We start from the raw sequence: 57,671 nt of genomic DNA, 5'->3' as shown, positions 1-57,671 counted from the left end.
CGGTGACCTGCTCGACCAGCGCCACGATGTCGCCCATGCCGAGAATGCGCCCGGCGTGGCGCTGGGCATCGAAGACTTCGAGCCCGTCGATCTTCTCGCTGGTGCCCGAGAACTTGATCGGCGCGCCGGTGATCTGCCGCACGCTTAAAGCAGCCCCGCCGCGCGAGTCGCCGTCGGTCTTGGTCAGGATGATGCCGGTCAGCGGCAGCGCTTCCTTGAAGGCTTTGGCGGTGTTGATCGCATCCTGGCCCTGCATCGCATCGACCACAAACAACGTTTCGACCGGGTTCAGCGCGGCATGCAGGGCCTTGATTTCGGCCATCAGCGCTTCGTCGATTGCCAGCCGGCCCGCGGTATCGACCAGCAGCACGTCGAAAAAATGCTTGCGCGCGTAATCCAGCGCGGCCAGCGCGATGTCCACCGGTTTTTGCTCGGTCGTGCTCGGGAACCATTCGGCGCCGGCCTGCTTCGTGACGGTCCTGAGCTGCTCGATGGCCGCCGGGCGGTACACGTCGCCCGACACCGTCAACACTTTTTTCTTGCGCTTTTCGATCAGGTGCTTGGCCAGCTTGGCGGTGGTGGTGGTCTTGCCCGCGCCCTGCAAACCGGCCATCAGGATCACGGCCGGCGGCTGCGCCGCCAGGTTGATGTCGCTGACACCCTCGCCCATCGTGGCGGCCAGCTCGCGATTGACGATGCTGACCAGCACCTGCCCCGGCGACAGCGAACTCATGACCTCCTGCCCCAGCGCCTTGTCCTTGACCCGGGCGATAAAGTCGCGCACCACCGGCAGGGCCACGTCGGCCTCCAGCAGAGCCATGCGCACCTCGCGCAGCATGTCCTGCACATTGGACTCGGTGATGCGGGCCTGGCCTCGCATTTCCTTGACGAGGCGGGAGAGTTTTTCGGTAAGGGCAGAGGCCATGAACAGGCTCCACAACTGGAGCAAAAAGGGAGTGAAAGAAGAAACAGAAACCCATCGGGCGGGCTCCTACAGCTAAACTGTCGCCATGATTTTAACTTTGAGCGCGGGGTGGGGTCTGGCCACGGCCATCGGTGCCGCGCTGGCCTATGCCGTGCTGGCGCTGGCCACACTGCGTTTGAGTGCCGGCACGATCCGCAGCGTGCTGGCGCTGGCCTGGCTGCTGCACGCATTGACCCTGGCGAGCGGCCTGCTCGGCGAACCGCCGCGTTTTGGTTTTGCGCCGGCCCTGTCCATGACCGTCTGGCTGGTGCTGAGCGTCTACGCGGTGGAAAGCCGGCTGTTTCCGCAACTGAAAGCGCGCTGGGCGCTGGCTGGTCTGGGCAGCGCCGCCGTGCTGCTGGCGCTGGTGTTTCCCGGCACCAGCTACCACGTGATTGCCTCGCCCTGGCTGCCTTTGCATTGGGCGCTGGGCATTGCCTCTTATGGCCTGTTCGCCGCGGCCGTGGTGCATGGCTGGCTGATGAGCCGATCCGAGCGCTCCATCCGTTCAGCCACGCAGCCCGATACCGGCGTGCCGCTGTTGACGCTGGAGCGACTGACCTTTCGTTTTGTGCAGGCCGGTTTTGTGCTGCTCACCGCCACGCTGCTGGTGGGCTGGCTGTTTGCCGAAACCCTGTACGGCCCCGGGCTGGTCTGGCCATGGAACCACAAAACCGTCTTTTCCATGTTGGCCTGGGTCACCTTTGCCGGCTTGCTGGCGGGCCGGGCGCGCCTGGGCTGGCGCGGACGCCAGGCGGTGCGGGTGCTTTATCTGGGCTCCGGCCTGCTGCTGCTGGGCTACGTCGGCTCACGGTTTGTGCTTGAAGTCATTTTGAAGCGCGCATGAAATACCTGATGGTGCTTGTGATCGTACTGGTCGGCCTTTGGTTCTGGCGCAACAACCGGCGCGCCGCGCTGCGCGAGAGGCAGTCACGGCATGCAACCGCCCGCCCGGACGCCAGCCCGGCGCAAGCGGCCACCGAAATGGTGGCCTGCGCGGTCTGCTCGGTCCACCTGCCGCGCCCGGATGCCCTGCCCGGTCATCGTGGAATATATTGCAGCGACGCGCACCGCCGCCAAGCCGAAGGGTAAGGATGCTCATTCAATGAACTGGGAAACCAGCAACTCCTGGTTTGGGCCGCCAGACAAAGAATCCGGCGCCTGGACACCGGATTCCGGCAGCAAGTCCTTGAGCCGTCTGTGGCGCACCTTCATGACGGCGCGCGTGACGATTGCCGGCGTGCTGCTCACGCTGCAAGCCTCGATTTACGCCCTGGGTCAACCGGTCCGTGAAGCAATGACTTTGTTGTGCGTGGCGTATTTCGTGGCCACGCTGATGGTGCGGCTGTGGGCGCGCCCGAAGCCGCCGGGCAACACCTTCGATGCGCAGTGGCTGTCCACGGTCGGAGTCGATGTTCTGGCGTTTTCAGCAATGAATTTTTTACAGTCGGGCACCCTCAATTACACCGCGCTGTTTGCCTTGCCGGTGCTGCTGGCGTCCGTGCTGGGACCGATTTTGCTGGCGCTGGGCACGGCCGCCAGCGTGACGCTGCTGCTGCTGGCCGATGCCTGGTGGGTGTCGCTGCAATCACCGGGCGGCGCCACGGCCCATTTCCTCCAGGCGGGCCTGAGCGGTTCGGGCTTTTTTGTCGTGGCCTTGCTGGCCAACCAGTTGGCGCTGCGCCTGTCGCGGGAAGAGCGGCGAGCCCGCAGCAGCCAGTCGGCCGCGCGCATGCAAACCCAGGTCAACGAACTGGTCATCGACACGCTGGCCGATGGCGTGCTGGTGGTCGATACCCATGGCATTGTGCGTGCGATCAACCCCGCCTCCAGGCGTTTTCTGACCACCGAAGACATGGCGCACAGCGCCCCCTTCCTGCTGGCGTCCGAGGAGGCCTGGCAGCCGCTGGCCCTGCTGGTAGACCTGACATTCCAGCAGCGAACACCGCAGCAAGCCGATCTGAGCCTGACGCACAGCGCGGGCCACGCCCGGCGTCTGCAGGTCCGCACCCGGCTGGCGGCCTCGCGCGACGGCTCGCACGAGAGCATGTGCGTGATGTTCCTGGAAGACCTGCGGGAAATGGAGGCACGGGTACGCACTGAAAAAATGGCGGCCATGGGCCGCATGTCTGCGGCCGTGGCCCATGAAATCAGGAATCCGCTGACCGCCATCACTCAGGCCAATGCCTTGCTGGAAGAAGACCTGCAGGACACCGGGCACCTGCAACTGACAGCCATGGTCCGGCAAAACGCGCAGCGGCTCGGAAGAATTGTCGATGAAATCCTCAACGTAGCGCGCGTTCAGGAGCCGGCACCACAGGCGCAGACGCTGCAGCTCGACGACATGGTGCGGCGCATCTGTTCGGACTGGACGCAGCAAACCGCGTCCAGCCACCTGCTGCATCTGCACCTGGGCGCGGGCGATTGCGCCGTGCTGTTCGAAGCCGAACACCTGCGGCGGCTGATGGTCAACCTGCTGGACAACGCCTTGCGTTATGCCAGCGTTGCGGCCGGGGCGATAAAGGTGACGACCGAACGGTCGGTGCCTGGACAGGCACGGCTGTCGGTCTGGAGCGACGGGCAGCCGCTGGAAAAAACGGTTCGGTCGCATCTGTTCGAGCCTTTTTTCTCATCAGAAAGCCGCTCCAGCGGACTGGGACTGTATATCTGCCGGGAACTGTGCGAACGCCATGGCGCCCTGATAGGCTATCAGCGAACCGCGCACGGCACGGTGCAAGGCAATGAGTTCTTTGTCATCTTCAGGTCGGCCATTGCGGGTGCGGCCCCGCCGCCAGCGACTGTTGACACCCTGTCGAACTGAAACCACGAGAGCAGCCAATGTCCACCCCGAATCAGGCGCACATACTGGTGATTGACGATGAGCCGGATTTGCGCACCCTCTACGAACTCACCTTGCTGCGCGAAGGCTACCGGGTCGAGGCGTCCGCCGACCTGACCCAAGCCCGCGCCCAACTGCAGGAAAAACGCTTCGACGCCGTGATTACCGACATGCGCCTGCCCGACGGGTTGGGACTGGAGCTGCTGCGCGAAATGGTGAGCCAGCAGCGTCCCGAGCGCTGCGTGGTCATCACCGCCCACGGGTCCGCCGAAAACGCGGTGGAAGCACTCAAGGCCGGCGCCTTTGACTACCTGACCAAGCCGGTGGACCTCCAGCAATTTCGCAGCGTGGTGGCGTCGGCCATCCAGGGCCAGGCCAAGCCTGCCGCGCCCGCCGCCAGCGAACGCGGCAGGCCGGACAGCCAGACCAGCCCGGCGGCACCCAACACAACCGGTGCCGGTGCGACGTCGTTGACGCTGCAGCGCCTGGTCGGCGAGTCCGCCGTGATGCAGGCGGTCAAGTCGCGCATCGTCAAAGTCGCCGGCAGCATGGCGCCGGTGCTGATCCACGGCGAATCAGGCACCGGCAAGGAGTTGGTTGCGCGCGCCGTGCATGACTGCAGTCACCGCGCGGCGGGGCCGTTTATCGCCGTCAACTGCGGCGCCATTCCGGAGAACTTGCTGGAAGCCGAGTTTTTTGGTGCCCGCAAGGGCGCTTACACCGGCTCGGCACAGGACCGCCAGGGTTACTTTCAGGCGGCCAAAGGCGGCACCCTCTTTCTCGACGAAATTGGTGATTTGCCCGTGCCCATGCAGTCCAAGCTGCTGCGCGCGATTCAGGAGCGCGTCGTCAGGCCGCTGGGTTCGGCGCAGGAAGACACGGTCGATGTGCGCATCGTCAGCGCCACCCACAAAGACCTGAGCGCCGGGGTAGCGTCCGGCGTCTTCCGTCAGGATTTGTACTACCGGCTCAACGTCATTGAAATCAATGTCCCGCCGCTGCGCGAGCGCCGCGAAGACCTGCCCGCCCTGTGCAAGGACCTGCTGGGCCGCATTTGCCGGGAATCGGGCTTGCACATGCCCGATATTTCCGCCCATATCCTGGCAAGCCTGCACGCGCACCCCTTCAACGGCAATGTCAGGGAACTGGAAAACATGTTGCACCGTGCCGTCGCACTCGGCGAAAGTGGCGACTTGCACCTGGAGTCGCCGCCGGCCGACGATGTCCCGGTGCCGGAAAATCTGCAGGCGTTTCTGGACGGGCAAGAACGCGGCATCCTGTCCAAGGTCCTGCAGGAAACCGGCTTCAACCGCACCGCGGCCGCGGCCAAGCTGGGCATCAGCCTGCGCCAGATCCGTTACCGCATCGCGCGCCTGAACATCGTCACGCCCGGCGGCGATGACGCGACCGATGAACCCTAGCCCCGACGCGGCGCCGGCGCTGTGGCGACAAGGCTGGTACCAGTATGCAAGAGCGCTGGCCTCGCCGAATTTCGGCCCACGCCCTGTCGCTGCATCCATTGACCTGATCGTCATCCATTCGATCAGCCTGCCGCCCGGCCAATTTGGCACCGGGCAGGTGCAGCGCCTGTTCACCAACCAGTTGGACTGGGACGCCCACCCCTACTTTCAAGGCATCAGGGGATTGCAGGTCTCCGCGCATTTTTTCATCACCCGTTCCGGCCAGTTGTGGCAGTTCGTCAGTTGCGACGACCGGGCCTGGCATGCGGGCGAGTCCGGTTACCGCGGCAGGAACAACTGCAACGACGACGCCATCGGCATAGAGCTCGAAGGCGTGGAAGGCGGGCTGTTTGAAGCCGCCCAGTACGAAACCCTCGCCAGCGTCTGCGCGGCGCTGCTGCGGCAGTACCCGGTCGCGCATCTGGCCGGGCACGAGCACATCGCCAGCGGCCGCAAACAGGACCCGGGCGCCGGCTTCGACTGGCCCCGGCTGCAACGTTCCCTGGGCTTGCCGGCTAAGTGTTTTCCCGCAAGTGTCTGATGGCAACAGGCTGCGCCCGACTTGGGACAGGCCTTGAGCGGCCGCGGTAGCCTGGCAGGCTAAACGTCCTGCAAGGCGCATGAACACGTGGTCGGGCACGCAGTCGGCGGATAGCGGGCAGTCCGGCAACAGACGCACGATGACCCAAAGATGTGCATTTTTCACCTGAAAAAAAAGCCACAAAAAGTAACCCGGACGTGACGGGGCGATACAGGACCGATACACTACCTGTAGTGCTTGAAATCACTCCAGACACTAGGTATAGTGTCCAAGCCCTCTACTCAATTGAATGTGTTCGGGCCCCCGCAACCCAAGGAACAAGCACCCACGAGCCGGCAACCGTCAGTCCTCTCCAGTTGCCCTGAATCACATCGAACTCGCCCAACAACAAAGCACAACGAGGAAGTCATGCAAACAGCCCCACACGCAGCACCCGCCTCCACCGACATGCCGGTCGCACCCCAGTCCACCGGCAGCAACACCCAATCCAGCACGCTTGCCCATTACCAGATCATCCGCCGCAACGGCGCAGTCGTTCCTTTTGAGCCGAACAAGATCGCGATTGCGATGATGAAAGCCTTCCTGGCGGTGCATGGCACCCAGGGCGCGGCTTCGGCCAGCGTGCGTGAAACCGTGGACGGTCTGACCCAGGCCGTCATGCGCGCGCTGATGCGCTCACGCCCGGGCGGCGGCACCTTCCATATAGAAGACGTGCAGGACCAGGTCGAGTTGGGCCTGATGCGCGGCGGCCACCACGAGATCGCCCGCGCCTATGTGCTGTACCGCGAAAAACGCACGCAGGAGCGCGCCCGCCAGCCGCAGGTGGCAACGCAGGCACCGCCACTGCATGTGCTGGACGGTGGCAAAAGGGTCACGCTGGACATCGGCCGGCTGCAGGCGCTGATCGAAGCCTCCTGCGCCGGTCTGGGCGCCGACATCAAGCCCGACCCCATCGTTCTTGAAACCATGCGCAATCTGTACGACGGCGTGCCGATCGACGAAGTCTACAAGGCCTCCATTCTGGCGGCGCGCACCCTGATCGAAAAAGACCCGGACTACACCTACGCAACCGCCCGCCTGCTGCTGCACACGATTCGCCGGGAAGTTCTGGGCGAGGAAGTCCCCCAGGAAGACATGCGTACGCGTTACGCCGAGTACTTTCCCCAATTCATCGCCAAAGGCGTCAAGAACGAATTGCTCGATGAAAGACTCCTCCAGTTCGACCTGGCCCGCCTGGGCGCGGCACTCAAGCCCGAGCGCGACCTCAAATTTGACTACCTCGGCCTACAGACCCTGTTCGACCGCTACTTCCTGCACGTGCGCAAGCAGCGCATCGAGCTGCCGCAGGCTTTTTTCATGCGGGTGGCGATGGGCCTGTCGCTCGACGAAATCGACCGCGAGGCACGAGCCATCGAGTTCTACGAAATCATGTCCTCGTTCGACTTCATGTCGAGCACGCCGACGCTGTTCAATGCCGGCACCCTGCGTTCGCAGTTGTCGTCGTGTTACCTGACCACGGTGGCCGATGACCTGGGCGGCATTTACGACGCCATCAAGGAAAACGCACTGCTGTCCAAGTTCGCCGGCGGGCTGGGCAACGACTGGACCCCGGTACGCGCGCTCGGCGCGCACATCAAGGGCACCAACGGCGAGTCGCAAGGCGTCGTGCCTTTCCTGAAAGTGGTCAACGACACCGCCGTGGCGGTCAACCAGGGCGGCAAGCGCAAGGGCGCGGTCTGCGCCTACCTGGAAACCTGGCACCTGGACATCGAGGAATTCCTGGAGCTGCGCAAGAACACCGGCGACGACCGCCGCCGCACACACGACATGAATACCGCCAACTGGATTCCCGACCTGTTCATGCGCCGCGTGATGGAAAAAGGCAGTTGGACACTGTTTTCCCCCTCCGACACGCCGGACCTGCACGACAAGTTCGGCACCGACTTCGAGAAAGCCTACACCACCTACGAAGCCAAAGCCGAGCGCGGCGAAATCAAGCCCTCCCGCAAATTGCAGGCCATCGACATGTGGCGCAAGATGCTGTCGATGCTGTTCGAGACCGGCCATCCCTGGATCACCTTCAAGGACGCCTGCAATGTGCGCTCGCCCCAGCAGCACGCCGGCGTTGTGCATTCATCCAACCTGTGCACCGAGATCACGCTCAACACCAGCGACACCGAAACCGCGGTCTGCAACCTGGGCTCCGTGAACCTGGTCCAGCACCTCAAGCAGGCGCCCGACGGCTCGACCGGCGGTTCGGTCCTTGACCACGAGAAACTGAAAAAAACCATCACCACCGCCATGCGCATGCTGGACAACGTGATTGACATCAACTACTACGCCGTCAAAAAAGCGCGCGATTCCAACATGCGCCATCGCCCCGTCGGTCTGGGCATCATGGGATTCCAGGACTGCCTGTACGAGCTGCGTATTCCCTATGCATCGGATGCGGCGGTCGAATTCGCCGACAAGTCGATGGAAGCCGTGTGTTACCACGCCTACTGGGCATCGACCGAGCTGGCCAAGGAGCGCGGCAGGTACACCAGCTACAAGGGTTCGCTCTGGGACCAGGGCATCCTGCCGCTGGACACCCTGGACATGCTGGCCAGGGAACGCGGCGGCTATGTCGAAGTCGACCGTTCCGCGACGCTGGACTGGGATGCGCTGCGCCAGAAAATCGCGAAAGACGGCATGCGCAATTCCAACTGCGTGGCCATCGCCCCGACCGCCACCATCTCCAACATCATCGGCGTGGATGCCTGTATCGAGCCCTGCTTCGGCAACCTCTCGGTCAAGTCCAACCTGTCCGGCGAATTCACCGTCATCAACCACTACCTGGTACGCGACCTCAAACGCCTGGGCCTGTGGGACAACGTGATGGTGGTGGACCTCAAGCACTTTGACGGATCGTTGCGCCCCATCGACCGTGTGCCGCAGGACATCAAGGCGCTTTACGCCACGGCTTTCGAAGTGGACGCCACCTGGCTGGTCGAAGCGGCATCACGCCGCCAGAAATGGATTGACCAGGCGCAGTCGCTCAACATCTACATGGCGGGCGCGTCCGGCAAGAAGCTCGACGACACCTACAAGCTCGCCTGGCTGCGCGGCCTGAAGACCACCTACTACCTGCGCACCATGAGTGCCACCCATGCCGAAAAATCCACCGTGAAAGCCGGCAAGATGAATGCTGTCGCCTCCGGCAATACCGATGACACCGGCAGCATGAATGCACTCGATGCGGCCGCGGCAACAGCGCACGCGCAGCTCAATGCATCGCCCGCAACCGACATCAAGTTTTGCGCCATCGACGATCCCGGTTGCGAAGCATGCCAATAAAAAAGGATCGCACCACCGGAAAAATCCGGTGCCCGATTCGATGTAATTGAGCAACACTAATTTACAGCGATGTGAATGAACACTTTTCATTTTGTATCCCTGCTTTCATAATCCAACCTATTGGAAACATCTATGTTGACCTGGGACGAAGAAACTAAACCATCGTTGCAAAACTCTTTGAGCGGCGGCTTGCCCGAAGGCCGCTCGATGGCGCTTCCGCCTCTTTCTTTACAACAGTCCCAAGCGGCGCCACGCATGCTTGACGACAGCGCTTTGACTTCCGCCCAAACCCGTGCTGCTGCGCCGGCGGCACGGCGCGTCAAAGCCGCCGACAAGCGCATCATCAACGGCCAGACCGACGTCAACCAATTGGTCCCGTTTAAATACAAATGGGCATGGGACAAGTATTTGGCTGGTTGCGCAAATCACTGGATGCCGCAAGAAATCAACATGCAGCGCGACATCGAGCTGTGGAAAAATCCTAATGGTTTGACCGATGATGAACGCCGCTTGGTTAAGCGCAATCTCGGGTTTTTCGTTACAGCCGATTCGCTGGCCGCCAACAATATCGTGCTCGGTACTTATCGCCACATCACTGCGCCTGAATGCCGCCAGTACCTGTTGCGTCAAGCGTTTGAAGAAGCAATCCATACGCACGCGTATCAATACATCGTGGAATCGCTGGGTCTCGACGAAGGCGAAATCTTCAACGCCTACAACGAAATCGAATCGATCCGTGACAAGGATCAATTCCTGATTCCGTTTATCGATGTGCTGACAGATCCGCATTTCACGACTGGCACGACAGAAAACGATCAAACATTATTGCGTTCGCTGATCGTGTTTGCGTGTCTGATGGAAGGCTTGTTCTTCTATGTCGGCTTCGCACAAATCCTCGCGCTCGGTCGTCAAAATAAAATGATGGGCGCAGCAGAACAGTATCAATATATTTTGCGTGATGAATCGATGCACTGTAATTTCGGTATCGATTTGATCAATACGATCAAGCTCGAAAATCCGCATTTGTGGACGCCGCAATTTCGCGAAGAAATCAAAGCGTTGTTTTTACGCGCAGTAGAGTTGGAATATCGTTACGCAGAGGATACAATGCCGCGTGGAGTGCTTGGATTGAATGCTCCGATGTTCAAAGGCTATTTGAGATTCATCGCAAATCGTCGCGCACAACAAATCGGTTTGGAGCCGATGTTCGAACAAGAGGAAAACCCTTTCCCTTGGATGAGCGAAATGATCGATCTGAAAAAAGAGCGCAACTTTTTTGAGACACGTGTCATCGAATACCAGACCGGTGGCGCGCTCAACTGGGAATGAACAAGTTGAGCAGCACCTTAAAATGCAGTCGCATAAATATGAATCACAAGACTGCAAAAACAGGAAAGGCAACAACCAAATTTAATGAACAGTAGAAGACCTATAAGATCTCATCTGCTCAAGCCGCACCACCTGATTCAGTCAGGTGTGGCGGCTTTTTCTTTTAAAAAAGGTTTGTTTTTTCTGAAACAGAATTCCAATGCCGGCATGAGTGCTGGCGTTTTTTTTGGCTAATGCAGTAGCGTCGCTACGAAATACGCATAGTCATGTAAGGCTGAAGTGCTGCATAAGTGAGGGGATGCAGCAGTTCAGCTGGTGCCAAATTCATTAGCGCAAGCAAGAGTACGCTTGTGCCGATGAATAATCCGCCGATTCCATCGCGATGGAATCGGCGGGTTTCCAATAGAAGCTTGATTTTTTCCATCACGTGAAGGAGAAACAAAATGGCAACAGCAGCAAAAAAATCAGCAGCCAAGAAACCGGCCGCCAAAAAAGCAGTAGCTAAAAAACCTGTCGCTAAAAAAGCAGCAGCTAAAAAGCCAGTGGCTAAAAAGGCAGTCGCCAAGAAGCCAGTAGCGAAAAAAGCAGTTGCTAAAAAAGCGGTTAAGAAAGTCGTCGCTAAAAAAGCGGTAAAAAAAGCAGTTGCTAAAAAAGCGGTCAAGAAAGTCGTCGCTAAAAAAGTAGTCGCTAAAAAAGTAGTAAAAAAAGCGGCAAAAAAAGCAGTTGCTAAAAAAGCGGTCAAGAAAGTCGTCGCTAAAAAAGCAGCAGCTAAAAAACCGGTCGCCAAAAAAGCGGCAAAAAAAGTCGTAAAAAAAGCAGCAGCTAAAAAGCCTGCGGCTAAAAAAGCAGCAGCTAAAAAGCCTGTAGCTAAAAAAGCGGTCAAGAAAGTCGTCGCTAAAAAAGCAGCAGCTAAGAAGCCTGCAGCTAAAAAAGTTGCGGCTAAAAAGCCAGTAGCTAAAAAAGTCGTCGCTAAAAAACCTGCAGCTAAAAAAGCAGCGCCTAAAAAGCCTGCAGCTAAGCCAGCAGCAGTGGCAGCACCTGCGGTAAAAACGGTATTGAACCCGGCAGCGGCTTGGCCGTTTCCAACGGGCACTCGTCCGTAAATCCAGGTTCGCTTGGGTGCGCCTGATTAAATTCAGGCACAATCCGCTGTGTGGCTTAGGTCGCACAGCGGTTTTTTTTTGAAGGAGTCTTTGTGCTGGACAGTATATTTACGCTGATTATTGATACCGTCGCCATCGTATTGGCGGGTGCCTTGTTACTCAGATTTTGGATGCAGGCAGTGCGCGTGCGTCCACCGATGGAAATTGCGCAATTTGTTTATCAGTTGACGGATTGGCTGGTGCGGCCTTTGCGTCGCGTATTGCCGGGTACTGGTGGCTACGATTGGGCCAGCTTGATAGGTGCATTCCTGGTTGCGTTGCTCGCCACTGCGGTTGAAGTTTGGTTGCGTGGCGGCTTTGAACCACATGCGATCTTACTGCTGACAATTCTGCGTATTTGTCATTGGGCGCTGTACGGTCTGATTGGTTTGTTACTGATTGAAGTGATCTTCAGCTGGGTCAATCCACATGCACCATTGGCACCGTTTGTACGCGCGCTGAATGATCCGCTGATGCGACCTTTGCGCCGGATAGTGCCCCTGCTGGGTACTATCGATTTGTCGCCGCTGGTGGCTTTGATATTGCTGCGTATTGCGATTGAACTGGTGACGACTATCGTGGCGTCACTGCTGTAAAAGTTTTGAGATATCTGCTGACGGCTGAGCGCCTCCAGCAGAATTACATCTTATGATCGATCTAGGAAGCTATCCTGGAGTCAATCTTAGAACCTATCTGAGATTCAATATCAGAAACCATAGCCGAACGCCTGATGGAAGCGGTCTTCGATTTCTGCGCGTGACAAGACGTGGTTTTGCGGGCCTTGATGGGTGATTTTGATCGAACCCATCAGACTGGCCAAACGTCCCGTCGTTGCCCAATCCAGATTGTTGGTCAAGCCGAACAACATACCAGCACGGAAGGCATCGCCGCAACCGGTTGGGTCCACGACTTTATCCACTTTCACACAAGGGATCGCCAGATGTTCACCGCCGGTGAAAATATCTGCACCTTGTTCGCCGCGTGTCACCACCAACGCTGATACGCGTTCTGCAATTTGCGCCAGCGACAAGCCAGTGCGCTCTGTCAATAATTCTGCTTCGTAATCATTCACTGCAACATAGGTCGCCAGGTCGATGAACTGTTTCAGTTCGTCGCCGTTAAACATAGGCAAACCTTGGCCTGGATCAAAAATGAACGGTACGTTCAAGTCCGCGCATTGTTGCGCATGCTGCAGCATGCCGTCGCGGCCATCCGGTGCAATGATCGCGATCGCGATGTCGCCCGCTTCTGCCACTGTATTTTCGTGCGCGAAGGTCATCGCGCCTGGGTGAAATGCCGTGATCTGATTACTGTCGGTATCGGTCGTGATGAATGCCTGGCCGGTGTAAGACGTATCTATGGTTTTGATGCACTGCTGAGAAATCTGTAATTTCTCCAGGTGCGCGCGATAGGTCGCGCCATCTTGACCGATGGTTGCCATGATCAACGGATCGCCGCCGAGCAGCTTCAGGTTATACGCGATGTTCCCAGCACAACCGCCGAACTCGCGGCGCATTTCAGGAACAAAAAAGCACACATTGATTTTATGCAGTTGGTCCGCCAGCAGCGCTTCGGAAAAACGGCTTTGGAACAACATGATCGTATCGAAGGCGAGGGAACCGCAGATGAGTGATTTCATGGGCTTAATTTATAAAAATCAATGGGAATAGGAAATTGGTCGCCATCATACACCGTGCTTGTTTTGTGGAGTGATTGTTGGCCTGGACAAAAAAATTTAAAGACTAGCTAAAAGTGACCCTGCGTCAGCGCTCACATCGTCAAGCAGATCGCATGCTCAAGGATAAAACAAGTACACGCGATAGCCGGATGCCTTGATCTGTGCCAGTTCAAAAGACAGTTTGACGCTGTGTTCGCTACTTGCGGCAAAGCCTTTGCGTATTTCACTTTCGCTCAAATAGTCAGCGGGTTTGAAAACGCGGCGCAAGAGCGGCTTCTCATTTGCATCGTTCAAGGTCAGCTCGATGTGCGGCCATGCTTGCAGCGTGTCGCTGTAATTGCGTAGCAGCGTAGTGAGTACAAACGATTCCTTGTTTTCGGCAAGAGTTTGCAGCTCGCTGGATTCAATTGAAACCGAAGCAATTTGCGCAGGCAGGTCTATGCGGCAGGCAATCACATCACACATTTGCGTCAAAAATGGTTTGGCCTGCGGGAACATGCCGGCGATTTGATTGCGGAATACATACGTCCCTTGCACCAGCGCTGCAATCAATAAAACAAAGCAGGCGATGCCGAGCGCGATACGCACTTTTCTGCCCAAGCGCTGATTGCGGCGGCCACGTTTAACGAAGGTCGGCTCATCGTCGTCAAACGATTCGGTGTCTTCTTCCTGAATACTGCTGGCTTTTCCCTTAGCCGACTTTTTGTTGCTGCGCCAAGGTTTGCGTTGCAAGTCCTCGATCGCTTCGTCGAGATCATCCTTGCTGTTCGTATCGAAAGCCGGGCCATCTTCTGCATTGCTGAGTTCTTGCCCGGCTGTGTTTGCCTGGGCCGTACTGGAGTTTTCTTCCGGATATTCGCGCGTGAAATCGACCAGCGTCATGCGCTGCAAAGGATCTTCGCGTTTTATTACTTCGGGTTCTGTCTGTTGTTCCGGCTTGCTATCGATTTCCGGCTCGAATGGTTCGGGAATATCGAAATCGATGTGGTCGCTAGGAGTGTGATTCGCTTCTTCTCGAATCTCGTCTTCCGCGACAGTTGTCGTATCAGGCGCAGTAGTATCGACAGCATAGAAAGCTTCTGCGCCTGGCATCGACTCGTCGGTAGTTTGTGCAACGCTGAATTCCGCGGGAGCAGAGGCAATACTTGCAGCTTCGAAAGCGGCTGGTTCGGCAGCAGTCGCTGCCTGTTTTATTGGTTCTACATCTGGTGGCGGCAGTAAATGCTCGATGCCGTTGAAAATTTCTTTGCAGTGGCCGCAGCGTACCAAGCCTGCGCGCAACTTCAATTGGTCATGTACGACGCGGAACGTCGTTTGGCAGTGGGGACATTGCGTCGCGAGTGCCATGGCGTTTGCTATTAGCTGGCTGACGACTGTGTAGCAGAAGATGAGCGGCCGGCCAAAGCGACCCAGCCTTCATGCTCTTTCCACACCGTCAGTTTAAGGAAGGGCGCATAGGCTGCGGTCACTTCATCAACTTGCGTAGCGAGCACGCCTGACAATACCAATTGACCACCAGGATTGACGCGTCCGGCCAGCATAGGCGCCATCAGTTTTAATGGATTGGCGAGGATGTTGGCGACGACGACGTCAAAGGTATGCGCGTGGCCAGATTCTGCAAAATCATCCGGCAGGTAATACGCGACTTCGCAACGATTACGTTCGGTATTGAATATGGCGGATTCAATTGCTTGCGGATCAATGTCGATGCCGACGACTTTTTCTGCACCGAGTTTTTTGGCAACCATCGCCAAAATGCCTGAACCGCAGCCGTAGTCGAGCACGGTCAAATCGACTGGAGCATTCGCTTCCAGCCATTCCATACAAAGGCGAGTAGTTGGATGACTGCCTGTGCCGAAGGCCAGGCCGGGATCGAGTTCGAGCACCAGAGCATCTGGATCGGGGGCATCGTGCCAGCTAGGGACAACCCAGATATTTTTGCCTATATGAATCGGCTCAAACTGCGATTGGGTTAAACGTACCCAATCCTGATCTTCAACTTTGCGCAAGGTGAATTTCACATCGCTGGCAGCCAAGCCAACGACGCTGGCTGCAGCAACGACGATTGCAGCTTGGTCTGCGTCTGCGGATGTTAACGCGACGACACGACTGTTTTCCCACGCCGCTTCTTTCGGTTCCATGCCGGGTTCGCCAAACAGCGGTTGTTCTGCATCAGTGCCGAAATCCGCATCTTCTACCGAGACCGATAATGCACCGGCGTCCATCAATGCATCGGATAGGGATTCCGCATGCGTACGGGCGACTTCGATGACAATTTCGGTCCAGCTCATGAATACCTCAATGAATTATGGTGCAGCCTATTATATTGGCTAGATGCCTGAGTCGGCAGGATGATGGATTTTAAATGATACTGGCCGTAACAACAGCGTCGCTGTGGTTACGGCCATTCCGGCGTATTGACTGGAAATCGAGGAGCTTGCGTCCGTCGATTATCCTTTTTTCGACAAGTCCGGTTTTTCCGCCAGCTTTTGTTCCAGGTAATGGATGTTGGTGCCGCCTTCGATGAAGCGTGCATCCACCATCAACTCACGATGCAAAGGAATGTTGGTGAGGATGCCCTCGACCACCATTTCAGACAAGGCGATTTGCATGCGCTTGATTGCCTGTTCACGGGTGGCGCCATAAGAAATCACTTTGCCCACCATCGAATCGTAGTTTGGCGGAACGTAGTAACCGGCATAAGCGTGCGAGTCGACACGAATGCCTGGACCGCCAGGTGCATGCCAGGAAATGATCTTGCCTGGCGATGGTGTGAACTTGAACGGGTCTTCAGCATTGATACGGCATTCAATTGCGTGGCCGTTCAACACGATGTCGCGTTGGCGGTAACGTAATTTTTCGCCAGCAGCGATACGGATTTGTTCTTGCACGATGTCGATGCCGGTAATCATTTCTGTGACCGGATGCTCAACTTGTACGCGGGTATTCATTTCGATGAAATAGAACTCGCCGTTTTCGTACAGGAATTCAAACGTACCTGCGCCGCGATAACCCATTTTGCGGCAAGCTTCTGCGCAACGATCGCCTATGCGTTCTATGGTTTTGCGTGGAATGCCTGGTGCTGGTGCTTCTTCCAGTACTTTTTGATGACGACGTTGCATAGAGCAATCGCGTTCACCTAACCAGATTGCATTCTTGTGTTCATCGGCCAGAATCTGGATTTCCACGTGACGTGGATTTTCCAGATACTTCTCCATATAGACTTCAGGATTGCCGAATGCAGCACCGGCTTCCGCTTTTGTCATTGTCACTGCGTTCAACAATGCGGCTTCGGTATGCACCACGCGCATACCGCGTCCGCCACCGCCGCCAGCTGCCTTGATGATGACTGGATAGCCGATTTGGCGTGCAGTTTGAATGATGACCTTGGTATCGTCCGGCAATGCGCCTTCTGAACCCGGCACGCAGGGCACGCCTGCTTTGATCATGGCCTGTTTGGCCGACACTTTGTCGCCCATCATGCGAATTGATTCTGAGCGCGGACCGATAAAGACAAAGCCGGATTGCTCTACGCGTTCTGCAAAGTCGGCGTTTTCAGACAGAAAGCCGTAGCCAGGATGGATTGCTTCAGCATCGGTGACTTCTGCCGCGCTGATGATCGCTGGCATGTTCAGGTAGCTGAGTGCGGATGGTGCAGGGCCAATACAGACTGATTCGTCGGCCAGCTTGACGTACTTGGCGTCGCGGTCAGCCTCGGAATGGACGACCACGGTTTTGATGCCCATTTCTCGGCAAGCGCGCTGGATACGGAGCGCGATTTCACCGCGATTGGCAATGAGAATTTTTTCAAACATAGTGGGAACGGGACTCGTCGTTATAAGGATGGAATCAAATCAACCGGCTTGAAAGCGGGAGCGGCATGGCTGCCAGGCTCCCTGATTTCAATCTCAGCCAATGATGAATAACGGCTGACCGAACTCAACTGGCTGACCATTTTCGACCAGAATTTCCTTGATGACGCCGGACGCGTCTGCATCGATTTCATTCAACAGTTTCATTGCTTCGATAATGCACAGCGTATCGCCTTCTTTAACTACCGAGCCAACTTCGACGAACGAAGGTGAGCCTGGAGCGGAGGAACGATAAAAACTACCAACCATAGGCGATTTGACGACATGACCTGACGGTACTGCTGCAACTGGAGCAGCCGCTGCGACCGGTGCGGCAACTGGCGCTGCTGCCGGGGCGTACTGCTGGCCACCTTGCGGCTGCATCATGACAACCTGGTTTTGCGGGACTGGCGAGGACTTGACGATGCGAACTTTGCTTTCGCCTTCGGTGACTTCCAGTTCTGCGATATCTGATTCTGCGACCAAATCAATCAGGGTCTTGAGCTTGCGTAAATCCATGTGAAATTCCTTGGAGATTTAATTTTTATGATTAAAGATGCGGGCAATTATAAGGCATTTGCCAGAAAATGGAAGAAATTAGAGCTTTTTGAGTGCGAATGCGATGGCGGCTGTGTAACCGTCAACACCTAATCCGCAGATCACGCCGACAGCGATGCCGGACAGATAGGAATGGTGGCGAAAACTTTCGCGCTGATGAATATTCGATACGTGTACTTCAACAAAGGGGATCGCCACACCGGCCAATGCGTCGCGCAATGATACGCTGCTATGCGTTAATCCGCCCGGATTGATCACGATCGCGTCTATACCTTCTTTTTTTGCGGCTTGAATGCGATCTATCAAAGCACCTTCATGGTTGCTCTGGAAGGCAGTCAATTTAGCGCCACCCTTGCTGGCTTGCTCAAGCGCAGCGCGCTCGACATCTGCCAAAGTGGTCGAACCATAAATCTCAGGCTCGCGCGAACCCAATAGATTCAGGTTCGGGCCGTTCAATAAAAGAATGTTTTTTGCCATGGAGATGCAACTCCGTTTGACGACGATGGCCGCATTTTGCCGCTAAATGGTTATCCTTGGCAAGGACAAATCCTGCTCTCGGGCTAAAGAGCCTGGATATCTGCACGCAACTGATCCATCTTCAATCGCCCAAGGTAAGTCTTTTTGACGTCGCCTTTAGGCCCGATGATCACGGTAAAAGGCAGGCCGCCGGTTTGATTACCAAACTGTTTGGACAGATCGGTCCCTGTCATTCCAGCCATGTAGAGCGGATAAGTGATTTTATATTTGGCGGCAAACTCTCGGATATTACTAGGAGAGTCGATACCTACACCCAGAATCTGTATGCCTTGCGGCGCCAGCTCAGTTTGCAGTGCGGTTAATTCCGGCATTTCTTCGACGCAGGGTGCACACCATGTTGCCCAAAAATTAACGATCAGCGTTTTGCCCTGCCATTGCGAGAATTTATGCAGCTTGCCGTCGGAATCAGCCATTTCCTGCGCATAGAAGGAGGCGACAGCCGGTGATTCTGGTTCTGCCGGCAGATGATGTTGAGTGCCGAAATACACGCCGACGCCTGCAAACACCAGGGCAATGACGCCAACTAACAATCTATTTCGCTTCATTTTTGTTCGCTTTCTAATATAAGTACACGGACGAATTCAATATCTGCGCGTTCTTTTCGGCCCGATGCAGATTTTTTAATGGCTCCACGTAGGTCGTCGGTTTCATAAAGCGCGAGATGTACGCCTTCCTGCTGCCAGATAAAACTGAGCGTTTCCACCGGTTCACTACGACCTTTGAAATGGCTGGATTCGGACACTTCGAAGTCGATACGCTTATTTAGCAGATAGATTTCGACATCTTTCGGGCTTTCAGAAAATAACTGAAGATGAATATCCGAGTGCTCACCAGCCGTACCGTTCAATACCGCGCCGGTTAAATGTGGCTGAAACGGCGCCAATTCGCCCATCAGGCGCACCGCCAAATTGCGCAAATGCAGCAGACGGGCCGGTTGCGTATCGCCGAAAAACAGTTCGTTATATAGACGAACTTCTTCTTCCAGCATCGCGTTATCCGGCAAAACATCGCCACGAACTTTATTGTTACCGAGTATCTGTTTAGCGGCCTTACGTTTGGCCGTGCCATAGTCGACGCCGTCTTCCGCAATCATGCGGGCCGCAGCTATCGCGATCTCGGCGCGCAGCAATTCGGTGTTGGATAGGGGATGAGTTGACATGCGCGAATGATACTCCCGCCGACAGCAGCCCGTCGTCGGGTAAAATCTCGTTATTCCAATCCGAAATTGTACAATGCATATCCACATACTTGGCGTTTGCGGCACCTTCATGGGTGGTTTGGCAGTGCTGGCAAAAGCCGCCGGCCACACGGTTACCGGTTGTGACGCCAACGTCTATCCGCCCATGAGCACGCAGCTCGAAGCACAAGGCATCAAGCTGATTGAAGGTTTCGGCCCTGAGCAAATCAGCTTGAATCCCGACTTATACGTAATCGGCAACGTCGTCTCGCGCGGCAACCCTTTGATGGAAGAAATCCTCAATCGCGGCCTGCCGTATACATCAGGTCCGCAGTGGATAGGCGAACATATATTGCAAGGTAAGTGGGTGCTCGCAGTCGCTGGTACGCACGGCAAGACCACGACTTCGTCGATGTTGGCATGGGTGCTGGAAGATGCCGGCTACGATCCTGGTTTTCTGATTGGCGGCGTGCCTATGAACTTTGGCATCTCGGCGCGCTTGTCCGGCAGTGGCAAGGAATCATCCTTCTTCGTCATCGAAGCCGACGAATATGACACCGCGTTTTTCGACAAGCGTAGCAAATTTGTTCACTACCGCGCGAAAACCGCGATCCTGAATAATCTGGAGTTCGACCACGCAGATATCTTCCCCGATCTGGCATCTATCGAAACCCAGTTCCACCATCTGGTGCGCACCGTTCCCGGCATCGGTCGCGTCATTGCAAATGCGCGCGAAGAATCCCTGCAACGCGTCATCAAGCGCGGTTGCTGGAGCGACACTGAATGGTTTGGTAGCGAAGATCAAAACGGCTGGGCGATCACGACACATGACGACGGTAACTTTGACGTCTTCTTCAATGGTGAAAAACAAGGCACGGTGAACTGGTCTTTGACCGGTGAACATAATCGTATGAATGCACTGGCCGCAATTGCTGCTGCACGCCACGTTGGCGTGGTGCCAGCGCAGGCGATTGCGTCATTGGCGCAGTTTGAAAACGTCAAACGCCGCATGGAATTGCGCGGTGTCGTCAACGATATCGCGGTCTACGACGACTTCGCGCATCATCCAACTGCGATCGCAACGACCGTCGCTGGCTTGCGCAAAAAAGTCGGCAAGTCGCGCATCCTCGCCGTACTGGAACCGCGCTCCAACACGATGAAGCTAGGCACGATGAAAGAAGCCTTGCCCGGCAGTCTGGTCGATGCCGATCTGGTATTTGGTTACGGCGCCAGTGGCAATGGCAAAGACGCGCTGGGCTGGGATTTGGGTGAAGCATTGGCTCCGCTCGGCGACAAAGGCCGTGCCTTCAATGATTTGAATACCTTGGTCGCGAGCATCGCAAAAAGCGCCCAGCCTGGCGACCAGATTCTGGTCATGAGCAATGGCGGCTTTGGTGGTGTGCATCAAAAAATTCTGGATGCACTCGCACAATGATTTTGTATCTGCACGGTTTTCGTTCTTCTCCGCAATCGTCTAAAACCAGTTTGCTGGCTGCGCACATGCAGGCGCTGGGTCTCGGTGACGAATATCTGTGTCCACAGTTGCCGGCATCGCCACGAGAAGCGGTGGAATTGGCGCTGGAGATTGCCAGCAAAGTTAACCCGTCGGAACTGACATTGATCGGTTCATCGCTGGGCGGATATTACGCAACATGGCTCGCAGAAAAATTGGGATGCCGTGCCGTTTTACTCAATCCTGCGGTATTTGCAGCGCGTGATTTGGCGACGCAAGTTGGAGTTAAAACGCAATATCACTCGAACGAGCCATTTGAATTCAAGGCCGCGTATATTGACGAATTGACGGCACTGACGGTCGAAAAAATCACGCATCCAGAACGGTATTTTTTAATCGCCGCGACTGATGATGAATTACTAGATTGGCGAGAAATGGTGGCGCAATTCGCCAATGCCAGACAGCATATTATTGAAGGCAGCGATCACGGCATGTCTGATTTCGCGGAATACGCGGGCGAGGTGTTGGCCTTCTGCGGAGTCGATGCTGGAGCGCTTCAGTGAGTCGATTGATGCGTCGTGTGAAGAGTCGTTCCGGTTCTCGTTCTTTATCGCAGGCGCAATGGTTTTCGCATGTGAATGGCGTGCAAGCTTCGCCGCAAATGCGCGGATGGTTGACCGATTCGATGTCGCTGACTAAAAAACTGATCGCGCGTTGCGACCATTTTCGCGTACAGCGTTTGGCGCAGCAACACGCGCTGGTGCTGGCAGATGAGTTTGCAGAAGTAGCGTTGCCACGTCGCGTACAAGTTCAGGAGCGCGAAGTATTTTTGCGCTGCGATGAAAAACCGGTCGTGTATGCGCACACGATAGTGCCTTTGTCGGCGACTGCATCCGACTGGCCGTTTTTTGGCCGACTCGGTGAACGTTCGCTGGGTACGACTTTATTCGGCGATCCGCGGGTGGCGCGTGGTGAATTGCAATATGCGCGACTGCCTGCGCAGCACCCATTAGTGGTGCGAGCGAAAGTAGCGTTGGGTGTTGTCTTGCATGGCCCCTTGTATGCGCGTCGTTGTTTGTATCAACGCGGCAATGGCTTGTTGCTGGTAACCGAAGTGTTTTTGCACGAGATAAAAAATATCCGACAAAGTCCGCACGAATGATTTTGTCGAACCGTATTGATAAAGAAGTTTAAAAACCAGCTCATCAACAAATTAAGTCATCGGCTCCATAGCGAGATCGATCAGCAAGTGAACCTGTTCCAAGAACACATTAATAAGCAAAGTATTGAATGAATCTATTTTTTGATGAATCCGGTGACTTCAAGGCCGGCGTCTCTATGTCGCAGCAAGGCGAGGCATATCAGGTTGAAATGCCTTCGGGTAAGCGCACCAAAGTGCGTGCTAAAGACGTGTTGTTGCAATTTGCATCGCCGGCTCCGGCTGAATTCATGACGGATGCGCAAGCGATTGCAGCAGAAATCGATCTGGATTTTTTGTGGGAAGTTGCAGGCCAGGATGAGTTTGGCTTTGCTGAATTAGGTACCGAATACTTCGGTCATGCGCCTAAGCCGCACGAAGCTGCAGGCTTGATCTTGCGACTTCATGCTGCGCCTGTTTATTTTTATAAAAAAGGTAAAGGCCGTTACAAGGCCGCACCAGAAGCGTCTTTGAAAGCCGCGTTGGCCGGTATCGAAAAGAAGCGTTTGCAAGGTTTAGTGCAAGCGCAGTACGTGGAAGAGTTGAAGGCGCATAAATTGCCGGAAGCAATGCGTCCGCTGGTTTTGCAATTACTGTTCAAGCCGGACAAAAATTCCATCGAATACAAAGCGCTGGATACCGCATGCAGCGAACTGCAGATTGCACCGCAACGTTTAATGCTGGCAGTTGGCGGCATCAAGTCGGCCAAGGATTTGCACTTCTCAAAGTTCCTGTTTGACTCCTTCCCTAAAGGAATCGGTTTCCCGGAAATCGCAATTCCTGCAATGCCAGAATTGCCGGTCGCTGACGTACAAGCGTTTTCCATCGACGATGTCACCACCACGGAAATCGATGACGCGATGTCGGTGACGCGCCTGGAAGACGGCAAGGTCAAAATTGGGATTCATATTGCCGCACCTGGACTCGGTATCGAACGCGACGACGCAATCGATGGGATTGCGCGTCAACGTTTATCCACCGTGTATATGCCGGGCGACAAAATCACGATGTTGCCGGATGAGTTGGTCGATGCATTCACGCTGGCCGAAGGCAAGGTTTGTCCTGCGTTGTCTTTATATGTGACGTTCGACTCCAGCGACTGGTCCATCATCTCGACCGAGACCAAGGCGGAAGGTGTGCCGATTGCCGCCAACTTGCGTCACAACGATTTGGACGAATACGTTACTGAAGAAAATCTGGCGAACGATGTGGGCGACTATCCGCACAAGGAAGATCTTTCGCTGTTGTGGAAGTTGGTGCAAGTGCTTGAGCAAGGTCGCATGGCCAAGCGAGAAAGTTTTGGTTTGCGGCCTGAACAAAACAATCGTATCGATTTCAACTTCTATGTCGACGACGACATCGTATCGATCCAGCGTCGCAAGCGCGGTGCACCGCTGGACAAGATCGTCGCCGAGTTGATGATTCTTGCAAATAGCAGCTGGGGTAAATTCCTGCACGAACATGGCGTGCCTGGCATTTATCGCGCGCAAGGTGGTGGCTCTGGCAATGGTTGGGCAGCAAAGATGCAAGTGCGTATGCAAACGCATGCCGCGCCGCATCAAGGTTTGGGCGTCGATCAATATGCGTGGAGCACATCGCCTTTGCGCCGTTATACGGATCTGGTCAATCAATGGCAAATCATCGCTTGCGTCGAACACGGTGTGACCGCGCCGCTGGTTGCTCCATTCAAACAACGTGATGCGGATTTGTTCGCTATCGTGTCTGCATTCGATGCTGCATACAGCGCGTATGCAGCATTCCAATCTGATATGGAACGTTACTGGTGTCTGCGTTGGTTGAGTCAGGAAAAAGCGAAACAACAAGAGCCAGAAGACAATCTGAAAGTCGAAGCGACAGTCTTGAAAGAAGAAATTCTGCGCCTGGCCGATATTCCACTCGTCATCAAATTGCCAGGCATGCAGCAAGTTGCGCGCGGTTCACAAGTCAAACTGGATCTGTTGCGCTGGGATGAAGTTGACCTGACGATAGAAGCGCGCTTGCTCGACATTACGCAGGCCGCCGATGCGAACGCAGCAGAGCTTGATGAAGAGGACGACTTGACTGAAGATTTGCTGGAAGGCGATGCAGAGCCGGTGCCGGATGAGCAGACCGTTGCAGCGGTGACGGAAGAGCCGGCCGCGATTGATTCGACGATTGCACCGGAATAAGGGATGGAAAGTTCATCAAATTCGACTGGGGTTTGTCGTAGAATTCATTCCTTCCATTCTTATTGTCTGTCCTTGCCAGCGTGAAGTCACTTTTCCAGAATCGCATACTCGCCACCGCCGTCACGTTTTCCGTGCTGGCGCATGCGGCGTTGCTGGCCGTGCATTTCACCGCGCCAGAAGCGTTCAAGTTCAAACCTACCGATCCGGGGCTTGAAGTGATTTTGGTTAACGCCAAGCACGACAAGCAACCGTTGAAAGCGGATGCGCTAGCGCAAGCCAATCTGGATGGTGGCGGCAATGCGGATGCCGGACGTGCCAAATCGCCATTGCCAGATTTGCGCAAAAGTGAAGATGGCGAAAGCGCAAAAGCTTCACGTCGCAAGGTCGAAGAGCTGGAACGTCAGCAGCAAAAATTGCTGGCTCAACTCGAAAAGAAAACGCCTTTTCGTACACCATTGGTGACGGACGTAGAGCCGGTCAAGGATGTGCTGCCGCAACGCAACGCGATGGATATGTTGGATAGCGCGAAAGCGTTGTTGCGCAGAGAAGCAGAAATTTCGCGCAACATCGAGGACTACAACAAACGTCCAAAGAAAACCCAGGTCACGCCAAGTACGCGCGAAGTCGGTTACGCCGCTTATTACAAGGCATTTCAAGACCGCATAGAAAAGTATGGCACGCTGAACTTCCCGCAAAAAGATGGCAAGAAGTTATATGGCAATCTGGTGCTGTATATTCCGATTTTTCAAGACGGCACGATCTACATGAAGGATGGCGGACCGCGCATTGAACAATCGTCAGGCGATCCGGCATTGGATCAAGCCGCGATGAATATCGTGCGGCGCTCCGTACCATTCGGCAAATTCCCCGACAATATGCGCTCGACCGGTAAAGACGATGTGTGGGAAATCATCACACGCTTCAGCTTTACCCGCGACGATGCACTTCAAACAGAAACACGAGGCCAATAAGTGAGCGCAACTTTGAATACTGCTGCCAAAGGAAAAGTTGATCACTATGCAGTGATCGGCAATCCAATTGCGCATAGCAAATCGCCGGATATTCACGCACGCTTCGCCGCGCAAACTCAGCAAGATTTGCAATATGATCGCCTGCTGGCGCCGCTCAATGGTTTTCTGGCGACGGTACAAAATTTTGTTCTTAATGGCGGTAAAGGTTTGAATGTGACGGTTCCGTTCAAGCTGGAAGCGTACGCGCTAGCGACAAAATTGACTGAGCGTGCGCGCGCCGCCGGTGCAGTGAATACCTTGAAATTCGACGGCACTGAAATGCTGGGCGATAACACTGACGGCGTTGGTTTGGTCACTGACATTATGCGTAATGCCGGCATAGCAATTGCCAATAAATCCGTATTGTTGCTGGGTGCTGGCGGCGCTGCACGCGGCGTGATCTTGCCGCTGCTGAGCCAGCAGCCAGCGAGATTGGTGTTGGCGAATCGTACGCATGCCAAGGCGCTGGATCTGGCGCGTCGTTTCTCTGCGCAGCCGCGGCTCAAGGTCAGCGAATTTGCCGAGCTGGAAGATTCCTTCGATATCGTGATCAATGCCACGGCCGCGAGTCTTGCGTCGGAAGTGCCGCCTATTTCGCCGCGTGTAATTGGCGCGCATACTTTGGCCTACGACATGATGTACGGCAAAGAGCCGACTGCTTTCATGCGCTTTGCGACACAGCATGGTGCGATCGCGCGCGATGGTCTCGGCATGCTGGTGGAGCAGGCCGCTGAATCGTTTTATCTATGGCGCGATGTGCGACCGGAGACCGCCGCTGTATTTGTAGAATTGCGCGAGCGCCTCTAAATTTTTTGATGCAATATTTATCAACGTAACGCACTAAGCGCTGCAACTTGAACGTATAAAAATGAAAATAATGCGCAAGCTGTTGTTCTGGCTGATCCTCGTACCAGTCTTGTTGGTTCTGCTGGTGCAGTTGTATTTCTTTTTGCAAATTGGTTGGTGGGTGAATCACAATCCCGATTCGACCAGCTTCATGCGCGAGCAACTTTCGACACTGCAAGAAAAAAATCCGAAGGCACAGCTCAAACAAAAATGGGTTCCGTATAAAAAAATATCGAATAACTTGAAGCGCGCAATCATTGCGTCAGAAGATTCCAATTTTTCCGGTCATGAAGGCATAGACTGGGAAGCGCTGGAAAAAGCCTACGAGAAAAATATCAAGAAGGGCAAGGTTGTTGCAGGTGGTTCGACCATCACGCAGCAACTGGCAAAAAATCTTTTTCTATCCGGTGATCGCAGTTATATCCGCAAGGGTCAGGAATTGATCATTACCTATATGCTGGAATTCTGGATGGACAAGGAACGCATCTTTGAAATCTATCTGAATGTCGTCGAGTGGGGCGTGGGGATTTTTGGTGCCGAAGCCGCCGCGCAACATTATTACGGTATCTCTGCCGCGCAATTGAGCGCTGAACAGGCAGCACGCCTTGCTGTCATGTTGCCGAATCCGCGTTTCTACGATGCTCATCGCGGCACAGGTTATCTGGGGCGACGTACCGACTTGATTTTGCGTCGAATGAACAGCGCGGCGTTGCCTTAAGCGCTTGGATTGCACAGCTTTATTGGCTGATGCAATCCACAATTCATTAAATGATAGACAACGATATTGCCGATATGAGGTGCGTATCCGGCAGGCGATCGATTCAATGCATAATTCAATGATAAAAACCGTGTCGACTGGCTTGCTAGCCTTTCGACTTATCAGTACACTTGCGCTGTTTTCGTTTCCGGAGACCCGTCTTGGGTAGTCCTTATTTAAGTTGTTCGCCGTTTTTGACGGTCAATCTGCGAGATAGCGCTTAACGCTTACGCTCCATAGCGCCTCTCGCCGATTCGGTGGGTGGTCGCGTCCAGGCCTGTTTGTTCTCTTTAATGGCCGCGTTCCCTCAAAATTAAATCCACTGCAGAGTCTGCTCTGCAGGACGAGTTGTGTGTTTCATCAGCGATAGTTGGTGTCTCTTACGCGACTGGGAGAGCTTATGATTAACGTATTTGTATTGCAGAATGGTCGCCTGAATCAGGTCAACATCGACAGCCGCGCCGATTTGGAAAACACCACGCCGGTATGGGTCGATCTGACTGATCCGAATGACGATGAACGCGACTGGGTCAAAGGCATCTACGGCGTAACTCTGCCGGGCGAAGATGAAGTCAAGGATATTGAAGCGTCCGCCCGTTATTACGAAGCAGAAAACGGCGACTTGCATCTGCGTACCGACTTTTTGCTAGAAGAAGACGACGGTCCATCAAGTGTTGTGACGGTCGCGTTTATTTTGGCCCGAGATATATTGTTTTCTGTTCACTCTGAGGATTTGCCTATCTTCCGTTTGGTGCGCATGCGCGCGCGCTCGCGTCCCGGCTCTATCAACGATTACAAAGACGTGTTGCTGGATTTATACGCGACCGATGCCGAGTATTCTGCAGATGCGCTCGAGGGTGTTTACCAAGCCCTTGAAGCTGTCAGCAAAAGCGTATTACAAAAAGAAATTACCGATCAGGATGCGGCAACCGCACTGAACGCGATGGCGCATGAAGAAGATTTGAACGGACGCATACGCCGTAACATGATGGATACGCGCCGCGCGGTCAGTTTCTTGATGCGTGGACGCTTGTTGAATACAGAGCAGTTTGATGAAGCACGCCAGATCATGCGTGATATCGAATCACTGGATGGTCACACTGCGTTCTTGTTCGACAAGATCAACTTCTTGATGGATGCGACGGTTGGTTTCATTAACATTAACCAGAACAAGATCATCAAGATATTCTCGGTGGCGAGTGTGGCCTTGCTGCCGCCAACGTTGATCGCGAGTATTTACGGTATGAATATGAAGTACTTCCCGGAGCTGGAGTTCTTTGGTAATTACGGTTATTTGTACACTGTGATTTTGATGGCTGCGAGTGCGGTTGTGCCGATGCTGTATTTCCGCAAACGTGGCTGGTTGCGTTGATTTGAATCGCAGAAAATTTAATAATAAAAAAGCGCCGATCAGGCGCTTTTTTATTGGTTGACTCAACTAAACGTTGGCCGTCTAATTTTGCAATTTTGTGAAAGCCGCACGCGCCGCAGTGATGGTTGTGTTGATGACTTCATCGCTATGTTGTGCGGAGACGAAGCCGGCTTCAAATGCGGATGGCGCCAGATAGACATCTGCATCCAGCATCGCGTGGAAGAAGGTGTTGAACTTCGCCGTATCGCACTTCATCATTTCTGTATAAGACAGCGGTTTCTCTGCCGCGAAATACATGCCGAACATGCCGCCTACCGAGTTGGCTGCGAACGCGACATTTGTCTCACGCGCTGCTGCGGTAAGTCCGTCCACCAGTTTTGTAGTTTGCGTGCTCAGCGATTCATAAAAGTCTGGAGCTTGTATCAACTTCAATGTCGCCAAACCGGCGGCAACGGTGACTGGGTTGCCTGACAACGTTCCCGCCTGATACACGCCACCCAATGGCGCAAGATGCTGCATCAAATCAGCGCGACCACCAAATGCGGCAACCGGTAAACCACCGCCTATGACTTTACCCAAAACAGTCAGATCAGGTTTGATATCGTAAATCGATTGCGCACCACCAAGTGCAACGCGGAAGCCCGACATCACTTCATCAAAAATCAATACTGCGCCATATTGCGTGCAGACGCTGCGCATGGCGTGCAGGAATTCCGGCGTGGCTGGTAACAAGTTCATGTTGCCGGCAACTGGCTCGACGATCACGCAAGCAATCTGATCACCGATTTCCTTGAAGGTATCAATTAGCTGTTGCGGATTGTTATAGTCGAGCACCAAAGTATGTTTGGCAAAATCTTCCGGCACGCCAGCTGAAGTTGGATTGCCGAAGGTCAGCAAGCCGCTGCCAGCTTTGACCAACAGCGAATCCGCATGGCCGTGATAACAACCTTCAAACTTGATGATCTTGTCGCGACCAGTCGCACCGCGCGCCAAACGCAAGGCGCTCATTGCGGCTTCAGTACCGCTGGAAACCAGACGCAATTGTTCTATCGATGGCACCAGTTGGCAAATCAATTCCGCCATCTGGATTTCGCCTTCAGTCGGCGCGCCAAAACTCAAGCCGCGCGTTGCCGCGTTTTGTACCGCTTTGACGACATCTGGGTGCGCGTGACCAACAATCGCCGGTCCCCACGAGCCGATGTAATCAATGTAACGACGATCGTCGGCATCCCAAAAGTAGGGGCCTTCAGCGCGGGTAATAAAACGTGGCGTGCCGCCCACTGAGCGGAAGGCGCGTACCGGCGAGTTGACGCCGCCCGGTGTGCTTTTTTGTGCGCGAGCGAAAAGAGTGTCGTTATTGGATGTCATGCGATGTACTTAAATAAAAGGTAAATGGTCGAGCTGACTTATTGCGCTCGCTTACTGAAGTGGCGGCGGCGTGAGATCGATTTCTTCATCCGATTCACGCGCCCAGAAGTAGCGATCTGGAACCAGCTTGCCCATGCCTAAGCGCTGTGCATTGGCGATAGACGCAATCGTGAACTCTTGCGCTTCGAATACAGCTTCTGGGATATCAAGCCCGTTTGCCAGCAATGCGGCAATCGTCGCCGCAAGTGTGCCGCCAGCGCCATTGTATGAACCTGAAATACGTTGCCAGTTGTCGTGACGGATTACGCCGCCTTCATCGAACAAGGTATTCGCAACATCGGTCAGGTCGGATGGCGTGCCGGTGACGAAAACATATTCGCAGCCCATTTCGATCAGACGCATCGCATCGACGGCCATCAAGTCTTCTTCCGACGGTTCGCGCCAGGTTTCGGCCATGCGCACCAATTCGACAGTCGAAATAATCAATACCGTGGTTTGCGGGATCAATAGTTCGCGGGTCGCCATCAACATGTCATCCGCGTCCGGTCCTTGATCGGGCAGGGACGAGAGAAATGGATCAAAAATCAGCGGAATATCAGGATAGTCGGAAACGATTTCAGCAATCGCCGAGACGTTTTCTATGCTACCGACCGCGCCCACCTTGAAGGCGGCGACCGGCATGTCTTCCAGCACGACACGCGCTTGGTCGGAAACCCAGTCTGGGTCTATAACTTGCATATCCTCTATGCGCGCGGTGTCACCGATGAAAAGTGCAGTAACCACGGACAAGCCGTGGCAGCCCATCGCGGCAAAAGACGCAAGATCGGCTTGAATGCCGACAGCGCCTACCGGATCTGTTGGGCCAAAGGTCAATATAAGCGGGGAAGTTTGGTTTTGCACGGCGGGTATATTAAGATAGCTGACTGTGCATTTTAACTTGAAGGGCTGTCAGCCGTGAGCATTAACGAAACAACATCGAACGAACCGTTCAAAACCTGGATGTGCCTGATCTGCGGCTGGATTTACGACGAAGCTGCCGGCTTGCCGGAAGAAGGCATCGCCGCCGGTACCCGCTGGGATGACGTCCCTATGAACTGGACTTGCCCGGAATGTGGCGCGCGCAAGGAAGACTTTGAGATGGTGGCGATCTAGTCTACAGCCGCAAGCCAGTGTTATGACTTTGGCATTTTTGTTGAAAAACCACGGGCATTGATTTGCACTGTGGTGCTTGACCTAAAGAATCTTGCTTTTTGTTACTGTTGCGCCGTATATTGTGGACACAGTTTAACGAGATGACTCATGACAATATCACTGGATAATGCTGACATGAAAATCATGGTGATCGACGATAGCAGTACGATTCGTCGGTCGGCAGAGATCTTTCTTGGTCAGGCAGGTTACAAGGTCGTGCTGGCGGACGATGGCTTTGATGCGCTCGCAAAAATGAACGACCACAAGCCTGCGCTTATCTTCTGCGACATCCTGATGCCTCGTCTCGACGGTTACCAAACCTGCGCACTGATCAAGAAAAGTGCCAAATTCCATTCCACGCCGGTGATCATGTTGTCGTCCAAGGACGGCTTGTTTGATCGGGCGCGCGGCGCGATGGTCGGCTCCGATGCCTACCTCACCAAGCCATTCACAAAAGACAGTCTGCTGAAAACCGTGCGCGAGTACACGGCGGAAGCAGTCGCAAAATAAATTTTGATTTAAAGGTTTCAGATGGCCATTCAAAAAATCCTCATCGTTGATGACTCCCCGACCGAGCGTTATTTTCTGACCGATATCCTTGTAAAAAAAGGTTTTTCCGTTTCTACAGCAGAAAATGGTGAAGAAGCTTTGTTGAAGATCAAGGCTGACAAGCCGCAATTGATTTTGATGGATATCGTGATGCCTGGCCAAAATGGCTTTCAAATCACACGCGCCATTACGCGCGATCCAGAAACACAAGACGTGCCTATCATTATCTGCACCAGCAAAGGTCAGGAAACTGACCGTATCTGGGGCTTGCGCCAAGGCGCACGTGACTACATCGTCAAGCCGGTTGATCCTGCTGAACTTCTCTCCAAAATTGCTGCGCTCGGATAAGTAACCCCTGATGAGCCAGCCTACGTCGGATCTGCAAGCGGGAAAGGTATTCGCCAAAACGGATATCGCTACACGCCGTACGCGCTTGCGCGAATTTCAGGTGCAGCTAGTTGAACGTATGCAGACCGCGCGTAGCGGCGAAGATACACGTGTTAATCAATTGGGCGTGATGATAGGTGGCAACCGTTGTTTGCTGAATCTGCAGACGGCGGGCGAGATTGTTTCGGTCGGCACGATTACCGAAGTACCTTTGACGCAGCCATGGTTTCTCGGTTTGACGAATATTCGCGGCAATTTGATCAGCGTGATCGATTTCGCACAATTTCAAGGTAACGCGCCCACGCCTATTGATAAAGACACTCGCATCATTGCGTTTGCGCCAGCACTTTCATTCAATAGCAGTTTGCTGGTATCGCGTGTACTGGGTTTGCATAACGTCGCTGAAATGGAAGCGCAATCCGATGTGCAGGATGAACTCGCACCTTGGGCAAGCAAGCGTTATCTGGATCGCGAATCGCAAGTCTGGACCGAGCTCGATCTTTCTTTAGTAATACAAAATCCTCAATTTTTGCACGTCGGTCTATGAGCGATCCGGGATAGATAATCCGGGCGCCGTATAAACAGAATCAGGAGAATCAGAATGGCGTTTAAATTACCGCTTTCCAAAAATAAAAAAGAGGCGGCCGCACAGGGAGCGGATTCTCACGGTGATACACCGGACACAACCACGCCGGTTGATCCAAGTGTAGTGCGCGCAGCGCGCGCCAACGTCAATCCTAATGCAACGTACATCGGCGACGTTCTGCAAAAAAGTGGTGACATTCGTCTACCGCTGATCGGCAAGCTGCCACTGCAACAACAGGTTCGTATTCTTCTGATCGCACTGGGCGGATCGCTCGTTCTGGGTGCCGCATTCGTTTGGTTGAACGCGGATTATTCCGGCTTGACCTCAACCCAGACGCAGATCGCCGGCGATGCGCTGATGCACTCGCAGCGGGTAGGTAAAGCGACACCGAATGCGATTCAAGGTAACAAGGAAGCGTTCAAGCAGTTGGCTGATAGCCGCAAAGAATTCAATAACGATTTGAATGTGCTTTCCAAAGGTGGCGTGTACCAGGGCCGTGATATCGGTACGCCTGACGCAAAAATGGAAAGCGCTTTGCAGGAAGTTCAAAAATTATGGGCAGGCTCCGACAAGGCAGCTGCCACGATTATCAAACTGGAAGCGCCGCTGACAGGCTTCGGTACCACACTGGAAGTCTTGAACGGCATTACACCTAACTTGCTTGAATTGACAGAGCAGATTTCAACGTTGAAATCACAAAGCGGTGCGACACCACGTGAAGTTGCAGCGGCTGGTCAGCTCGTGATGTTGACGCAACGTTTGGCGCGTAGTGCGAATGAATTTTTGAGTTCAGAAGGCGTGAACCCGGAAACAGCTTTCTTGCTGGGCAAAGATACCAATACCTTCCGCGACATTACCGAAGGCTTTTTGAACGGTAGTGAAGTTCTGCGTTTGAGCAAAACCACCGAGCCGGATACACGTGAAAAATTGATCGAGTTGCAAACCGCATTTGCCGACTATCAAAAATCGATCGCACTGATTCTGGGTAATCTGCAAAACTTTATTGCAGCGAAACAGGCACAGGAACTGATCTTCAAGGAAAACGAAGCTTTGAAGCAGCGTCTGACCGACTTGCAACAAACCTATCGTACCGAGCAGGATTCGCTGACGTGGCCGTTCTGGTTGATGTTGTTGAGCGTATTGACTGCGCTGGTCGCAGCGGCGGGTATCGCGCTGGTGCTGTTGCAGGATAGTCGCAACAGAACCAACGAAGCGGATGCGCGTCGTGAAGAAGCTGATGACCAACGTCTGGAAGCGCAGAAAAAAGAAGAAGAAGCCAAGCAGGCTAACGATCAGAATCAGGCCGCTATTTTGCGCCTGATGAATGAGTTGCAGGAAGTCGCGGATGGCGATTTGACCGTGCAAGCAACGGTGACTGAAGACATCACCGGCGCGATTGCCGATTCGGTTAACTATACGGTGGAAGAGTTGCGCGGTCTGGTAGGTCGCGTAACCAATACAGCGGAACAAGTTACCTTGGCATCTAATACTGCGCAGAATATTTCGACCGAACTGCTGGAAGCATCACACAAGCAATCACGCAACATTCAAGAAACCGGTCAGGCTGTACTGGAAATGGCGGTACAGATTACCGACGTTTCCAAATCAGCCAGTGAATCGGCAGAAGTTGCGCGTCAGTCAGTGACGGCGGCAGAACAAGGTTCACGTGCGGTGGAAAATGCGATCAAGGGCATGACCGAGATTCGCGAGCAAATTCAGGAAACCTCGAAACGCATCAAGCGTCTGGGTGAATCCTCGCAAGAGATTGGTGAGATCACAGAACTGATTTCTGATATTACCGAACAGACCAACGTCCTGGCGTTGAATGCGGCGATTCAGGCAGCGTCAGCCGGCGAAGCAGGTCGCGGTTTCTCGGTGGTTGCGGAAGAGGTTCAGCGTCTGGCGGAACGTTCGGGTGAAGCGACCAAGCAGATTGGTGCGCTGGTTCGTACGATTCAAACAGATACCCACGATGCGGTTGCCGCTATGGAAAAATCGACGCAGGGTGTGGTCGAGGGTGCCAAGCTTTCAGATGCTGCTGGTGCGGCGCTGTCCGATATTCGACGCGTTTCGAATCGTCTGGCGGAACTGATTCAAGGTATTTCGTCAGCGACCGAACAGCAGGCAACATCGGCTAACGGTGTGGCGCAAAACATTCAAGGCATTCTCACCGTCACGGAACAAACGCAAGAAGGTACGCAGCAAACTGCGCATTCAATTCGCGAATTGTCGAAGCTGGCCGAAGAACTCAAAAACTCGGTATCACGGTTCCGTGTAACGGCTTGATTTGTTTATTTTGATGCGTGTCTTTAACGCGCGTCTCTGACGCGATTTGTTAAAGGTGCGCATTTGTTTTGAGGCCCAACAGCAATTGCGGTGATCAGCTCATCTCTTGCTTGATCACCCCGCACCCGCGAGGCAGTCATGAATACCCCATCCTCTTCTTTGCCGCAAGGTAAGGACAGCTTCGATACCGGTCCCTTGTCATGGGTTATCGGTGAAATCGGCGAAGCGCTGACACGTTCCAAAGTGGCTTTGTGCGAAGCGCTGATGCAAGAGCCAGAAACTCAATCGACCACTTTGCGTCATGCAAAAACCTATCTGCATCAAGCGCATGGCGCTTTGCAAATAGTCGATGTCGATGGTGTGGCCATCATTACGGAAACTGTAGAAGATCTGTTTGATCGCTTCGAGTCGGGACAACTAGTGCTGACCGACGACAGCGTGCATGCCATTGCGCACGCTTATCAAGCCTTGCTGGAATATCTAGAAGAGTTGTTGGCTGGTATGCCGCATCAACCAGTTCGCTTGTTCCCTTACTATCGCTCGTTGTTGCAAGTGCGCGGCGCTGAACGCATACATCCGGCAGATCTGTTTTTCCCTAATCTGGCAATCCGTCCGCAACTACCATCAGCGTCGATTACTTTGACTGCTGAAGATTACGTCGGCTTGCGCAAACGTTTTGAACGCGCGTTGTTGATATTTCTGAAGGAAGCCGATAGCGAGACAGGCCTGGCAAGCGCACGGACTATGCGCGACATCGTGTTGCGTGTTGAGCAGGCACAAAGCACGCAACAAGCGCGCAGCTTCTGGTGGGTCATGCACGGTTTTGCTGATGCGGTTTCTGCCGGTCAAGTGCCGAACGAACTGTATGTCAAACAACTGTTTGCGCGCATCAATTTGCAAATTCGCCGCTTGAGCGAAGGCTCTTCCAGCATTACGGAAAGACTGTTGCGCGATGCCTTATTCTTCATTGCGCGCGTAGCACATCCTTCTGCTGTCGCTCAGCAAATTCGCAGTGCATATCAACTCGATGGCGTAGTGCCGACCGATTACGAGAAAAAACGTTACGGTCAGATCGATGCGCAGGCATTGGCCTCGGCTAAAGAGCGTTTGTCGCAAGCCAAGAATTTATGGAATCGGATTGCTGGCGGTGACGCCAGCGTCGCGCCATCCTTCGAGCAAGAAATGACAGGTCTGGCCGAAGCCGGCAATCATTTGAATGCGCCAGCATTGGCAAAACTCTTGCGCGAGCTTAGCGGCATCGCACGTCACGCCGCACATTCACGTCCAGGCGACAGCCTGAGTCTGGAAATCGCGACCAGCTTGTTGTTTGTTGAAAATGCGTTGCAGCAGATTGGCCATCTGGCCGACGATTTTGCCGAACGCGCTGATGCAGTGACGACGCGCTTGCTGTCTGCAGTTTCTGGCGAGACCTTGACACATTCTGCGCAATGGCTGGATGACATGTCGCGCGAAGCGCAAGAACGTCAAACCATGACGGCGCTGGCTGGTGAAATGCAATCCAGTTTGCGTCAGGTTGAAAAAATGCTGGACGAGTATTTCCGCGATCCTGAGCAACGTGCAGGTTTGTCGGATATCGATTCCGTTCTGTATCAAATTAGCGGCGCGCTTTCAGTGCTCGGTCATGAAGACGCAGTGCGTGCCGTGTGGCATACGCAAGCTGCTGTGCGACGATTTATCGAGGCCGAGGAAACGCCGGATTTGCAAGAGTTTCAGCAAGTTGCGCAAAATGTGGGTGCGCTCAGCTTCTTTATCGAGACGCTGCAATTGCATCCAGACGGCGTCAACAAGCGTTTTGCTTTTGACGATGATGCAGGTATTTTTCGTGCGAATCTGACTGAAAAAAACGGACCGTCGAACGCCGCGTTGGATGTCGTGGTTATTCCGGTTTCGGAAGTAGAAAATACAATTTCGACACTGCCTGAAATTCATGTTCCGGATTTGCCTACAGTCGAATCGGAACTCGCGCTGCATCAAAAGCAATCGGAAGAGCTGGCGATTTCACTTGCTGCAGAACCGACCAATCCCTTTCTGCAAGAGCAACTTAAAGAATCCTTAGAGCAAGTGCGCCTGGATGCGACCTTGGTCGATAATCCAGAAGCGAATGACAGGGCACGCGCCGTCATCGATATGCTGGAGCATCCTGACTTCGTTGCGTCGCAAGATGCAATGGACGACATTGCGTTGGCGACCGCTCCAGCCAAGACATCGCATGTGGAAGAGATCGCGCCCTTGGTAGCGCCAGCAACTGACGAAGCGATCGATGCTGAGCTGCTGGAAATTTTTCTGTCCGAAGCAGTTGAGGTATTGGATAGCGTCAAGCAGACAGTTCCAGAATCTCGCAATGCACCACACAATCAAGAATTCCTGACGACGTTACGTCGCTCCTTTCACACATTGAAAGGCAGCGGCCGCATGGTCGGCCTGGTTACTTTTGGCGAAGCTGCGTGGAGCGTCGAACAAGTGCTGAACTTGCGTCTGTCGGAAACGCGCGGCGGCGATGCAGATCTGTATGCATTACTTGAGAATGCGGTGCAAGTACTGGACGCATGGGTTGGCGACTTGCAGATGCAAGGTCGTTCTGATCGTAGTGGCCGTGCGCTGATCAACGCTGCTGAACGCGTAAAAAACGGTGCCGGTTTTCACTACGATGATCTGGAAGAAACGCTGTTGCTTGCGCCCGCTAGCGAAGCCTTTGACGCGCTAACTGAATCTGAAAATAATACCGAATCAGAAAATACAGCCGAAAGCATTGCTGAAAGTACAGCTGACTTTGGTAATGAAGATGCGCTCACCGCAACCGAGCCAGAAGAGTTGGAACTGAGCGATGAAGAACTTGCGCAGTTTCAAAAATTCAATGCGACCGCAGATGAAGTTGCGGAAGTTATTGACGCTGAGCCAGCAGCACCTGAGATAGTTGTTGGTGAACTCGATCATTTGAAACTCGATATGGTGGACGAAGTCGCGCCATTGCAAGGTGCCGCGGTACTCGACTTTCCAGGCAATCTTCCTGCTGCGCGCAAGTCAGACGACAACGTCAAATACATAGGCGATCTGGAAATCAGTTTGCCGCTGCATAATATTTATCTGGCTGAAACCGATGAGCTGGTGCGCTTGTTGTCGCAAGATATCGCCGAGTGGCGTCATGAGCCGGATCGTCATGTCAACATTCCAGCGGTGCATGCAGCACATTCACTGGCGGGGAGTTCAGCCACCGTCGGCTTCAAGCCTTTGCAGCAAATTGCCTACGCGCTGGAAGCTGTTCTGCAGTATTTGGCAAGGAAGCCAGTCAAGCTGCTGATATCAGAATACGACACACTGGATCATGCGATCTCGCGTATCCGTTTCATGCTGCAGATGTTCGCCTTGGGCGAGATGCCTGATTTTGAACCGGATCAAGTGGAAATCCTTGAGCGCATGCCGGAAGATTTTGAATTCCGCATCAGCTCTAAACACGGTCAGCCTGTATTTGATGCGCCGGTTGAGGATGAAGGCGAGCCTGCGACGGCGGAAGTTGTCGATGAGGATGCAGAAGCAAAGACAGAATTATCTGCAGTTGAGTCTGAACTTGAAATTGAGTCTGAGTCTGAACTTGAGCCTGAGCCTGAGCCTTCAGCAGCGGACGAGCCAAAAAATGTGGCCGACGATGCTCCGGTTTTGGAAGTCGCTCCAGCAGTAGAAGCTACTCCAGTCATTTTGGAATTAGAACCTGCGCCATTCGAAGAACCAGTCTATCCACAAAATAGTGAAGAGCTGACTGATCCTGCCTTGATCATCAAGGATGAGATCGATGCGGATCTGCTGCCTGTTTTCATCGAAGAAGGCAGTGACATGTTGCCGCAGATGGGTCAGGCATTGCGTGCGTGGCAAAAGGAACTGGGCGATACAGCATTGCCGCAATCTATCTTGCGGATTTTGCATACCGTCAAAGGTAGCGCGCGTATGGCCGGTGCGATGTTGCTGGGTCAGCATATGCACGAGATGGAAACGCGCATCGAAAATATTACGCATGCCGGTTATCCATCTGCCGCCGCTGTGGAAGATTTGCTGGCGCGTCATGATCACGGTTTGCAGTTATTTGAACACTTGCAAAATCCGGATGCGCCTAAACCAGCACCAGTCGAGACTGCAAATCTCGCTAAAGAAAATACGGCTGATGCTGCTAAATCTTCAGCAGAAGAATTACCAGTCATTCAAAGTTTGATGCCGATCACCGATCGCCGAACAACAGCGCTGGCCCCTGGTGTTTCACCTGCGTCGCGTGCCGTCGCAGCTGCCGCTCCAGTTCCTCTGGTGCGTGTACGCGCCGACATTCTTGATCGTCTGGTCAATCAGGCGGGTGAAGTGTCGATCTCGCGCTCCAAGTTGGAAACAGAAGTCGGTACTTTGCGCACCTCCATGGGTGAGCTGTCGGAAAACGTTAGCCGTTTGCGCGAACAGTTGCGCGAAATTGAAATGCAGGCCGAATCGCAGATCACCTCGCATATGGGTGTCTCGGCCGATCGCGAATTTGATCCGCTTGAATTCGATCGCTTTACACGTCTGCAGGAATTGACGCGGATGATGGCCGAAAGCGTCAACGACGTTGGCTCGGTTCAACAAAACTTGAGTCGGACCATCGATAGCGCTACTACCGATTTGACGAATCAGGCGCGTTTGACGCGTGATTTGCAACAGGATTTGATGCGCGTGCGCATGGTGCAATTCGCCAGTATCTCAGAGCGTCTGTATCGCGTTACGCGTCAGGCCGCGAAGGAAATGGACAAGCGCGTCAATCTGGATATTCGCGGTAGTGCCGTTGAAGTTGATAGGGGCGTACTGGAAAAAATGGCCGGCCCGTTTGAGCATTTGCTGCGGAATGCGATCGTGCACGGTATCGAGTCGCGCGAAAAACGCAAGGCTGCCGGCAAGAATGAAACCGGTGAATTGCGCGTCGAGATTCGTCAGGAAGGTAATGAAGTGGTTATTCATTTCTCTGATGATGGTCAAGGCTTGAACCTGAATAACATCCGCAAGAAAGCGCTGGAAAACGGTTTGGTAAAAGACGACGACAATCTGTCTGATGCTGAAGTTACCGATCTGATTTTCCATCCTGGCTTCTCGACAGCAGAAGAAATTACGGAGCTCGCTGGACGCGGCATTGGTATGGACGTGGTGCGCTCCGAAGCAGCATCGCTGGGTGGTCGCGTTGCGATTGCATCCGAGCCAGGCAAGGGCGCGTACTTCACGATTCATTTGCCATTGACGCTGGCGGTTACGCAGGTGGTGATTCTTTCGACTGGCGGCAAGACGTATGCATTGCCATCGGTGTTGGTCGAGCAAGTTCAACAATTGAAAAACGGTCCGCTGGCGATTGCGTATAACGAAGGCGCAGTGATGTGGCAATCGCAACGCGTCCCTATGCATTACCTGTCGACTTTGCTGGGTGATACGGATGCAGCGCCGGTAACGCAACAGTATTCGCCGTTGCTGATTTTGAAGAGTGGTAACGATCGCGTCGCTTTGCACGTTGATGAAATTCTGGGTAACCGAGAGGTCGTGGTTAAGAATATCGGCCCGCAGTTGTCACGCATGATCGGTATCGCAGGTGCAACGGTATTGGGTTCGGGTGAAATCGTTTTGATTCTGAATCCGGTGCCGCTTGCGCAACGCGCAGCACACGAAAATATTCGTGCGCCACGTTTGACGCCATCAGATGCGCCTAGTGATATGGGTGCAGTCGCAGAGATGGCAACGTTCGAACCGGCGGCGCGCAATGTCGAACCGGTGCAGGGCTTGCGTACTCAACATATCGTGATGGTCGTCGATGATTCATTGACGGTGCGTCGCGTAACGCAACGCTTGTTGACACGTGAAGGCTATCAAGTCGTGCTGGCCAAGGATGGTGTCGATGCCTTGCAGCATTTGCAATCAATTACGCCAGACGTGATGCTGGTTGATATTGAAATGCCGCGTATGGATGGTTTCGATCTGACCCGCAATATTCGTGGCGATGAGCGTACCCGTGATATTCCTATCATCATGATTACATCGCGTACTGCGAGCAAACATCGCAACTACGCGATGGAGTTGGGTGTGAATGAATATCTGGGCAAACCTTTTCAAGAAGAAGCGCTGGTCAAGTTGATCGCAGACTTCATCAAGAAAGAAATTCCAGCGAGTTAAATCTTGGCACTATAAAAAATCCCGCATGTGTGCGGGATTTTTTTTTGCCTTGCGTTTAACTTTATTTAATCGAGCAAAACTGCATTAGCTTGACGCAGCTCGATTCAAACCTTGCGTTTCATTCGACAAACTCCGCGACCTTTTTCACGACCGCATAGCGCTGCAATGTAAGTGCGCGCGCTTCGTCATGTTGTATCAGCGGTTGTGGATAGTTGCTGCCGAGTTCGACGCCAGCCATCTTCAATTCCAAGGCAGGTACACGCCATGGGGCATGGATCTGTTTGCTGGAGAGTTTGGCCAGCTGCGGCAGATAGCGACGTATGAACTTGCCATCTGCATCGAATTTTTCCGATTGTGTGATCGGATTAAAGATACGGAAGTAGGGTTGCGCATCGCAGCCGGATGACGATGCCCATTGCCAGCCGCCGTTATTCGCGGAGAGATCAAAGTCATTTAATTGCTCGGCAAAGTAACGTTCGCCCCAGCGCCAGTCTATGCCCAGATCCTTGATCAGAAAGGACGCGGTAACCATGCGCAAGCGATTGTGCATGTAGCCGGTTTGATTCAATTGCAGCATGGCGGCATCGACTAATGGATAACCGGTTTTGCCATCGCACCAGGCTTGGAATAATGTCTGCGCGTGGTTGCCAGATTCCCAGACGATGGCGTCGTAATCCGACTTGAACGCGCGGCCCACGACATGCGGATGCTGGAACAGAATCATGAAATAGAAATCGCGCCATATCAGTTCCGACAACCAGACCGCAGCGCCGCTGCCGCCGGTGCCTGTGCGCATCGCATCGAGCGCACGTCGTACAAGAGAACGTATCGACACCGTGCCGAAGCGCAGATGTACCGATAAATAAGAGGGGCCTTTTACAGCAGGGAAATCGCGCGTTTGATCGTAGCGCTGCATCCTGTCTGCAAAATCATCCAGCAAATCCTGACCGCCTTGCATCCCGGTTGGAATATTCAGGTCCGATAGATTGGTTTTTTCAAAGCCGATCTCAGCCAGGGATGGCATCGGATACTTATGGTCTGGCAGTGATGCAAAACGGTCTGCGTAGGTGTCGATTTCATAAGGATGCAGAACAGCCGCATCAGATTCTGCATGCAGTTTTTTCAACCAGGCATTCTTGTATGGAGTGAAAACCGAAAATGGCTTTTCTGCCAGCGTCAGTACTTCATTCTTCTCAAAGATTACCTGATCCTTGAAAGGATGCAGACTGCGTCCGGCGGCTTTGAGTACCTTGGCGACTTGTGCATCACGTGCAATCGCCTGTGGTTCATAGTCGTGGTTGGTGAATACTGCGTCGACGCCAAGTTCGGCAGCAAGTTCCGGTATAGCGGTCTCGGTCCATGCATGTTTGACGATCAAATCGCCACCCAGCGCTCGTAAGGCGGCGGCTAGTTCGAGCAGACTGGCGTGTATGAATTCAACGCGGCGGTCGGCTTTGGGCAAATCGTCCAAAATGGCCTTATCGAAAATGAAGGCGCAATAAACTTGCTTGCTTTGGGTTAATGCATGGTGGAGTGCGGCGTGGTCAAAACTGCGTAAATCGCGGCGAAACCAGACCAGTGTCTTTTTAAATTGGGACATGAACGATGAATATTGGGCAAATGGGAATAGCCAAAGAATGCAGGAAAAATCGATTTGAAGCGAGGTTTGGCGCAGAAAATCTGGGTAAAACTGCTAAAATAACGCCCATGTCGAAGCAACGTAAGACCAGCAAATCTCCCAACGATCCCGGTTCACCCTGGGAATCCCTCGCTTTTTCCGCCACACCTGACAATCCAGCACGTGATGAATTGAATCTCGCCGATCATTTTTTGATTGCGATGCCGTCCATGCTGGACCCGATTTTCGGTGGCACGGTCGTCTATCTGTGCGAGCACAATGCGAATGGTGCATTGGGTGTGATCATTAACAAACCCACCGATATGACGGTCGATGTTTTGCTCAATCGCATCGATTTGAAGCTGGAAATCGCGCCCGATCTGAAGCCGGTTGAAAAAACGCCGGTGATGTACGGCGGTCCGGTGCAGGCAGATCGCGGTTTTGTGCTGCACGCACCGCGGGGCGATTTTTCGTCGACGATGCCGGTGACTTCCGAGATCGCGTTGACAACATCCAAAGACATACTGGAAGCCGTCGCACTCGGTAGCGGACCGCAAAAGCTGTTGGTTAGCCTCGGCTGCTCCGGTTGGGGCGCAGGCCAGTTGGAGGATGAAATCGTACGTAACGGTTGGCTGACCGTGCGCGCCGATCCAAACATCATGTTCGATTTGCCACTGGAACAGCGGTTTTTTGCTGCGATCAAATTGCTTGGTATCGATCCGATGATGTTGAGTAGTGAGGCTGGACATGCGTGAGATTAAAACAGGAATCGCGCGCTAGTGGAAACCGTACTCGGTTTCGACTTCGGCTTGAAGCGCATAGGCGTTGCAGTAGGCAATACTTTAATAAAGCAGGCGCAGCCGCTGACCATCATCAGCGCCGCTACCAATGAAGCAAAATTCGCAGCGATCGCCGAACTGGTCAGCCAGTGGCAACCAGGTTTGTGCATCGTCGGCTTGCCGCGGCATCCGGATGGCGCCGAGCATGAAATGACAGTGCGCTGCCGTCGCTTCGCGAATCAATTGCATGGACGTTTTGACGTGGCAACGGTGCTGGTGGATGAGCGTTACTCATCCGCAGTGATTTCTCATCAACGCGGCGATCTGATCGACGATCAGGCAGCTGCAATCATCTTGCAACAATACTTCGATGACCATACCGAATCCGAATCCTGAACTAGACGCTGAAGCCTTGTATCAAGTGCTGGCGAAACAAGTAAAAACCGGTCTGGCAAAAGCCGAGAACGTTGCGATAGTCGGTATTTATTCCGGTGGTGCTTGGCTGGCGGAACGACTCGCGGCTGAGCTGCAATTGACTGAACGTTTGGGTTTTATCGACGTCTCTTTTTATCGTGATGATTTCGCGGAAAAAGGTTTGCGGCCCGACGTCAAGCCAACGCAAATTCCATTCGATGTGGACGGCGCAACCATCTTGCTGGTGGATGATGTGTTGTACACCGGCCGCACCACGCGCGCAGCGATCAATGAGTTGTTCGACTACGGTCGTCCAGCACGCATCATGCTGGCAGCGCTGGCTGATCGCGGCGGGCGAGAGTTGCCGATTGAAGCCGATTTTGTCGCACAAACTATTTCCATTCCAGACCAGCAATCGCTGGTACTTCAACGGGCCGACGACGGCCGCTTTTCCCTGACGGTGGATCATGCTTAATCCGCAACTGAATAAAAACGGTGAGTTGCAACATTTGCTCACGATAGAAGGGCTGCCAAAGTCCAACATCATTCACATCCTCGATACGGCTTCGTCGTTTGTCAGTATCGGTGATAGAGAAGTGAAAAAAGTACCGCTGATGCGCGGCAAGAGCGTGTTCAATCTGTTCTTCGAAAATTCGACGCGCACGCGTACTACATTTGAAATTGCTTCCAAGCGTTTGTCTGCCGACGTCATCAACCTGAATATTTCTGCATCAAGTTCCAGCAAGGGCGAATCGCTGTTGGATACGATCGACAATCTGGCAGCGATGCATGCCGATATGTTTGTCGTGCGCCATGCCGAATCCGGCGCGCCTTATCTGATCGCTAAACATTTGAGCGACACCGGGCAATCGCATGTGCACGTTGTCAATGCCGGCGATGGTCGCCATGCACACCCGACGCAGGGCTTGCTGGATATGTACACGATCCGTCACTACAAAAAGGATTTCACCAATCTGACTGTCGCGATTGTCGGCGATATTTTGCACAGCCGCGTCGCACGTTCAGATATCCATGCGCTGACGACTTTGGGTGTGCCCGAAGTGCGCGCGATCGGTCCTCGTACCTTGCTGCCTAGCGGCCTGGAACAAATGGGGGTGCGCGTTTTCCACAACATGGAAGAAGGTTTGAAGGGTGTCGACGTCATCATCATGCTGCGCTTGCAAAATGAACGCATGAGCGGCGCACTGTTACCGTCTGCGCAGGAATTCTTCAAGAGCTACGGTTTGACGACTGAGCGTTTGGCTCTGGCTAAACCAGATGCGATCGTCATGCATCCAGGCCCGATGAATCGTGGCGTGGAAATTGAATCTGCGGTCGCAGATGGCAAGCAGGCAGTGATACTGCCGCAAGTGACATTCGGCATTGCAGTGCGGATGGCAGTGATGAGTATTTTGGCGGGAAATTAAAAGATGAAAATCCACATCAAGAATGGCCATCTGATCGATCCAGCGAATGGCATCGATGCAAAGCAAGACGTGTATATCGCAGCCGGCAAAATTGCCGGTATAGGGCAAGCGCCGGAAGGCTTTGTCGCCACCAAAGTAATCGATGCGAGTGGCTTGGTTGTCGCACCTGGCTTCGTTGATTTGAGCGCGCGCTTGCGCGAGCCGGGTTACGAATACAAGGCCACGCTGGAATCGGAAATGCAGGCCGCTATGCAGGGCGGCGTTACCAGTCTGGTTTGCCCACCTGATACCGATCCAGTACTGGATGAGCCGGGTCTGGTTGAGATGCTCAAGCATAGAGCCAAGTCTTTGAATCAAGCCAACGTCTATCCGCTAGGTGCATTGACTATGGGTTTGAAGGGCACGGCGTTGACGGAAATGGCTGAGTTGACCGACGCCGGTTGCATCGGTTTTTCACAAGCTGATTGTCCGATTCTCGACACCACCGTGATGTTGCGTGCGATGCAGTACGCGAAGACATTTGATTACACAGTCTGGTTGCGTCCGCAGGATCCGCATCTTGGTATCAAAGGCGTTGCCCATAGCGGCCCAGTTGCTTCACGCCTTGGTTTATCTGGCGTGCCGGTGATGGCTGAGACGATAGCCTTGCATACGATTCTGGAATTGGTGCGTGTCACTGGCGCACGCGTGCATCTGTGCCGCATCTCGACTGGCGCTGGTTTGGAACTGGTTCGCGCAGCGAAAAAGGAAGGTTTGCCGATTACCTGCGACGTGGGTGCACATCATATTCATCTGACTGAAAACGATATCGGCTTCTTTGATTCCAACGCACGTCTGACGCCGCCACTGCGCAGTCAACGTGATCGCGATGCCATCTGTCGCGGTTTGCTGGATGGCACCGTCGATGCGATTTGTTCGGATCACACGCCGGTGGATGACGATGAAAAATTGTTACCTTTCGGTGAAGCCTCGCCTGGTGCAACCGGTCTGGAATTGCTGTTGTCGCTGTCCTTGAAATGGGCGGAAGATTGCGTCGATCAAGACAAGCAACCCTTGGCACAGGCCATCGCAAAAATTACAGCGGATGCAGCGCGTATTGTTGGTTTGCCGTCTGGGCAATTGGCGGTCGGCAGCGTTGCCGATATTTGTCTGTTCGATCCAGCCGTGCGTTGGACGGTTGCTGCAAAAGCATTGGCCAGTCAAGGCAAGCACACGCCTTTCCTCGGCTATGAATTAAGCGGCCAAGTGAAGACCACCATTGTTGCGGGTCATATCGCATTCCAGCGTTAATCCTGCGCTTAGCTTCTTGTGTTTTTTCATGATGCAGATGTTCTTTAACCCTTGCAGGTGAGTGCATGATCGCCGTGTCGTTCGTGCGTGTGATGCTGCATTTGCTGCAGGGTTTGTTGATTGCTGCGGTGATTTTTCCATGGATTAATTCGGCAAGTCGCGATCGTCGCATCAAGCAATGGTCAGCAGCTTTGCTGTCCATTCTGCACATCAAGGTTGCGTTGCAAGTGCAAGCTGGTGCGGAGTCCGAACCTGGCGCGCTGATTGTTGCCAATCACGTTTCGTGGCTGGATATCTTCGTCATCAATTCTCAAAATCCGTGTCGCTTCGTCGCCAAGGCCGACATACGTAGTTGGCCTGCGCTGGGCTGGTTATCTGCGCAAGCCGGTACGATCTTTATCGCGCGCGGCAAGCAACGCGAAGTACGTCGTGTCTACGAAGGCTTGGTCACCAGCATAGAAGCTGGCGAGCGCATTGCCTTCTTCCCCGAGGGGACGACAGCGGCGCAAGGTGGCGTGTTGCCGTTTCATTCGAATTTGTTTGAAGCAGCGATTGAAGCGAAAGTGCCGGTGCAGCCGTATGCAATTCGTTATATCGATGAACAAGGCAAGCTGCATCGTTCGGCGGATTTTATTGGCGACATGACGTTTGTCGACAGCATGTTGTTGATCATGAAGACGCGCAGGATGACTGCGCAATTGATCATGTTGCCGACCATCGATACTGCTGGTACACATAGACGAGAGTTAGCCCAACAGACGCGTGCCGCAATTGCAGAAGCTCTCGGGTATACCGCAAATATCCAAGAAAATCCGGAGCAGACAGCTTAGCTTTTCTTGCCCGGTTTTTGATGCTGCGGACATTCGACTTGTATCGTCGATCTATCCTGCAGATTGATAGCAGTCAGTTTGCCGCCCCATACGCAGCCGGTGTCCAGTCCCAGCACATTGGGACGGATTAGCAAGCCTAGCGTAGACCAATGGCCGAATACGACAGTATTGTTTTCGGTTTGGCGATTCGGACAATCGAACCACGGCAGCAAACCTTCAGGTGCATTACCTGCGCCCTCCACCGTTTTAAAATCCATACTGCCATCCGGCTTGCAAAAACGGATGCGCGTCAAGGCATTGACGATGCAGCGCAAGCGATCTGCGCCTTGCAAATCGTCGTTCCACAAAGCTGGTTCATTGCCATACATTTTTTTCAAAAATTCTGGCCAATCATCACCTTGCAGTGCGCCTTCGACTTCACGCGACAATGCCAGCGTTTGTTGTGCGTTCCATTGCGGCGGCACGCCTGCGTGCACGAATAAATTTCCATCTTGTTCTATCGCGAGCGGTTGATGACGCAACCAGGTCAGCAATTCTTCTCTATCATCTGCTGCCAAAATATCATCCAGCGTGTCGGAACCGTGCGGCTTGCGCAGCCCGCAAGCAACTGCCAGCAAATTCAAATCATGATTGCCGAGCACAATGCGCGCACGTTTCCTTAGCGCATATATTTGTCGAAGAGTTGCCAACGATTTCGGACCGCGGTTGACGATATCACCGACGAAAATGAGTTGCGCATTCGGCGTTGTCGCGTCAATTTTTTCCAGCAGTGCGATTAGTTGCGTGTGGCAACCTTGTAGATCGCCAATGGCATAAGTAGTCATGGATGAGTAAGTGGATAAGCAGATAGTTTTAAATTTGAACGAATAGCTATGCCAAGACCTGTAATTTTTACTCGTAATTAGTGGGTTCGGCGTCTTGGATCAGCATACCGGAATTATGGATGCAGTTTCAAATTCACTGATGAGTACGATTGGTAAAAGCGTTCTTGCAGGAAATTGAAACTTGAAGGCATCTCGCTTGTCGAAACTTGCGGCAGGCCAGACTCTCTCGATTATGCGGGTTATCATATCGGCTGCTGAATACGGTCGATAACGTTCGGCCTTCTTGCCTTGCCATTTTCGTATTACCACTATATCTAAGGATAAGCCTCAACATGCTGACTCTCTCGCAAAGTATTTTCAAGGCTTATGACATTCGCGGCATTATCGATAAGACGCTGGACACCGATGTTGCGCGCAGCATTGGTCGTGCCTTCGGTAGCGCAGTGCGCGCCAAAGGTGAACAGGTCGTTGTCATCGGCCGTGACGGACGCTTGTCCGGCCCCGAGTTAGCTGCTGCGTTGGCTGAAGGCTTGCAAGCGGCAGGCGTTGATGTTGTCGATCTCGGCATAGTTGCGACGCCTATGCTTTATCTCGGCACGCATGTGCTGGACGCGCAGTCCGGCATCATGGTGACCGGCAGTCACAACCCCCCCGACTACAACGGCTTCAAAATGGTATTGGCGGGCGAGGCCATTTATGGCGATACGATCCAGGCTTTGTATCAAGCCATCGTCGACAAGAATTTCACCGAAGGCGCGGGCGGCTATCGCACTTACGATATCGCTGACGCCTATCAACAGCGCATCGCTGGCGACGTCAAACTGGCGCGACCGATGAAGATTGCAATCGATTGCGGTAACGGTGTGGCTGGTGCATTTGCCGGTGACTTGTACCGCGCGCTGGGTTGCGAAGTAATCGAATTATTTTGTGAAGTAGATGGCACTTTCCCTAACCATCATCCTGATCCGGCCCACCCGGAAAACCTGCAGGATTTGATTCGTTGTCTGCAAGAGACTGATGCGGAAATCGGTCTGGCATTTGATGGTGACGGTGACAGACTTGGCCTCGTCACAAAAGATGGTCAAATCATTTATCCGGACAGACAGCTGATGTTGTTTGCGCAGGATGTGTTGACACGCCATCCGGGCGAGCAAATTTTGTATGACGTCAAATGCACGCGCCATCTCGCGCCATGGGTGTCCGAGCGTGGCGGCAAGCCATTGATGTGGAAAACCGGTCACTCGCTTGTCAAGGCAAAGATGCGCGAAACCGGCGCGCCTTTGGGTGGCGAAATGAGCGGCCATATTTTCTTCAAAGATAGATGGTACGGTTTCGATGACGGCATGTACGCGGGTGCGCGCATGCTGGAATTATTGAGCCGTGAAAAAGATCCTTCAGCGACCTTGAATGCGTTGCCGCAATCGGTCAGTACGCCGGAGTTGCAATTGAAATTGAACGAAGGTGAAAGCTTCCCATTGATCTCCAAGTTGCAGAAGGAGGCGCAATTCCCAGGCTCCGATCAGATCATCACGATCGACGGCTTGCGCGTGGAATATCCGGATGGCTTTGGTCTGGCGCGTTCATCGAATACCACGCCGGTGATTGTGATGCGCTTCGAGGCTGAATCGGAAGAGGCCTTGCAGCATATTCAGGCAGAATTCAAACGTGTGATTACTGCCGCCAAACCGGACGCCGTCATGCCGTATTAATTATTGTCATCGCCGCAACCGGTGCAATGCCGGTTGCGGGTTTCACGAGGTTCTTTTCAGTATCTTCTTGGCGTCACAATTTCACTTCAATTAGGCAGTGGCCGGGCCGAAGCGGCATAATACGGCTCATGCAATTTCAATCCCATTTTTCAATAATAGCAACCACCGGTCCACGTACTCAGGTCGGAGCAATGCTATGCGTTTGATTTACTCTATTGCGTGGTGGTTTGCCTTACCACTAGTGCTGCTGCGCTTGTTTGTCCGTGGTCGTAAAGAGCCGGGATACCGCCAGCACATCGCTGAGCGTTTAGGTTTTTATGGTGGCGTTGCTTACGATCGTGGATCGTCTGTGCTGTGGGTGCATGCAGTGTCGGTCGGCGAAACACGCGCCGCGCAACCTCTGATCGATGCCTTGCTTGCCACGTATCCCACGCATACCTTGTTGCTGACACACATGACGCCCACCGGTCGTGCTACCGGCAAGGATTTGTTCGGTACGCAATCGCGCGTGGTGCAAAGTTATCTGCCGTATGACACCGGCTTTATGGTCGGACGTTTCTTGCGGTATTTCAAACCGAAGCTTTGCATTTTGATGGAAACCGAAGTCTGGCCAAATGTTATGGCGCAGTGCGCGCGTCATGCTGTGCCGGTCGCTTTGGTGAATGCGCGTTTATCCGACCGATCGTTGAACAAGGCCTTGCGCCTGCCAGGTTTGTTTGTCGAAGCCGCTGCTGCGATGTCTTGCGTCGCTGCGCAAACTGAAAGCGACGCGGTGCGCATACGCCAGCTAGGTGCGCCTGCTGTGCACGTCACTGGCAGCATCAAGTTCGATGTGAGGCCGCCTTCAGAAATGCTGCAGCGTGGCGCGACCTTGCGTCAGCAAATTGGCTCGCGCCCGGTTCTTGTTTGTGCCAATACTCGCGATGGTGAAGAGGCCTTGATTCTGGATGCTTTGCTGCAGCAGAATCGACCTGAAATTTTATTGCTGCTGGTACCACGTCATCCGCAACGCTTCAATGATGTCGCGCAAATGATCAGTGCACGTTCTTTGCAATTAGCACGGCGCTCAACGATTGGTAGTGCTGAAATTAGTCCCGATGTGCGCGTTTTTCTAGGCGATAGCATGGGTGAAATGTTTGCCTACTATGCTGCTTGCGACGTCGCATTTGTCGGCGGCAGCTTGCTGCCTTTAGGCGGCCACAATCTGATCGAGGCCAGTGCAATGGGCAAGCCGGTATTGATCGGGCCGCACACGTTTAACTTTGCCGATGCTGCTGAAAATGCAATCGCAGCAGGTGGCGCGCAGCGTGTGACTGATGCATCCGATATGTGGCAGCACGCGATACGCTTGCTGGATGACGTGGCAGCACGTACAACAATGGGTGAAGCTGGACAGAAGTTTGCACAACAGCATGGCGGTGCGACGGCGCGTACCATGGCATTGCTGGCGCCGTTGATAAATTGAAGGCCGTCGGGCTTAACTCTTGATAAATCGGAATAGTGATGAGTACAGAAAATATTAAGCAAGCCAGCACGCTCGCTGAGCAAAAACAAAAAATTATTCAGCCGAAGACCGAAGAACAGTCTCTGTACAAACGTGTATTGGCGAATGAAGATACTGAAGAAAATACGCAACCGGTAGATTTCCGTCGTGTCCAGCATGGCCATGGTCCTTGTTCTTGCTGCGGACCGTATAGCGAATAATTACAAAGAATTAATCGGTATCGGAAATCATGCAGAGTCGAAATACCAGCAATATTTGTTGGCGCAGTATGCGGGAAGATGATCTAACGAAGATTATCGCGATTGCCGCCGAGCTTTATCCTACCTATCCCGAAGATGATCAGATTTATGCCGAGCGCCTGGCGCTACATCCGCATGGCTGTCTTGTACTGGAAGCGAATCGCAATGTAGTTGGCTATGCGCTCAGCCATCCGTGGCTGGACAGACAAGCACCCGCCTTGAACTCGCTATTGCAAGCCTTGCCGAGCCATCCTTCCACTTACTATATTCATGACGTTGCGCTTGCCTATTGCGCGAGGTTTGGGCGCCGTAGAACTGCTGTTGGCTAATCTGATACCGATCGTACAAGGCTATGGTTTGAACACCATATCTTTAACGGCGGTCAATAACTCCCACAACTTTTGGACGCGTCATGGCTTTGTTGCCATCGACGATCCTGCATTACAAAAGAAATTGAACACCTACGATCTTGCGGCAAGATTCCTTTTAAAGAATATTGCCGCAAGCTGAACCCTGCTTAGTAGCGATGCGGGTTGTTTGGACGACGATCATAGCGATTAGGAACGCCATCCCTATCATTGTCACGGCGATAATGACGATCATGATGTCTATGATGATGGCGATCACCATAGTAAGGCTGTGGCGCGTAATAAACAGGACGCGGTTGAACGTAGACAGGTCGTGGCTGCACATACACAGGCTCTGGTGCGTAATACACCGGGCCGGGAACGCCAATATTCACACCGACGTCAACGCGTGCCATTGCAGGTGCTGCTGAAAACATCAGGACGGCTGCTGCCAGAATACCTGCTGAAACAGTCATGGTTTTGTTCATGTTCATCTCCTTGATTGATGGCTCTATTAAATACCAGCGTTAGATCAAGAACTAGAGCGGAATCGTAAGGATTGTTACTACTTGTATCTGTGCGCGATGTGCACATTTTCTCTTGTGCAAAGCTTATCTCGCGTTGGTGGCTCCGCAACTGTCAGAGACCCAACGTCCGCTGGAATTGGCACGGTCATCGACCGCCACACCTCTCACAGAACCTTTGAACTGGGTTACGCCGGTAAAGCTTTCGGGCGTATTTAATGTCGCTTCAGTTTTTCCTTGTCCATTGATTTGATCACTGGCGCAGACAAGATCGGCGCTGTAGCGATTTTCAACCCGCGTTGCGTTTCTTGCTTCGCAACCTGATTGCGGATGAGAAAGATAGGGCGGGATTTTTTGCTCGGCCATTTCCTTGGTGATGCAAGCTTTGGAGCTGGCTGCGCCATTTTTTATTGCAGGCATATCAAAACCATATTGCTTGGCCAGATTGGCAAGATTCTGCATCTGGTCTGGTGGAATTTGTTCTGCCAAACTCAGCAAGCCGGATGTAGTGGTGATTTCCCATAGTCCCGGACGCATATTATTTTCAGCCGCATGTGCGTTGAGCGCGCATGCCGACATTAAACTCAGGAACAGAATTTTCTTGTGCATGAATTGCTTTCAGTTGTGAATTGCATATTCTTCAGAGTGCCGAATAGCGTGGGAGGTTCAAATGATTCGCTGTGAAATCGGCCAAACTCCCATATAGATGGGATACGAAAAATTCCGTAAATAACGCAAAATGATGCGTGAAACGGAGTCCATATCATGTCATTTCAATTACCCCTGAATATCACCGCGCAGCGCAAACCGATCTCGGCCACTGCTTACGAATACGTGCTGCACCATAGCGAGCTGGGGCAGCTGGGACAGATCATGTTAAGTGCCTGTATTTCTGGCGCGTGCAACGTCACTTCTCTGGTGCATGGTCAGCCTGGCGATCACATCACCGAGCAGCGCCGCGCCGTGTTTGAGCCACTGGCAAAAAGTCTGGCAGAGCAAATTCAGCTGACGACGAATTTTCCTAAAACAGAAAATACGAATAATGAGTCTGTCGCTGCGTAAGATTTAAATTTAGATCCAGAAATTATTTTTGTTCCGTTAATCGGTATCGATTTCTGGCATAGAAAATAAAAAAGGGAGCCCGTATAACGGACTCCCTTTTTTCATTACTACAGTTTTTTCAGTCTTTACTTGGCTGGTGCCGGCGCTGCAGCTGGTGCCGTAGCAACGGTGGTTTCCAGCAAACCACCACCGAGTGAACGATACAGATCAATCGCATTCGTCAATCGCAGCAAACGTGCTTGCACCAAGGTCAACTGTGCCGAGAATAATTCACGCTGTGCATCTAGCATGTCGAGCGAACTCGAAATACCATTCTGGAAGCGTTGATCGGCAAACGTAAGACGCTGTTCCTGCGCCACTGTCGCCAGGCGTTGTGCTTCGATTTGTTCGTCGAGTAAATCACGTGCCACCAAGGCATCCGCCACTTCGCGGAATGCAACCTGGATAGTTTTCTCGTAATTTGCTACCGCGATGTTCTTGCGTACTTCCGTCAGATTCAGGTTGGCGATGTTGCGGCCACCCTCAAAAATAGGCAGTACCAATTGCGGTGCAAATGACCATGAGCGCGAACCGCCTTCAAACAAGCCGGACAGCTCGTTACTGGCAGTACCAACGCCAGCCGTCAGTGAAATACGCGGGAAGAATGCTGCGCGTGCTGCACCGATATTTGCATTGGCTGCCAACAAAGTTTGTTCAGCGCTGCGAATGTCCGGACGTTGTTCCAACAGTTCGGAAGGCATGCCTATGAACAAATCCGTACGAATGATTTGTCCCGACAGCGGTTGTGCTGGTGGCAAATCAGTCAAGGGTTCACCGACCAACACCGTCAATGCATTCAGCGCTTGCGCACGTTGACGACGCAAGGTCAGTTCGGAGACCTTGGCATTCTGCATAAGTGCTTCATCCTGACGCAAATCCAGGCCGGATGATGCGCCAACTTCAAAACGTTGCTTGGACAGGTCTAGGGCGGCCGCACGAGTTTCATAGGTGCGTTGCGCAAGTTCCTGCTGTTCAGCGTAAGCGCGCTCTGACAAATAGGCTTTGGCGACTTCTGAAACCAGCGTGATGTGCGCCGAACGTTGCGCCTCTTCTGTCGCCAGATAGCTTGCTAATGCTGCATCGCTCAGACTACGAACACGGCCGAAGAAATCCAGTTCAAAGGAAGCCAGGCTCAAGCCGACCTGATAGTTGCTGCCGACTACGCTGGTACCAGTCGATGACAGCGCCGCTGGTGTGCGGCCACGGTTGCCGGTCGCAACACCATTCAGGTTGGGTAGCTGATCCGCCACCTGAATGTTGTACAGCGAACGCGCTTCTTCTATGCGCAACGCAGCGACGCGCAGATCGCGATTGTTGACTAGAGAGCGACTGATCAAGGCTTGCAGACGTTGATCATTGATCAGGTCACGCCAGCCCATTTCAGAAGCACGTTGTGCATTGCTGGCGTTAGTCGTTGACGTTTCGTAGTTCGCCGCGACAGGAGCGTCGGGGCGAGTGTACTTGGGCGCCATCGAGCAAGCGCTGAGCACGCTCGCTGCCAGTATGGTCAAGGTAAGTTGTTTGATCATAATTCTTCATCCTCATTGCGTGGCTGGTTCGCCGCATATTTGCGACGTTGGCGTTCGTTACCTTTGAAGAAGGTACGTACTACCACGAAGAACACAGGTACCAGGAACACCGCGAGTACCGTTGCCGTAATCATGCCGCTCATCACGCCGGTACCAATGGCGCGCTGACTGGCAGAGCCTGCGCCGCTGGCAAGCACCAGTGGCAACACGCCAAGGATGAACGCTAGCGAGGTCATGATGATAGGGCGGAAGCGCAGGTGGACTGCTTCCAGTGTTGCTTCTATCAATCCTTTGCCTTGTGCCTGCAAGTCTTTCGCAAATTCAATAATCAGAATCGCGTTTTTCGCAGAAAGCCCCACTACCGCAATCATGCCGACTTTGAAGTACACGTCATTCGGCATGCCACGCAAGGTGACACCGAGCAGAGCACCCAGAATACCTAGCGGTACCACCAGCATCACAGCCAGTGGAATCGTTGTGCTTTCATACAAAGCTGCCAACACCAGGAATACCGCGATCAGCGACAGTGCGTACAACATAGGCGCTTGCGAACCCGAGGTTTTTTCTTCCAGCGATTGACCGGTCCATTCAAAACCGAAACCGGCTGGTAATTTTTCTACCAGAGATTGCATTTCCACCATGGCGTCACCGGTACTGTAACCAGGTGCTGCACCGCCGGAAATTTTCATTGCCGGATAGCCGTTGTAACGGATCAATTGCACTGGGCCGGTAATCCATTTAGACGAAGTGAATGACGAGAATGGAACCATCGCACCAGTCGCGCTACGTGCATACAATTTGTCCAGATCTTCCGGTTGCAAGCGACGTGGTGCATCCGCTTGCACGATCACACGTTGTTGACGTCCCTGATTCGGGAAGTCATTGACGTAAGACGAACCGAGCAAGGTCGACATGACGCTGTTGATACTGTCGAAGGTCACGCCCAAAGCATTCGCCTTGTCGCGATTGATGTCGAGTTGCAATTGCGGCGCATCTTCCAAACCTTCAGGACGGACGCCTGCCAGGATTTTGCTTTGCGCTGCCATGCCGAGCATTTGATTGCGTGCGGCGACCAATGCATCATGACCCAGACCTGCACGATCTTGCAGACGGAAGGTAAAGCCGGTGGCGTTACCCAGTTCGCGAATCGGTGGCGGATTCAACGGGAAGACAATCGCATCCTTGATGGTTGAGAATGCGCCGAAAGCACGAGCTGCAATTGCATCGGCTGTATCGTCTTTGCCGCGCTCGCTCCAATCCTTGAACGGTGTAAAGACCAGACCAGCATTTTGTCCATTACCGGAAAAACTGAAGCCAGCGATAGCGATCACGTGTTCGACCGCAGGTTGTTTCAGGTAATAGTCTTCAATTTCTTTCAGAACTTCCAGCGTGCGGCCGGTGCTGGCACCTGACGGTAACTGGACGTTGGTGATGATGTAACCCTGATCTTCACTCGGCAGGAAGGATGCCGGCAAGCGCGCATACAGCAAGGCGACGCACCCGACGATCAGCCCATACACAATCATGTAACGGGTGGTTTTCGTCAGCATCACACCGATAACGCTTTGGTAGCGTATAGATGTCTTGTTGAAATGACGGTTGAACCAGCCGAAGAAGCCGCGCTTCTCATGATGATGGCCGGCTTCAACCGGTTTCAAAATGGTCGCGCAGAGTGCCGGTGTCAGTGTGAAAGCCATCAAAGCCGAGAACACCATCGAAGCAACCATCGACAGCGAGAATTGGCGATAAATCGCGCCAACCGCACCACCGAAGAATGCCATCGGGATGAACACCGCAATCAGCACCAGTGTGATACCGATAATCGCACCGGTAATTTGTCCCATCGCTTTGCGGGTTGCATCGCGCGGTGACAAACCTTCTTCGCTCATGATGCGTTCGACGTTCTCAACGACCACAATCGCATCATCGACCAGAATACCAATCGCCAACACCATACCGAACATCGTCAGTACGTTGATCGAGAAGCCAAACAGCAGCAAGGTGGCAAACGTACCCATCAACGCAACTGGAACAACAATGGTTGGGATCAGGGTATAGCGGATGTTCTGCAAGAACAGATACATCACCAGGAACACCAGAATAATCGCTTCGATCAGGGTTTTAACCACTTCCTCGATAGAGATCTGAACGAACTTGGAAGTGTCATATGGCACGGTGTATGTCACACCAGCCGGGAAGTACTTCGACAGCTCTTCCATTTTCTTGTGTACTGCAGTTGCCGTACCCAGCGCGTTCGCGGTAGGTGACAATTGCACACCAACAAAGGAGGTTGGCTTGCCATCGAGACGCCCCGAAGTTGCATACGATTGACCACCGACTTCAATACGTGCCACATCACTCAAACGTACCGAAGAACCATCCTTGTTTGCACGCAAAATGATTTTGCCGAATTCGTCCGGGCTGTTCATTTGCCCGTTGACGACGATGGTCGCTGTAATTTGTTGCGAGCTTGGGCTAGGCAAATCACCGAGCGTACCACCGGCAACCAGCGCATTTTGTGCACGGATGGCGCTAGTCACGTCAGCTGGTGTCAGATTCAAACCGACCAGTTTGTTAGGATCAATCCAGATACGCATCGCGCGTTCAGTACCAAACAATTGTGCTTGACCAACGCCAGGTACACGCTTGATTTCATTCAAGACGTTACGTGACAAGTAATCACCCAGCGCAACTGGATCAAGTCTGCCGTCGCCCGAAGACAAGCCGATAAACATCAAGAAGTTGCTGCGCGATTTGGTAACTTGCACAC

General features: G+C 53.5%; 52 protein-coding genes (2 of these 52 running past the window's edge). 35 read left to right on the top strand and 17 right to left on the bottom strand.

The features are described from left to right. Positions 1-925, bottom strand: partial view of a signal recognition particle protein gene (ffh, locus tag Q7T66_RS01980; protein WP_304931577.1) — the 5' portion only. Its footprint begins 434 nt before the window's first position; 925 of the gene's 1,359 nt are visible here — the first part of the coding sequence; its start codon is at positions 923-925; its stop codon lies beyond the left edge, outside the window. Between the two features lie 85 nt (positions 926-1,010). Between ffh and Q7T66_RS01975 the strand changes: the two genes are divergently transcribed. The 9 genes from Q7T66_RS01975 (at position 1,011) to Q7T66_RS01935 (ending at position 12,207) form a co-directional block, all read left to right on the top strand. Then, the gene (locus Q7T66_RS01975) at positions 1,011-1,811 is read left to right on the top strand and encodes an inner membrane protein YpjD (RefSeq protein ID WP_304931576.1); all 801 of its coding nucleotides are present in this window, start codon (positions 1,011-1,013) and stop codon (positions 1,809-1,811) included. Beyond that, the gene (locus tag Q7T66_RS01970; protein WP_304931575.1) at positions 1,808-2,056 is read left to right on the top strand and encodes a PP0621 family protein; all 249 of its coding nucleotides are present in this window, start codon (positions 1,808-1,810) and stop codon (positions 2,054-2,056) included. Before Q7T66_RS01975 ends, Q7T66_RS01970 begins: the two co-directional genes overlap by 4 nt. 13 nt (positions 2,057-2,069) lie before the next feature. Further along, positions 2,070-3,785: a PAS domain-containing sensor histidine kinase gene (locus Q7T66_RS01965; RefSeq protein ID WP_304931574.1), complete on the top strand. Its 1,716-nt coding sequence runs from the start codon at positions 2,070-2,072 to the stop codon at positions 3,783-3,785. A gap of 17 nt (positions 3,786-3,802) precedes the next feature. Continuing rightward, the gene (locus Q7T66_RS01960; RefSeq protein ID WP_304931573.1) at positions 3,803-5,224 is read left to right on the top strand and encodes a sigma-54 dependent transcriptional regulator; all 1,422 of its coding nucleotides are present in this window, start codon (positions 3,803-3,805) and stop codon (positions 5,222-5,224) included. Then, the gene (ampD, locus tag Q7T66_RS01955; RefSeq protein WP_304931572.1) at positions 5,214-5,804 is read left to right on the top strand and encodes a 1,6-anhydro-N-acetylmuramyl-L-alanine amidase AmpD; all 591 of its coding nucleotides are present in this window, start codon (positions 5,214-5,216) and stop codon (positions 5,802-5,804) included. Before Q7T66_RS01960 ends, ampD begins: the two co-directional genes overlap by 11 nt. A 408-nt stretch (positions 5,805-6,212) precedes the next feature. Beyond that, on the top strand, positions 6,213-9,140 hold the full coding sequence (locus Q7T66_RS01950) for a ribonucleoside-diphosphate reductase subunit alpha (RefSeq protein WP_304931570.1): 2,928 nt from the start codon (positions 6,213-6,215) through the stop codon (positions 9,138-9,140). A gap of 132 nt (positions 9,141-9,272) precedes the next feature. Then, positions 9,273-10,469 (top strand): ribonucleotide-diphosphate reductase subunit beta, encoded by a 1,197-nt coding sequence (locus Q7T66_RS01945; RefSeq protein ID WP_304931569.1) that lies wholly within the window; start codon positions 9,273-9,275, stop codon positions 10,467-10,469. A gap of 443 nt (positions 10,470-10,912) precedes the next feature. Then, positions 10,913-11,572: a histone H1-like DNA-binding protein gene (locus Q7T66_RS01940; RefSeq protein ID WP_304931568.1), complete on the top strand. Its 660-nt coding sequence runs from the start codon at positions 10,913-10,915 to the stop codon at positions 11,570-11,572. Positions 11,573-11,664: 92 nt separating this feature from the next. Further along, positions 11,665-12,207: a YggT family protein gene (locus tag Q7T66_RS01935; protein WP_304931567.1), complete on the top strand. Its 543-nt coding sequence runs from the start codon at positions 11,665-11,667 to the stop codon at positions 12,205-12,207. Positions 12,208-12,317: 110 nt separating this feature from the next. Here the strand turns inward: Q7T66_RS01935 and Q7T66_RS01930 are convergent, their stop codons facing one another. The 8 genes from Q7T66_RS01930 to Q7T66_RS01895 form a co-directional block, all read right to left on the bottom strand. Beyond that, the gene (locus Q7T66_RS01930; RefSeq protein ID WP_304931566.1) at positions 12,318-13,250 is read right to left on the bottom strand and encodes a carbohydrate kinase family protein; all 933 of its coding nucleotides are present in this window, start codon (positions 13,248-13,250) and stop codon (positions 12,318-12,320) included. A gap of 156 nt (positions 13,251-13,406) precedes the next feature. Further along, positions 13,407-14,636 carry a DUF3426 domain-containing protein gene (locus Q7T66_RS01925; RefSeq protein ID WP_304931565.1) on the bottom strand — a complete coding sequence of 410 codons (1,230 nt, stop codon included), beginning with the start codon at positions 14,634-14,636 and terminating at the stop codon, positions 13,407-13,409. Positions 14,637-14,647: 11 nt separating this feature from the next. Then, the gene (prmA, locus tag Q7T66_RS01920; RefSeq protein WP_304931564.1) at positions 14,648-15,580 is read right to left on the bottom strand and encodes a 50S ribosomal protein L11 methyltransferase; all 933 of its coding nucleotides are present in this window, start codon (positions 15,578-15,580) and stop codon (positions 14,648-14,650) included. A 159-nt stretch (positions 15,581-15,739) separates the two neighbouring features. Beyond that, positions 15,740-17,104 carry an acetyl-CoA carboxylase biotin carboxylase subunit gene (gene accC / locus Q7T66_RS01915; RefSeq protein ID WP_304931563.1) on the bottom strand — a complete coding sequence of 455 codons (1,365 nt, stop codon included), beginning with the start codon at positions 17,102-17,104 and terminating at the stop codon, positions 15,740-15,742. Positions 17,105-17,197: 93 nt separating this feature from the next. Then, positions 17,198-17,659, bottom strand: coding sequence for an acetyl-CoA carboxylase biotin carboxyl carrier protein (accB, locus tag Q7T66_RS01910; RefSeq protein WP_304931562.1), 462 nt, complete (start codon positions 17,657-17,659; stop codon positions 17,198-17,200). Positions 17,660-17,737: 78 nt separating this feature from the next. After that, the gene (gene aroQ / locus Q7T66_RS01905) at positions 17,738-18,175 is read right to left on the bottom strand and encodes a type II 3-dehydroquinate dehydratase (protein WP_304931561.1); all 438 of its coding nucleotides are present in this window, start codon (positions 18,173-18,175) and stop codon (positions 17,738-17,740) included. Between the two features lie 83 nt (positions 18,176-18,258). After that, positions 18,259-18,780 carry a TlpA disulfide reductase family protein gene (locus Q7T66_RS01900; RefSeq protein WP_304931560.1) on the bottom strand — a complete coding sequence of 174 codons (522 nt, stop codon included), beginning with the start codon at positions 18,778-18,780 and terminating at the stop codon, positions 18,259-18,261. Continuing rightward, positions 18,777-19,394 carry a hypothetical protein gene (locus Q7T66_RS01895; protein WP_304931559.1) on the bottom strand — a complete coding sequence of 206 codons (618 nt, stop codon included), beginning with the start codon at positions 19,392-19,394 and terminating at the stop codon, positions 18,777-18,779. Before Q7T66_RS01895 ends, Q7T66_RS01900 begins: the two co-directional genes overlap by 4 nt. Positions 19,395-19,467: 73 nt before the next feature. Between Q7T66_RS01895 and mpl the strand changes: the two genes are divergently transcribed. The 8 genes from mpl (at position 19,468) to corA (ending at position 28,216) form a co-directional block, all read left to right on the top strand. Further along, a complete protein-coding gene (mpl, locus tag Q7T66_RS01890) occupies positions 19,468-20,847 on the top strand; it encodes a UDP-N-acetylmuramate:L-alanyl-gamma-D-glutamyl-meso-diaminopimelate ligase (RefSeq protein ID WP_304931558.1) in 1,380 nt (459 codons plus the stop codon). Then, a complete protein-coding gene (locus Q7T66_RS01885; RefSeq protein WP_304931557.1) occupies positions 20,844-21,428 on the top strand; it encodes a YqiA/YcfP family alpha/beta fold hydrolase in 585 nt (194 codons plus the stop codon). The genes mpl and Q7T66_RS01885 overlap by 4 nt, the downstream gene beginning before the upstream one ends. A gap of 8 nt (positions 21,429-21,436) precedes the next feature. Beyond that, entirely contained in the window at positions 21,437-22,027 is a 591-nt protein-coding gene (locus Q7T66_RS01880) for a chorismate lyase (RefSeq protein WP_304931711.1), read from the top strand. A gap of 128 nt (positions 22,028-22,155) precedes the next feature. Then, a complete protein-coding gene (locus tag Q7T66_RS01875) occupies positions 22,156-24,231 on the top strand; it encodes a ribonuclease catalytic domain-containing protein (protein WP_304931556.1) in 2,076 nt (691 codons plus the stop codon). 80 nt (positions 24,232-24,311) lie between these two features. Beyond that, the gene (locus Q7T66_RS01870) at positions 24,312-25,202 is read left to right on the top strand and encodes a TonB C-terminal domain-containing protein (protein WP_304931555.1); all 891 of its coding nucleotides are present in this window, start codon (positions 24,312-24,314) and stop codon (positions 25,200-25,202) included. Beyond that, positions 25,203-26,048: a shikimate dehydrogenase gene (aroE, locus tag Q7T66_RS01865; RefSeq protein ID WP_304931554.1), complete on the top strand. Its 846-nt coding sequence runs from the start codon at positions 25,203-25,205 to the stop codon at positions 26,046-26,048. Between the two features lie 61 nt (positions 26,049-26,109). Continuing rightward, positions 26,110-26,805 (top strand): monofunctional biosynthetic peptidoglycan transglycosylase, encoded by a 696-nt coding sequence (mtgA, locus tag Q7T66_RS01860; RefSeq protein WP_304931553.1) that lies wholly within the window; start codon positions 26,110-26,112, stop codon positions 26,803-26,805. 439 nt (positions 26,806-27,244) lie between these two features. Next, positions 27,245-28,216, top strand: a complete 972-nt coding sequence (gene corA, locus Q7T66_RS01855) for a magnesium/cobalt transporter CorA (RefSeq protein WP_304931552.1) — start codon at positions 27,245-27,247, stop codon at positions 28,214-28,216. An 81-nt stretch (positions 28,217-28,297) separates the two neighbouring features. On the opposite strand, the gene hemL is transcribed toward corA, so the two are convergent. Together hemL and Q7T66_RS01845 are read right to left on the bottom strand one after the other, a co-directional pair. Continuing rightward, positions 28,298-29,584 (bottom strand): glutamate-1-semialdehyde 2,1-aminomutase, encoded by a 1,287-nt coding sequence (hemL, locus tag Q7T66_RS01850; protein WP_304931551.1) that lies wholly within the window; start codon positions 29,582-29,584, stop codon positions 28,298-28,300. A gap of 51 nt (positions 29,585-29,635) precedes the next feature. Further along, on the bottom strand, positions 29,636-30,484 hold the full coding sequence (locus Q7T66_RS01845) for a hydroxymethylpyrimidine/phosphomethylpyrimidine kinase (RefSeq protein ID WP_304931550.1): 849 nt from the start codon (positions 30,482-30,484) through the stop codon (positions 29,636-29,638). 99 nt (positions 30,485-30,583) lie between these two features. Here Q7T66_RS01845 and Q7T66_RS01840 point away from each other — a divergent pair, with 99 nt between their 5' ends. The 6 genes from Q7T66_RS01840 (at position 30,584) to Q7T66_RS01815 (ending at position 40,766) form a co-directional block, all read left to right on the top strand. Then, positions 30,584-30,736 (top strand): rubredoxin, encoded by a 153-nt coding sequence (locus Q7T66_RS01840; protein WP_304931710.1) that lies wholly within the window; start codon positions 30,584-30,586, stop codon positions 30,734-30,736. A gap of 147 nt (positions 30,737-30,883) precedes the next feature. Then, the gene (locus tag Q7T66_RS01835) at positions 30,884-31,285 is read left to right on the top strand and encodes a PleD family two-component system response regulator (protein ID WP_112990923.1); all 402 of its coding nucleotides are present in this window, start codon (positions 30,884-30,886) and stop codon (positions 31,283-31,285) included. Between the two features lie 21 nt (positions 31,286-31,306). After that, positions 31,307-31,672 carry a response regulator transcription factor gene (locus Q7T66_RS01830; protein ID WP_011872120.1) on the top strand — a complete coding sequence of 122 codons (366 nt, stop codon included), beginning with the start codon at positions 31,307-31,309 and terminating at the stop codon, positions 31,670-31,672. A gap of 10 nt (positions 31,673-31,682) precedes the next feature. Then, complete coding sequence (locus Q7T66_RS01825; RefSeq protein WP_304931549.1) at positions 31,683-32,258, top strand: chemotaxis protein CheW; 576 nt, start codon at positions 31,683-31,685, stop codon at positions 32,256-32,258. Positions 32,259-32,312: 54 nt separating this feature from the next. Beyond that, on the top strand, positions 32,313-34,583 hold the full coding sequence (locus Q7T66_RS01820; RefSeq protein ID WP_304931548.1) for a methyl-accepting chemotaxis protein: 2,271 nt from the start codon (positions 32,313-32,315) through the stop codon (positions 34,581-34,583). Between the two features lie 138 nt (positions 34,584-34,721). Further along, positions 34,722-40,766, top strand: a complete 6,045-nt coding sequence (locus Q7T66_RS01815) for an Hpt domain-containing protein (RefSeq protein ID WP_304931547.1) — start codon at positions 34,722-34,724, stop codon at positions 40,764-40,766. Between the two features lie 118 nt (positions 40,767-40,884). Here the strand turns inward: Q7T66_RS01815 and Q7T66_RS01810 are convergent, their stop codons facing one another. Then, positions 40,885-42,366 (bottom strand): deoxyribodipyrimidine photo-lyase, encoded by a 1,482-nt coding sequence (locus Q7T66_RS01810; protein WP_304931546.1) that lies wholly within the window; start codon positions 42,364-42,366, stop codon positions 40,885-40,887. A gap of 107 nt (positions 42,367-42,473) precedes the next feature. Between Q7T66_RS01810 and Q7T66_RS01805 the strand changes: the two genes are divergently transcribed. The 6 genes from Q7T66_RS01805 (at position 42,474) to Q7T66_RS01780 (ending at position 47,124) form a co-directional block, all read left to right on the top strand. Continuing rightward, positions 42,474-43,139, top strand: coding sequence for a YqgE/AlgH family protein (locus Q7T66_RS01805; protein WP_304931545.1), 666 nt, complete (start codon positions 42,474-42,476; stop codon positions 43,137-43,139). 24 nt (positions 43,140-43,163) lie between these two features. Further along, positions 43,164-43,559, top strand: a complete 396-nt coding sequence (gene ruvX, locus Q7T66_RS01800; protein ID WP_304931544.1) for a Holliday junction resolvase RuvX — start codon at positions 43,164-43,166, stop codon at positions 43,557-43,559. Then, positions 43,534-44,052 (top strand): bifunctional pyr operon transcriptional regulator/uracil phosphoribosyltransferase PyrR, encoded by a 519-nt coding sequence (gene pyrR / locus Q7T66_RS01795; RefSeq protein ID WP_304931543.1) that lies wholly within the window; start codon positions 43,534-43,536, stop codon positions 44,050-44,052. The genes ruvX and pyrR overlap by 26 nt, the downstream gene beginning before the upstream one ends. After that, the gene (locus tag Q7T66_RS01790) at positions 44,045-45,004 is read left to right on the top strand and encodes an aspartate carbamoyltransferase catalytic subunit (RefSeq protein ID WP_304931542.1); all 960 of its coding nucleotides are present in this window, start codon (positions 44,045-44,047) and stop codon (positions 45,002-45,004) included. The genes pyrR and Q7T66_RS01790 overlap by 8 nt, the downstream gene beginning before the upstream one ends. 3 nt (positions 45,005-45,007) lie before the next feature. Beyond that, positions 45,008-46,294 carry a dihydroorotase gene (locus Q7T66_RS01785; RefSeq protein ID WP_304931541.1) on the top strand — a complete coding sequence of 429 codons (1,287 nt, stop codon included), beginning with the start codon at positions 45,008-45,010 and terminating at the stop codon, positions 46,292-46,294. Positions 46,295-46,359: 65 nt separating this feature from the next. Next, positions 46,360-47,124, top strand: coding sequence for a 1-acyl-sn-glycerol-3-phosphate acyltransferase (locus Q7T66_RS01780; RefSeq protein ID WP_304931540.1), 765 nt, complete (start codon positions 46,360-46,362; stop codon positions 47,122-47,124). Here the strand turns inward: Q7T66_RS01780 and Q7T66_RS01775 are convergent. Beyond that, complete coding sequence (locus Q7T66_RS01775; protein WP_304931539.1) at positions 47,121-47,948, bottom strand: symmetrical bis(5'-nucleosyl)-tetraphosphatase; 828 nt, start codon at positions 47,946-47,948, stop codon at positions 47,121-47,123. The two genes, Q7T66_RS01780 and Q7T66_RS01775, sit on opposite strands and share 4 nt — an antisense overlap. A gap of 332 nt (positions 47,949-48,280) precedes the next feature. Between Q7T66_RS01775 and Q7T66_RS01770 the strand changes: the two genes are divergently transcribed. The 5 genes from Q7T66_RS01770 to Q7T66_RS01750 all read left to right on the top strand — a co-directional run bounded on the left by Q7T66_RS01770 (position 48,281) and on the right by Q7T66_RS01750 (position 51,910). Then, complete coding sequence (locus tag Q7T66_RS01770) at positions 48,281-49,657, top strand: phosphomannomutase/phosphoglucomutase (protein WP_304931538.1); 1,377 nt, start codon at positions 48,281-48,283, stop codon at positions 49,655-49,657. A 196-nt stretch (positions 49,658-49,853) separates the two neighbouring features. Next, positions 49,854-51,122 (top strand): lipid IV(A) 3-deoxy-D-manno-octulosonic acid transferase, encoded by a 1,269-nt coding sequence (waaA, locus tag Q7T66_RS01765; RefSeq protein ID WP_304931537.1) that lies wholly within the window; start codon positions 49,854-49,856, stop codon positions 51,120-51,122. 38 nt (positions 51,123-51,160) lie between these two features. Then, positions 51,161-51,361 carry a hypothetical protein gene (locus Q7T66_RS01760; protein WP_304931536.1) on the top strand — a complete coding sequence of 67 codons (201 nt, stop codon included), beginning with the start codon at positions 51,161-51,163 and terminating at the stop codon, positions 51,359-51,361. Positions 51,362-51,390: 29 nt separating this feature from the next. Then, positions 51,391-51,729: a hypothetical protein gene (locus Q7T66_RS01755; protein WP_304931535.1), complete on the top strand. Its 339-nt coding sequence runs from the start codon at positions 51,391-51,393 to the stop codon at positions 51,727-51,729. 28 nt (positions 51,730-51,757) lie between these two features. Further along, a complete protein-coding gene (locus tag Q7T66_RS01750) occupies positions 51,758-51,910 on the top strand; it encodes a hypothetical protein (RefSeq protein ID WP_304931534.1) in 153 nt (50 codons plus the stop codon). Positions 51,911-51,917: 7 nt separating this feature from the next. On the opposite strand, the gene Q7T66_RS01745 is transcribed toward Q7T66_RS01750, so the two are convergent. Both Q7T66_RS01745 and Q7T66_RS01740 read right to left on the bottom strand, forming a co-directional pair. Then, the gene (locus tag Q7T66_RS01745) at positions 51,918-52,235 is read right to left on the bottom strand and encodes a hypothetical protein (RefSeq protein ID WP_304931533.1); all 318 of its coding nucleotides are present in this window, start codon (positions 52,233-52,235) and stop codon (positions 51,918-51,920) included. 123 nt (positions 52,236-52,358) lie between these two features. Then, positions 52,359-52,880: a DUF3617 domain-containing protein gene (locus Q7T66_RS01740; protein ID WP_304931531.1), complete on the bottom strand. Its 522-nt coding sequence runs from the start codon at positions 52,878-52,880 to the stop codon at positions 52,359-52,361. A 156-nt stretch (positions 52,881-53,036) separates the two neighbouring features. Between Q7T66_RS01740 and Q7T66_RS01735 the strand changes: the two genes are divergently transcribed. Then, complete coding sequence (locus Q7T66_RS01735) at positions 53,037-53,333, top strand: hypothetical protein (RefSeq protein ID WP_304931530.1); 297 nt, start codon at positions 53,037-53,039, stop codon at positions 53,331-53,333. 125 nt (positions 53,334-53,458) lie between these two features. Here the strand turns inward: Q7T66_RS01735 and Q7T66_RS01730 are convergent, their stop codons facing one another. Both Q7T66_RS01730 and Q7T66_RS01725 read right to left on the bottom strand, forming a co-directional pair. After that, positions 53,459-54,901: an efflux transporter outer membrane subunit gene (locus Q7T66_RS01730; RefSeq protein WP_304931528.1), complete on the bottom strand. Its 1,443-nt coding sequence runs from the start codon at positions 54,899-54,901 to the stop codon at positions 53,459-53,461. Further along, positions 54,898-57,671, bottom strand: the 3' portion of a protein-coding gene (locus Q7T66_RS01725; RefSeq protein ID WP_304931526.1) for an efflux RND transporter permease subunit. The gene runs 376 nt beyond the window's last position; 2,774 of the gene's 3,150 nt are visible here — the last part of the coding sequence; the start codon falls outside the window, past its right edge — the gene reads right to left on this strand; it ends in the stop codon at positions 54,898-54,900. The genes Q7T66_RS01730 and Q7T66_RS01725 overlap by 4 nt, the downstream gene beginning before the upstream one ends.

It is taken from the genome of Herminiimonas sp. (genome assembly GCF_030655415.1).
The sequence above is the reverse complement of the archived record's forward strand: the minus strand, read 5'-3'. Positions and strand labels throughout refer to the sequence as shown.

What these genes read in the sequence shown, in the direction of transcription:
- Q7T66_RS01925 (WP_304931565.1), bottom strand. Translation starts at nt 14,636, where the DNA reads ATGGCACTCGCGACGCAATGTCCCCACTGCCAAACGACGTTCCGCGTC.
- Q7T66_RS01875 (WP_304931556.1), top strand. Translation starts at nt 22,156, where the DNA reads ATGAATCTATTTTTTGATGAATCCGGTGACTTCAAGGCCGGCGTCTCT.
- Q7T66_RS01760 (WP_304931536.1), top strand. Translation starts at nt 51,161, where the DNA reads ATGAGTACAGAAAATATTAAGCAAGCCAGCACGCTCGCTGAGCAAAAA.
- Q7T66_RS01880 (WP_304931711.1), top strand. Translation starts at nt 21,437, where the DNA reads ATGCGTCGTGTGAAGAGTCGTTCCGGTTCTCGTTCTTTATCGCAGGCG.
- Q7T66_RS01840 (WP_304931710.1), top strand. Translation starts at nt 30,584, where the DNA reads ATGTGCCTGATCTGCGGCTGGATTTACGACGAAGCTGCCGGCTTGCCG.
- accC (WP_304931563.1), bottom strand. Translation starts at nt 17,104, where the DNA reads ATGTTTGAAAAAATTCTCATTGCCAATCGCGGTGAAATCGCGCTCCGT.
- Q7T66_RS01825 (WP_304931549.1), top strand. Translation starts at nt 31,683, where the DNA reads ATGAGCCAGCCTACGTCGGATCTGCAAGCGGGAAAGGTATTCGCCAAA.
- Q7T66_RS01770 (WP_304931538.1), top strand. Translation starts at nt 48,281, where the DNA reads ATGCTGACTCTCTCGCAAAGTATTTTCAAGGCTTATGACATTCGCGGC.
- Q7T66_RS01740 (WP_304931531.1), bottom strand. Translation starts at nt 52,880, where the DNA reads ATGCACAAGAAAATTCTGTTCCTGAGTTTAATGTCGGCATGCGCGCTC.
- Q7T66_RS01735 (WP_304931530.1), top strand. Translation starts at nt 53,037, where the DNA reads ATGTCATTTCAATTACCCCTGAATATCACCGCGCAGCGCAAACCGATC.
- Q7T66_RS01950 (WP_304931570.1), top strand. Translation starts at nt 6,213, where the DNA reads ATGCAAACAGCCCCACACGCAGCACCCGCCTCCACCGACATGCCGGTC.
- Q7T66_RS01755 (WP_304931535.1), top strand. Translation starts at nt 51,391, where the DNA reads ATGCAGAGTCGAAATACCAGCAATATTTGTTGGCGCAGTATGCGGGAA.
- mpl (WP_304931558.1), top strand. Translation starts at nt 19,468, where the DNA reads ATGCATATCCACATACTTGGCGTTTGCGGCACCTTCATGGGTGGTTTG.
- aroQ (WP_304931561.1), bottom strand. Translation starts at nt 18,175, where the DNA reads ATGGCAAAAAACATTCTTTTATTGAACGGCCCGAACCTGAATCTATTG.
- Q7T66_RS01900 (WP_304931560.1), bottom strand. Translation starts at nt 18,780, where the DNA reads ATGAAGCGAAATAGATTGTTAGTTGGCGTCATTGCCCTGGTGTTTGCA.
- corA (WP_304931552.1), top strand. Translation starts at nt 27,245, where the DNA reads ATGATTAACGTATTTGTATTGCAGAATGGTCGCCTGAATCAGGTCAAC.
- Q7T66_RS01790 (WP_304931542.1), top strand. Translation starts at nt 44,045, where the DNA reads ATGCTTAATCCGCAACTGAATAAAAACGGTGAGTTGCAACATTTGCTC.
- Q7T66_RS01815 (WP_304931547.1), top strand. Translation starts at nt 34,722, where the DNA reads ATGAATACCCCATCCTCTTCTTTGCCGCAAGGTAAGGACAGCTTCGAT.
- Q7T66_RS01805 (WP_304931545.1), top strand. Translation starts at nt 42,474, where the DNA reads ATGTCGAAGCAACGTAAGACCAGCAAATCTCCCAACGATCCCGGTTCA.
- Q7T66_RS01810 (WP_304931546.1), bottom strand. Translation starts at nt 42,366, where the DNA reads ATGTCCCAATTTAAAAAGACACTGGTCTGGTTTCGCCGCGATTTACGC.
- waaA (WP_304931537.1), top strand. Translation starts at nt 49,854, where the DNA reads ATGCGTTTGATTTACTCTATTGCGTGGTGGTTTGCCTTACCACTAGTG.
- Q7T66_RS01975 (WP_304931576.1), top strand. Translation starts at nt 1,011, where the DNA reads ATGATTTTAACTTTGAGCGCGGGGTGGGGTCTGGCCACGGCCATCGGT.
- accB (WP_304931562.1), bottom strand. Translation starts at nt 17,659, where the DNA reads ATGGATTTACGCAAGCTCAAGACCCTGATTGATTTGGTCGCAGAATCA.
- Q7T66_RS01960 (WP_304931573.1), top strand. Translation starts at nt 3,803, where the DNA reads ATGTCCACCCCGAATCAGGCGCACATACTGGTGATTGACGATGAGCCG.
- mtgA (WP_304931553.1), top strand. Translation starts at nt 26,110, where the DNA reads ATGAAAATAATGCGCAAGCTGTTGTTCTGGCTGATCCTCGTACCAGTC.
- hemL (WP_304931551.1), bottom strand. Translation starts at nt 29,584, where the DNA reads ATGACATCCAATAACGACACTCTTTTCGCTCGCGCACAAAAAAGCACA.
- ampD (WP_304931572.1), top strand. Translation starts at nt 5,214, where the DNA reads ATGAACCCTAGCCCCGACGCGGCGCCGGCGCTGTGGCGACAAGGCTGG.
- Q7T66_RS01820 (WP_304931548.1), top strand. Translation starts at nt 32,313, where the DNA reads ATGGCGTTTAAATTACCGCTTTCCAAAAATAAAAAAGAGGCGGCCGCA.
- prmA (WP_304931564.1), bottom strand. Translation starts at nt 15,580, where the DNA reads ATGAGCTGGACCGAAATTGTCATCGAAGTCGCCCGTACGCATGCGGAA.
- Q7T66_RS01940 (WP_304931568.1), top strand. Translation starts at nt 10,913, where the DNA reads ATGGCAACAGCAGCAAAAAAATCAGCAGCCAAGAAACCGGCCGCCAAA.
- Q7T66_RS01745 (WP_304931533.1), bottom strand. Translation starts at nt 52,235, where the DNA reads ATGAACAAAACCATGACTGTTTCAGCAGGTATTCTGGCAGCAGCCGTC.
- Q7T66_RS01885 (WP_304931557.1), top strand. Translation starts at nt 20,844, where the DNA reads ATGATTTTGTATCTGCACGGTTTTCGTTCTTCTCCGCAATCGTCTAAA.
- Q7T66_RS01930 (WP_304931566.1), bottom strand. Translation starts at nt 13,250, where the DNA reads ATGAAATCACTCATCTGCGGTTCCCTCGCCTTCGATACGATCATGTTG.
- Q7T66_RS01775 (WP_304931539.1), bottom strand. Translation starts at nt 47,948, where the DNA reads ATGACTACTTATGCCATTGGCGATCTACAAGGTTGCCACACGCAACTA.
- Q7T66_RS01895 (WP_304931559.1), bottom strand. Translation starts at nt 19,394, where the DNA reads ATGTCAACTCATCCCCTATCCAACACCGAATTGCTGCGCGCCGAGATC.
- Q7T66_RS01780 (WP_304931540.1), top strand. Translation starts at nt 46,360, where the DNA reads ATGATCGCCGTGTCGTTCGTGCGTGTGATGCTGCATTTGCTGCAGGGT.
- Q7T66_RS01730 (WP_304931528.1), bottom strand. Translation starts at nt 54,901, where the DNA reads ATGATCAAACAACTTACCTTGACCATACTGGCAGCGAGCGTGCTCAGC.
- pyrR (WP_304931543.1), top strand. Translation starts at nt 43,534, where the DNA reads ATGACCATACCGAATCCGAATCCTGAACTAGACGCTGAAGCCTTGTAT.
- Q7T66_RS01965 (WP_304931574.1), top strand. Translation starts at nt 2,070, where the DNA reads ATGAACTGGGAAACCAGCAACTCCTGGTTTGGGCCGCCAGACAAAGAA.
- Q7T66_RS01970 (WP_304931575.1), top strand. Translation starts at nt 1,808, where the DNA reads ATGAAATACCTGATGGTGCTTGTGATCGTACTGGTCGGCCTTTGGTTC.
- Q7T66_RS01785 (WP_304931541.1), top strand. Translation starts at nt 45,008, where the DNA reads ATGAAAATCCACATCAAGAATGGCCATCTGATCGATCCAGCGAATGGC.
- Q7T66_RS01830 (WP_011872120.1), top strand. Translation starts at nt 31,307, where the DNA reads ATGGCCATTCAAAAAATCCTCATCGTTGATGACTCCCCGACCGAGCGT.
- Q7T66_RS01945 (WP_304931569.1), top strand. Translation starts at nt 9,273, where the DNA reads ATGTTGACCTGGGACGAAGAAACTAAACCATCGTTGCAAAACTCTTTG.
- Q7T66_RS01835 (WP_112990923.1), top strand. Translation starts at nt 30,884, where the DNA reads ATGACAATATCACTGGATAATGCTGACATGAAAATCATGGTGATCGAC.